This is a genomic window from Parafrankia sp. BMG5.11, from assembly GCF_004337455.1.
Genome location: NZ_SJXI01000033.1, coordinates 1 through 57471, shown reverse-complemented (window position 1 = coordinate 57471; position 57471 = coordinate 1). Strand labels below are relative to the sequence as shown.

Below are 57471 nucleotides of genomic sequence, written 5' to 3'. Positions count from 1 at the left end.
GCGGCGGGCTACACACCCTGACCACGCAGACCCAGTGGCTGGACCGCCAAACCACCGCCATCCAGCTCGCGGCCATCGGGACCGTCCTACTCGCCGTCGCCGCCTCCGGCATCGTCATTGCCGGCGCCGCAACCCCGGTCCTGCGGCTACTGGAAGGCTACTGGCCATCATGGGCCAGTCCGCTACGCCGCCGCCTCATCGGCTGGCTCGCCGCACGGGCCGCCACCGAAGCAGCGGCCTGGCAAGCCGCCCACGAGCTCGTGCAGCCTCCCGCCATCCCCACCGACGACGACATCGCCACCTACACCCGGCTGGAACGTCGCCGCCGCCGCCGACCCTCCGCAGCCGGCTACTTCCTCCCCACCCCGATCGGCAACATCCTGCGCGCCGCCGAACGCCGCCCATCGGACAAGTACGGCCTCGACACGGTCGCCCTGTGGCCCAGGCTCTGGCCCGCGCTCCCCGACACCCTCCGCCAAGACCTGCTCGCCGCCCGCAGAAGCCTCGACAGCGCTGTCACCACAGCGATATGGGGAGTGCTGTTCTGCGCGTTCACCCCCTTCACCCCCCTGGCCATCCTGGTCGGACTCACCGTCACTCTCACCACCGTCACCATGGTCATCCCACGCCGGGCGCAGGTCTTCGGAGACCTGATCGAAGCCGCCTACGACCAGCACCGCACCGTCCTCTACCAGCAGCTCCGCTGGCCGCTCCCCAGCAACCCCCAACAGGAACGGACCTACGGACAGCAGCTGACCGCCTACCTGTGGCGCGGCTCCGACGACACCACCCCCACGTTCACCCCGCCCAGCTAACCGCCATGTCCCCCAAGATCCGCGCGAGAAAATAATGACTTTCCGCCACTATGAGGTCGGGTACACCTTCCCGCACAACAATCGATCTTGGCGTAGCTCTTCTGCCTGCCCCTGATGGCGACCGAGCCGGCGCAGGGGCCGCTGGGCTGATCATCGGATGACGATGAACGCGATCCTGGGGAAAACCGGTGACATACATGGCGGCGTTTCCGCGGGTCGGAAACTCCAGCGAACGGGCTCGACGCGGACGGTAGGGTGATCGTGCCGTTGGGGCATGTGTGGACTGGGGGGTCCGATGCCGTCGACCTACTACCTCGCCTGGTGGAACCTGGAGAACCTCTTCGACGAAGAGAACTCACCCCACCGGACCGAGAAACTCACCCGCACCCTCGGCGACGACCTCGCCGGCTGGACGCCGCAGCTGCGGGACCGCAAGGTCTCCCAGCTGGCGTCGGTGATCGCGCAGATGAACGGCGGTGTGGGCCCGGATCTGCTCGGGGTGTGCGAGGTGGAGAACCGGTTCGTCCTCGAGCTCCTCGCCGCCGCGGTCGCCGACCGGCTGGATGGCCGCCGCTACGAGATCGTGCACGCCGACACCGATGATGCCCGCGGGATCGACGTCGCGTTCCTCTACGACCCTGCGCTGCTGACCGCCACGGCGGGGCAGGTGTTCTTCCACGTGGTGATGCGCCGCAACGCCACCCGCGAAATCGTCCAGGTCAACTTCCAGACCCGCACCGGGCGGACGTGGGCGGTGTTCGGGAACCACTGGCCGTCGCGCTCCGGGGGGCAGTACGAGTCCGCCGGCTACCGGGCCATCGCCGGAGAGACCCTGGCCTACTTCCACCAGCGTGTCCGCGAGGAACACGGCCAGGACACCCCGGCACTGGCGATGGGTGACTTCAACGACGAACCGTTCGACACCTCCCTCGTCGCCCACGCCCTGTCGACCCGACAGGCCGTCCGAGTGATCAACGCGGACACACCACGGTTCTGGAACCTGATGTGGCCCGCCGCCGGCACCCCCGAAGGCACGTTCTACTTCCAGAACGAACCAAACCTGCTCGACCAGTTCCTCATCAACGCCACCATGGCCCACCCCACCAGCCCCCTGCACGCCAACCCCGACAGCGTGCAGATCCTCCACTTCCCCGAACTCGTCCACACCGGCGACTACCCACGGCCCCGCCCCTTCGGCGGCATGGGCGCGCCTGTGGACGAGACCGGCTACTCCGATCACTTCCCCATCGCCATGACCGTCACCGAAACCGACTAATCTCAAGAGACCGCTGTCATTCGTGCGGCGACCAGAGTCCCTCCCGCGAAGGGTTCACCCAGTCAGCGGCCTCGATCGGCGCCGTCCCGCTGGCGATGCCAGTCTATTGGGCTGGCGGCTGTCTTACCTTCGGGCCCCTTCCAGCCTCATGAGCCGCCCAAAGATGCCCCATGAGCCGGATGCGGGACTCCCATCTCAGAAGCTTCTGGTTGTGATGAGCCGATTCCGACGGATGCGACAGGCCCGCCCAGGCGATCACACGATACGCTCGGTAGGAAATCGCGGATACGCGGGCCGCAGGTATGCAAGGGGAATTCTCATGGCACAGAAGACCATCATTTCACTGATCGATGATCTCAGTGGAGAGACGGCCGACGAAACCGTCCGGTTCGGACTAGACGGTGTGCAGTACGAGATCGACCTGTCCGAGGCGAACGCCACGAAGCTGCGCGGGTCTCTGGCCTCGTTCGTTGCGGCGGGTCGCCGTTCCGGTGGCCGGGCCGCAAGCGGACGGCGCGGCATGCGCGCCGCCTCGCCGCGTTCGGCGGGATCCGACCGCACCGCCGACATTCGCGAGTGGGCGCGCAGCAACGGTTACACGGTGAGCGACCGGGGTCGTATCGCGTCGAACATCGTCGAAGCGTTCGACAAAGCTCACTGAGCACCAGCCTGGCGTGACCACTGTGGTGCGCACAGGGCTCCACACCAACGCCTGTTGGTTCGCCGGGCAGATCGCGGGTGCGGGTTCAGGATGAGAGCCGATCTCCGCATCCGGAATGATTCGGTGGCTGCCGGGTCTTCACAGGCGGTCATCGCGACCGGTTTGTCCCGCTCGCCGCACCCCCCTACGTTGCCTCGAAGTGAGGCGCGTCTCCCATCCCCCCACGGGGTTACGGCCCCGTGGGGGACGGGGTGGCTATGCGACGATGTGCCTGCGTTCGGGGAATCGTAGGGGCGCACAGGCCACGACGGAGACCTTGCTGATGATCGATGCCGCGCGCCTGAGCCGTCCCTACGATGTGCTCCTCGCCGAAGGCGACCCCGGCGACGCCATGCTCGTGTCCGAGGCGTTCCTCGCCCGCGGGTTCGGCCAGACCCTCCACACCGTCAGCGACGGCGTCGAGGCGCTGGAGTACCTCCGCGACCCCGCCCACCGCCGACCCGACCTGATCATCATGGACCTGAACATGCCGCGGATGGACGGCTGTGAAACCCTCGGCGTGCTCAAAGCCGACCCGGTGCTGCGCAGTATCCCGGTGGTGGTCCTGACAACCTCCAACGCACCCGACGACGTGACGGCCAGTTACCAGCTCCACGCCAACGCTTACGTCTGCAAGCCGCAGGACCTCGACGCCTTCCTCCACACCGTCCACTCCATCGACGACTTCTACCTCGATCTGGCCCAGCTCGCCCAGCGCTGACCCCGCCGGAGAACACGGCCGATCATGTCCAGAGCGTCGCCTCCCGGTACGCCAGACGTACCGCTCGCCAGCGCCAGGAAGACGAACGCGCAACGTTGTGGCGCGCCGGTTGCGGATCCCGCGCGGGATCTTCCCTCGTCGCCCAAGGCGTCGGGGAGGAGCGCCCGGTCGTCCCGCACACGCGGGGGCGTCGGCCTGGCAGGTTGACAGGTGTCCTGCGGGCCCCCGGCCTGCCGGCGCGGGGTGATCGGACAGTAACCGGAGGGCCGGTCGTCCGCCAGAGTCGGTAGTCCGGTCCTGGGTCGCTGATCATCAATCCTGAGCCTGGCTGTGGGACAGAGGAAGCAGGGTCGGTCGTGTGTCAACGCCTGCTTCGCCGGAGCGCGGAGGGTAGCCGTTCGCGGCGCTGACCCACATCGGGCAGCCGGCGCGCCGAGGTTCACCTACTGAGGGCAGGCATACTTCCGCCGTGCGTGGTTGGTCACGACGGAGAGCCCAGGCGATCGGGTCGTTGCGTTCTCGGGAGATCAGGCGAAAGCGCAATTGATCTCAACGAATTGTCTTTGGAGGATCAACGCACTTTGGGGCCGTTGTCCCGCGTGGCTTGCTGGTGGCTCTCCGTGTCGGGGCTAGACTCCGACCAGCGGGTCGTTGTGGGCGAGAGGATTGGGATGCCGGCGGATTCTTTTGTTCATCTCCACGTGCACACCGAGTATTCGATGCTGGACGGCGCGGCAAAGACGGGCCTGCTTTTCAAGGAAGCGGCGAAGCTGGGAATGCCAGCCGTCGGGATGACCGATCACGGCAATATGTTCGGCGCCTACGAATTCTACCAGGGCGCAAAGTCTGCTGGCGTCAAGCCGATCATTGGGATTGAGGCGTACCTGGCGCCCGAGTCGCGCCACCACAAGCGGCCGGTTCTGTGGGGTGAGCGCTCGCAACGCGATGTCGACCCGTCGGGTGAGGGCGGCGACGTGTCCGGTGGCGGCGCCTACACCCACATGACGATGCTCGCGGAAAACGCTGCCGGTCTGCGCAACCTGTTCCGGTTGTCCTCCGTCGCGTCGATCGAGGGCTACTACCGCAAGCCGCGGATGGACCACGAGTTGGTCTCCCAGCACTCGGAAGGGATCATCGCGACCACGGGCTGCCCCTCGGGTGAGGTGCAGACCCGGCTGCGTCTGGGCCAGTTCGATAAGGCGCTCGCCGCTGCGGCCACCTACCAGGAGGTGTTCGGCGCGGACAACTTCTTCCTGGAGCTGATGGATCACGGGCTGCCGATCGAGCGCAGTGTCCGCCAGGGCCTGCTCGACATCGGTAAGAAGCTGGGGCTTCGTCCGCTGGCCACGAACGACTCGCACTACGTGACCCAGGACCAGGCGGGAAGCCACGAGGTGCTGCTGTGCGTGGGCACCGGTAAAAGACTCGACGATCCGAGTCGGTTCAAGTTCGATGGGTCTGGCTACTATCTCAAGTCGCCGGAGGAGATGCGCGGCCTGTGGGACAGTGAAGTCCCCGGGGCCTGCGACAGCTCCCTGCTTATCGCCGAGCGGGTCGGGTCCTACGATGAGGTTTTCCAATTCGTGGACCGGATGCCGCGCTACCCTGTCCCCGAGGGTGAGACGCAGCTTTCCTGGCTACGCAAGGAAATCGATCGCGGGCTGACGTGGCGTTTCCCGGCGGGCGTGCCCGCCGATGTGGTCGAGCGCGTCGAGTACGAGGTCGGCGTGATCGACAAGATGGGTTTCCCGGCTTACTTCCTTGTCGTCGCCGACATCTGCCAGTTCGCGAGAGATCGGGGTATCGGGCTGGGTCCGGGGCGTGGCTCGGCGACCGGGTCGATGATCGCCTACATCCTGGGTATCACTGAGCTGAACCCGATCGAGCACGCGCTGATCTTCGAGCGGTTCCTCAACCCCGAGCGGATCAGCCCGCCCGACATCGACCTGGACTTCGACGAACGCCGGCGCGGTGAGGTGATCCGCTACATCACCGAGCAGTACGGCGAGGACCGGGTCGCTCAGATCAACACCTTCGGCACCATCAAGGCCAAGGCTGCGATCAAGGACTCGTGCCGGGTGCTGGGCTACCCCTACGCCCTCGGTGACAAGATCTCAAAGGCGATGCCGCCGGACGTGATGGGGAAGGGGATTCCCCTGGTCGGGATCTTCGACCCGAAGCACGAGCGGTACAGCGAGGCCAGCGAGATCCGGGCCCTCTACGAGGCCGACGCCGACATCAAGAAGATCATCGACACGGCGCGGGGGTTGGAGGGACTGACCCGAGGCACCGGTGTCCACGCCGCCGGCGTCATCCTGTGTGCCGAGCCGCTGCTGGATGTCCTGCCGATCCATCGCCGCGACGCCGACGGCGCGATCATCACCGGGTTCCCGTTTCCTCAGTGCGAGGAGATGGGCCTGCTCAAGATGGACTGCCTCGGCCTGCGGAACCTCACCGTCATCGGTGACGCGATCGACTCCGTCAAGCGCAACCGCGGCGTCGACATCGACCTGTCCACCCTTCCGCTGGAAGACGACAAGGCGTACGAGTTGCTGGCCCGTGGGGACACGCTCGGGGTGTTCCAGCTCGACGGCGGGCCGATGCGTAACCTGCTGCGCCTGATGGCACCGACGAAGTTCGGCGACATCGCCGCCGTGCTCGCGCTCTACCGGCCGGGCCCGATGGCGGCCAACAGCCACATCGAGTACGCCGACCGCAAGAACGGCCGCAAGGAGATCAATCCGATCCATCCCGAGCTCGCCGAGGCGCTGGAGCCGATCCTCGGCGAGACCTATCACCTGGTGGTCTACCAGGAGCAGGTCATGGCCATCGCCCGTGAGCTGGCCGGCTACAGCCTCGGCGGCGCCGACCTGCTGCGCCGCGCGATGGGCAAGAAGAAGAAGGAGATCCTGGACAAGGAGTTCGCTCGCTTCTCCGCCGGGATGAAGGAGCAGGACTACACCGAGGCGGCGGTCCAGGCACTGTGGGACGTGCTCGTCCCGTTCTCCGGCTATGGGTTCAACAAGTCCCATACCGCCGGGTATGGCGTCGTGTCGTTCTGGACTGCCTACCTCAAGGCCAACTATCCGGCCGAGTTCATGGCCGCGCTGTTGACGTCGGTGGGTGACGACAAGGACAAGATGGCGGTCTACCTGGCCGAAACCCGCCGGATGGGTATCGAGGTGCTGCCCCCCGACGTGAACGAGTCGGACCTGCGGTTCGGGGCGGTCGGGGAGTCGATCCGTTTCGGTCTGGGTGCCGTCCGCAACGTCGGGGAGAACGTCGTCGCCTTGATCGTCGCGGCCCGGGAACGTAAGGGTGCGTACGAGTCGTTCGCCGACTTCCTCCAGAAGGTCGACATCGGGGTGTGCAACAAGCGCACCATCGACTCGCTGATCAAGGCTGGGGCGTTCGACTCCCTGGGCCATCACCGTCGTGTGCTGGTCAACGTGCATGAGACCGCGATCGACGCGGTGATCATCACGAAGCGGCAAGAAGCTGTTGGCCAGTTCGACCTGTTCGGCGACGGCGGAGGCGGCGCTGAGGAGGAGAGCCCGGCGATGGGGCTCGATCTGGACCTGTCCGGCCCCGAGTGGCCGAAGAAGGAACTGCTGGCCCAGGAACGCGACATGCTCGGCCTGTACGTCTCCTCGCATCCGCTCGAAGGTGCCGAGCGGGCGCTGGACCGCCACCGCGACACCCGGATCGTCGACCTCGCCGAGGCCAGCGACGGGACGACCGTGCAGATCGCCGGCATCATCAGCAAGATCGACCGGCGGATCAACAAGAACACCGCCAAGGCATGGGCGATCGTGACCGTCGAGGACCTCGACGCCAGCATCGAGGTGCTGTTCTTCCCCCAGTCCTATGAGATCCACTCCTACGCGCTCGCGACCGACGCGGTCATCTCCGTGCGGGGCAGGATCAACGAGCGGGAGGGGTCGGTTTCGCTGTTCGCCCAGGACCTGACGGTGGTCGATGTCGCGACGCACGTGAACGGGCCGCCGGTCGTCATCACCCTGCCCTCACACAAGATCACGCCGCCGCTGGTCGCTGATCTCAAGGTCATCCTGACGACCCATCCGGGTACCACCCCGGTGCACCTGCGTCTCGAAGGCCCGCAGAACAACCATCTGCTGCTGCTCGAACCCCAGGTGCAGACGAGCAGTTCGCTGCTCGGGGACCTCAAGGCCCTGCTCGGCGCCCGCGCCGTGACCGCGTGACCGACCCGCCACGTCGGGCGGCTGCACCGCCCGACGTTGTCCTGCTCTCCACCACCGACCCGCCGCGCTGCCCACGCTGCGGCGGCGAGGGGCTGGCCGCGGCCCGCGTGCCGCACATCCTTCAGACGGCGCGCGGGCCGGTGCAAGGACACCACCAGTTCGTGCTCTGCTCCGGCTGCGACGCCGATAACCCGGCCGCCGGCGGACTGATCACGTTCTTTCACGTCCACGGCCAGGTGAGCCAGCAGACGGAGAACGAGTTCACCGCGCTGCTGACCCGCTGGACCTCCAGCCTCGTCGTGCCGGCCGTCGACCCCCAGGCGTGGGAGGCCGAGTACCAGGCGTGGCTACGAGGCGAACTGTGAGGCTTGGGAACGGGAAACTGGCATGTCCGGCCAGCTCGGCAGCGTGGGTGTAGGCCGCAGCGGCACCGGTCGGAACATGCCCCCTTCGGCCAGCGGCCGGGTGCCAAGGCCGACGGGCAGGTAGGCGGTGCCGGAGCGGCGAGCGACCTGGAGGCACGGGTACGGGTAGGCGGCGAACGGATCGCCCACATACAGCGTGTCGAGCTCGACCAGACTGGCGAGCAGGGCGATGTCGAGCGGTTGGCCGCCGTAGGTGTCGTAGCCGAACCTGGGGTGGTCGAGGTCCACATCGTCGACCGCGACGATCCCGGCCGGGATCGCGGCCAGTTCGTCGGCCAGCGGCCAGCGGTCGTACCAGTGGGCGTCGAGGTAGACCAGCGGACGATCGAACCGGCCGGTGAGCGACGCCAGCACGGCCGCCGAGTCGCCGGTCACCACGGTGGTGTTCGGCCGGTCGCGTAGCCGGGTGCGGGTGAACGCGGCGTGCTCCTCGACGACGTCGCAGGTGACGATCGGCAGAGCGGGATAGAGCCGGGCGAGGTAGTCGGTGGTGTCGCCGAGGAAACAGCCAGTCTCGATGACGCCGTCGCACCCGTAGGCGCCGATCAGGTAGTCGATCTGCACCGCGGTGGTGATGTCGAAGCCGAACGGTCCCCCGCCGTCGGAGAGGCGGGCGCAGCCGGCGCGGAGGGTGGTGTAGAAGATGTCCAGGAGGCCGGTCGACGGCTGGTACATGGCAGCCTTTCACACGCTGTGAATGTGCCGCGCAGCCAGCGAGGTGCCTGGGACGGGCGCTGTGCGCGGGTCCCAGGCACCTCTTCGGGCGGGCTGCGGTCAGGCGGTGGCGGGCTGCAGGGTGATGGTGGTCTCGGTGCGCAGGGCGAAGTTGTCCTGCATGCCCTTGTCGCAGGCGGTCTCGGGGATGATCACGCCGCTGCGGGCCAGGTCCAGGTAGGCGTCGACCTCGGCGGGGTCGAGGCCCAGGCCCAGGCCGGGGCCTTCGAGTCGGAGGCTGGTGGCGGCGCGCTCGTTGGGCTGGGACATGGAACGGTCCTTTCCTGGAAGGGTGTCAGCGGGGAGAGGATGCGATGGCGACGACGATGTGCTGGCCGTCGGCGAGGGGGACCACGGAGTGGGTGAGCCAGCCGGGCGCGGCCAGGTATACCCCCGGGGACGGATTGATGATCATCTGTCGTCCCCAGGGCAGGCCGGGCATGGCGGTGAGCGCGCTGCCGGCTCGGGGGTCGGCCAGGGTCAGTGCGCCGGACTCGGCGTGCCGGGCGGCGCTCGCGGCCAGGACGCACCAGGCGACGTAGGCGGCGGGGTGCGAGGCGGCGGGCTGGTCATAGCCGGCCCGCCACAGCTGCACCTCGATGTCGAGGGTGTCCACGGGTGGGATGCCCTCGGCCTCGGTGAGCGTGTTGATCGACGTCAGCAGTTCGGCGGTCAAGGTGTCGGGGTCGGCCAGGACGCTGGTGGCGGGGAGCTGTTGGCACGGTGATCCGATCTCGGGGAATGTGATCGGTTCGTGGAGGATGCCGGTCAGGTCGATGCGGCCGGCGCTGACCGGGGTGGCCCACAGATGGCTGACGGTGTGGTCGAGGACGGTCATGACATCGCCGCGAAGGTCTTGTCGTAGGCGACGTTCCAGGCCACGGCGATGCGCAGCCCTCCGTCGGGCAGGGTTGCCTGGACCGAGTGCGGCAACCAGCCGGGGAAGGCGACCATCCGCCCCGGCCGGGGCTCGGTCCGGACAGCTCCCGAGGATGTGCCGCGGGCCACGGCGGCGGGCCGGGGGTCGAGCATCTGGAGATGGCCGGCGTCCGTCCCGCCGGCGTCGACGTAGTAGACACCGGACCAGGCCGAGTCGTGGTGGGTGTGGGGTCGCAGGCTTCCTCCGCCGCGGTAGACCACAGCCCATGCCTCGGCGAGGATTCCCTGCGTGACCTCGGCGGCGGCGTCACCTAGCACATCGACGGTCAGGGCGGTCACCGCGTGGCTGATCTGCTGGCTCAGCCAGGCGGTCTCGGGGAGGCCCCAGCGCAGGATGTCCTGGCAGCTTTTGATCGCGTCGATGCCGCCGAACAGTGCCGCGTGCGGGTCCTTCTGCTCGGCGTCGAGGATCAGCGGCTTCAACATCTGATTGATGTGATCGGCTCCGGGCAGGTCGGCCTGGTAGATCGGCGTCGACCAGCTGCGGAAGCGGTGCCGTTGGGTTCGTGTCACCGCGGTGGCGGTGGTCATCGTGCCTCCTGGAGTCGATGGGCGAGCTGCCGACCGGCGGGGGTGAGGTTCGGGGTGTCGACGCGATCCAGGCAGCCGTCCGCGTAGGCGGCGAGAGTGCTGATCCGGGCTGAGGTGGGTTCGGTGACGCGGTACCAGCGCATCAGCGCGGTCGCGACATGCGCGGCGCCGAGGACCTCTGACGGGCTGCGACCAGCTGTACCGGAGGGCAGGACCGCGGACGAGGTGGCGGCTGGGCCGTTGAGCGCCCAGATCTCCTCGATCAGGTACCACCACTGGTGGCACATCTCGTGCAGCAGCTGCTCGCACAGCTCACGGTCATCGGCGAAGGCGTCCTCGCTGAGGAGAACATGTTGAGGCCAGGCGCGCGACGATGCGGAGATCGCTCCGGTCGGGGGATCTAGCAACGCCACCCGCACCGGGAGGCGCAGCAGCGGACGCCACGCCGGCATCGCGAACGCCAACGTTTCCAACGCCGCGTCCTTACGCTGCTTGTGCTGCTGGGACAGCGGAACAGCCGGGATAGGGGGTGGGTCCCGGAGCATGAACGCCCGCGAGGGCGCCAACCACACCTCGGCCTCGCCGGCCAGGACGCCGCATGCCAGGCCCGACCGCTCGGCCTCCACGTGTCGGACTGCGGCGACGGCTGCCAACAGACGGCGATCCGCGAAAGTGTCGTCGAGAAACGGAATCCCTTGCACGGTTGCAAGGCAGTCTTCGGAGTCGAAGGGCGACCGGTGAGATGCTCTTCTTACCTGCGGGTTCGGACTTGGTATGTCGTGAAGCATGTTCGCTTCTCCTGTACAGATACCATCGCCTGCGGTATTTCTATCCTTCACGCGAAGTAGCCGGAGTCGGTATTTGACTCTTCCCAATAGCTAGCCGTGCGCCAATGGGATGGAGGACCGAAACGGAGGGACACATAGATCAAACCGCATGGAGGCGAGCTCGGCGACGCCGAGTTCCAGGCCGCGTCTCTAGCCTTCTTACTAGACTTCTCTGGCGGCGACACGTCCGCTATCCGATCTCGACGCGCGGCGGAGAGATACCCGACCGGCGCCGTGGAGGCGGCCTCGGCCGCCGGCTGCCCAGCGCTGCCGGCGGCCCCGATGGGCTGGTAGCTGTCCCCGTCTCATGGCAGGACGCGACCACCAGCCGCTCCCACGCCCGTCCGGCGACCAGCGACCGCGCCACTCGCGGGCGGTCTTCCCCGCTTCGAACCGCTCGAGCAGATCTCGACAGGGCATCCCCGTGACGATCTTTCGGCAGGATCTCGTTCCATCTGTCGGCGGCCGCGCTACCGGCGGCACGGAGCAGTGCCCGTAAGCAGCGGCGGTCCCCGCCGGTCCCGATCTGTCCTGCCAGGTCACGTCGCCCCATATAACGACCATCCCGACAGTAGAGCCGCTCGTCCGGTCGATCGGGATGAAGCCCACGCCGAGACCACGGCCAACGTCGAGATCATTGATAGGAGCGTAAACACACCGGGAGCTCTGGATCAGGCCAAGAAAATCCGAGGAACGCCCCGAGAAGTCCGACCTCCTATGGTACGGCAACCAGGGGATCACGGATCATGACATCATAAACAGGGGACTCCGGAGCGTGTTTGACTTCTCCCAGAATTTTGTATCCCCAGCGCAAATATGCCCCGTGGGCTGGCTCGTTACCAACAACGCAGGTCAGGATCGCCCACGACTCTCGCCGTTTAGAGATCATGGAGTCGTGCAGTCGCCGCCCGATTCCCTTATTGGAGACCTCAGAGCGAACCATCAGCTCACGCAACCAAAACATATCGCCCCTCACAGCTGCAACTTGTGCGGTCGACGGCCGAGCCGTGCCGAGCGAGACCCACCAGGGCCTGTCTGCAGCCAGGGTGACACCATGCACATAGCCGACGAGTCGACTGTCCACGCGGGCTGTCAATACCCCAAATCCGGGCATTTCGAAAGCCGCATATAGTCGTTCCCCAAAAGCGTCGGTCGAGAAAAATGGGTCGCCAGCATAGGGCGGAGTGTTATAAATATCGGCGTAGGCGTCAATAAGCTCACCCACAACCAGCTTGGCCTCTGACCCACTCAAATAGTTGAGATCGATATCCACAACTGCGAGAACCTCATTCTCATCATTCTCGCCTAGGTCAGGCGATGTATCGAGTCAACTTTTCCGCAACCTCCCTGACCGGCGCATAATCATGATGACGAGAAAGACCGCCATGGACGAGGCCAAGTTGCTTTATGTTGCGAGTAGAGGCCATTCCCGCTTCGACCAGCGCTAGAGATTCGCTCACCGCCGAGACCGTATGGTCCAGATCGCGATCGTTCAGAGCGGCGTAGGCGAGACGAACGAGACACATTCCTCGGTTTCTGGAGTGCTCTATGTCCTGAAGACGTGCGGAAAGCGCCAACAGATCGACTGCCCGGCCGTACTGCCCCAGATCGATTCGGCACATTCCTTCCAGGCAGGTGAGCTCGGCTTCGTTGAGGAACTCGACCCAGTCAGGATCACGCGGATGGAAGCCTTTATCGAATTCTGTCCATGCTTTTTTAATCGCATTCTCGGCGGATGTCGCGTCGCCTAGATGTGCGTAGCCTTGCGCCTCGCGGATGGCCAACAGGGAAAAGACCCGAGGAGGAGCGGCCCAGGCCGTAGCATGGCTGCAAGCGATACGGGCGAGACGCACGGCTTCCCGTGCCTTTCCGAGGTCCACGGACTGGCGGGACATGTTCGACAAGGTTCTGGTTGCCAGGGCCTCATCGCCAGCGAGTGTGGCGATGTTGAGAGCTTCCGAGTAGTAGACCCGTGCGTCTACCTGCTGGTCAGCGTCGTAGCAGAACCAGCCCAATGATGTTGTTAGCTGGCCGGCGATGCCGTGCAGGCTCTGTCCGACAGCGTCGTTATAGCTTCCCTGGTCGATGAGGTGGTGGACGGACATGAGGTGAGCGCGGGCCGACCGCCATAGCCGGTTGCCTCCGAACCGCTGGTCGAGAACATCAAGATCTTCCGCCGCGGATCGCAGGAGGTCTACCTGTTCACTACCCACACGGAACCCCGTGTCGGCCACCGACGACGGGGCAATCCATGGCAGAGGGCCGCCAGCGGACGTCAGCGCCATCGTCGTGCCGGCCGTGAGGATGTCGCGTCGGTTCATATCCGCCAGGATCTCACTATCGGTGCAGGTCACGGGCGGGTTCGCCTCGTCGCCGGGTACAGATGACCGCGGCGCACCCGGCGGGAGCGCGGCAGATAGTGGCATGTCGCTGTTCCTCCGGCCGTCGCGCCGCAGGACTTGCGCCACCTCTGCACCGCTCTGGTCCTCGTCGAGGATGGGGTCGGCGTGGGAGCCAGCTTCGTCCCAGGGGCGAACGATCCGTTCCCCAGGTAGCGGTGGGCGGAATCCGAGCTCAGCGGGGTTGGCGTGGAAGACAGCGCAGAGTAACCGGCGGTATCGGGGACTGACGTCGCAGGCGCCCCGTTCCCAGCGGGAGACCAGATCCCGGCCGACCGATGGCCGTACTCCCGCTTTACCGGGTCCCTTCGTCGCCGCATCTACACGTTCACCTTCATCCGCCAGGGCCTCCGCGAGCGCGGGCTGGCTGAGCTTGTACCACCCCCGGTACGCAGCGATCAGGCGTCCCTGTCCGTCGGCCATCCGCCCACCTCCTCATCACGCAACGAGATCAGGCTAGTCGCGAACGTCTCCGCCAGCGGCACAAGGCTAGGGAAAAGGCTAGTGACATGCGCTGTGCGTGGGCAGACCGCAGCGTCCCCTTCGGGCGTGCCGATCCAAGCGGCCTGCCCCGCCTGACCGCTCTTCCGCGCGCACGCAGCGACGCTCCTGACTAAGCCCGGTATGCCCCCCTCTGAGAGCAGCAGGCGAAGGGCAGAACGAGAAAGTCTCGGGATTCGGCTAGCAGCACGACCTGGGCCGCGGCCTTGCTGCTCGGATCCCTGTCCGGTTCGATCGAAGGTGTTCCGCCTCTTTCCCATCAGACTGCCCTCGGAGCTAGGTTAAGGCTCGCCCTGTGGACGCTAGATCTGGCGCCCATGCATATCAAGAATCGGCGTGGCGGGTGGCAGAAACTAGGGAAAGCACGCTGCCCACCTGTCCACAGACAAGTAGCACCGACCATTTACGGCTTGACCAAGGAAATTCCATGAACGACACCCCCTTCCCTCTACCATCTACTCAATTGCATACCACTCTTCCGCACTCCGCGCGGATCTACGACTATTTCTTGGACGGGAAGGATAATTTCCCGGCGGACCGGGAAGCCGCCGAGGCCGCGGTGGAAGTCTTCCCGTACGTAGCGAAGGCAGCGCGCGCGAATCGGCGGTTCCTGCACCGGGTTGTGCGATACCTGGCCGAGCAGGCGGCAGTTGACCAGTTTTTGGATGTGGGGACGGGGATTCCGACGTCTCCGAACCTGCACGAGGTCGCTCAGGGCATCCTGCCGAAGGCGGCGGTGGTGTACGTGGACAACGACCCGCTCGTGTTGGCTCATGCCCGTGCGTTGCTGACCAGCTCCCCGCAGGGGCGCACCGCCTATCTGGACTGCGACCTCCTGAAGCCGGAGCAGATCCTGTCGTCGCCGGAGGTCCGAGACACATTGGACCTGTCCCGGCCGGTGGCGTTGACTCTGATCGCGGTGCTGCATTTCGTGCCCGACGAGGCCGACCCGCTCGGTGTGGTGAGCCGGCTGCTGGAGGCGTTGCCCTCGGGCAGCTACCTGGCTTTGTCGCAGGTGACCGCCGACTTCGACAAGGAGAGCATCGGTCTCCTCGCCGAGACCTACCGGGACCGGGGTATCCCGGCGCAGCCACGTAGCCGTGCCGAGGTGACCAGGTTCGTCGACGGGTTGGAGCTGGTCGAGCCCGGGATCGTCGCGGCGCACCGATGGCGGCCCGACACCGATGCGGACCACGCGCTGATGGACGAACAGGTGTCAGTCTGGGCTGTCCTCGCTCGAAAGCCGTAACGGGGCCTGCACCTCAAGAGAAGCCGATCCGCTTTCCGTTGCGTGCGGTCCCGGCCAGGGCCCGGTCCTGGCAGTCGTGGCCGTGCGGAGGCCCGCGTTCACCCGTCCCTGGAGGGCAGCGGGTGACCAATGCAGCGGCTCGCTCGCCCCCTGCCATCCCCCGCCGTCGGCCCCGCCGACCCATGCCTGGTGCCCAGCGACGGAAGGCTTTGACGTGTCCGAACGCCGCGCGGACTCTGTTCCCGACCCTCGGCTCAACGGCCGTCTCCCAGCCCACGCTGACCACCATGAACCTGCCGGGTTCCCGCCCGCCGACGGCGAGCGGCCCGGTAAACAGGGGTCTCCAGCGGCTTGTCCAGCCGACGAACCCGAGGCCGGAGCGCGTGCCACCGGCTCGGGCGCGGACCTGTCACGGCGCCGGCTGCTCGGGCTAGGGGCAGGGGTGGTGCTCGGGGCCGGCCTGATGGCCGGAGGGCTCGCGGTAGCCCGGCGCATCGACAGGACGGACCCGTCGGGCCGACCGGGGCGGGCCTTGGAACTGCCGCCGCGTATCGATGTGCATCATCACGCGATGCCAGGCGCGGTGCGTTCCTGGCTGGCGGCAGCAGACTGGCCCCCAGGCTTTGAGAGGCCGCTGTTCGCACCGTGGAGTGTCCGCGACACGCTGACAGCGCTGGACCAGCATGGCACCGAACTCGCGGTGCTGTCCACGCCGATCCCCGCCGCACTGACCCCCACCATCGCGCACACCTCGGAACTGGCACGGCTGGTGAACGACAGCCTGCACGGGATCGCCACCGATCACCCGACCCGCTTCGGCTGGCTGGCCCGCGTTCCCCTCCTCGACGTCGACGACGCCCTCGCCGAGATCAACCGGGTGTACGACCAGCTACACCCCGACGGAGTACTCCTCACCACCCACGACGGAGACCACCTCCTCGGCGATCCGACGTTTGATCCGGTGATGGCCGCGCTGCACGCCCGGAACGCGGTCGTCCTCGTACACCCCGACGCCCCGCCCGATCTGTACCCCGGCTCCCTGCCGCCGTTCGTGGTCGATGAGCCCACAGACATCACCCGGGCCGCGGTCTCGCTCACCATGTCCGGGACTCTCGACCGCTACCCGGCCATCCGCTGGATCCTCGCCTACAGCGGTGGCGCGTTCCCCTACCTCGCCGGTCGCCTCACCGCCGGCCGTGGGCTGGGCTATGGCGCCGACCCGGCAACGGTACGGGCCGCCGTGCAGCGGTTCTCCTACGACACCGCCGGGCCCATGTCCCCCTACGCAACCCCCACCCTGCTCACCGCCACCGCCACCGCCACTGGGGCTGGGGCTGGGGCTGGGGCTGGGGCGATTCTCTATGGCTCGGACTCCCACGCCGTGCCCCCGGCCACCGTCGCGGACGGCCTCGCGCAGCTGTGTGCCGACCCGGCGCTGGACGCGGTCACCGGGGCTGCGATCGCCCGCAGCAACGCGCTACGCCTGTTCCCCACCCTCCACCGTCGGCTCACCCAGACCCGGCCCTGACCGGACAGAGCATCGCCCCCGTCCAGGCCACGGCCAGCCCCCCATGACACCCGCTACGCAACCTGCCAGCGCCGTCCACATCGAAAGAGATCGTTTCTCGTGACCCTGCCCACACGCGACAGTTCCCCGGACGCCCTACACACGGCGATGGTCCGCCGGCTCGCCCGCTCCGGGAAAGTCCTCACCGATGCCGTCGCGGACGCGATGGCCGCCGTGCCCCGCCACCACTTTCTTCCCGCTGTACCGCCGCGGGTCGCGTACTCCGAGCAGGACATCATCACCAAACGCACAGCCGACGGCCCGGTGCTGAGCTGGGCGTCAGCGCCCGGGACCGTCGCCACGACACTCGAACAACTCATCGTCCTTCCCGACCAGACGATCCTCGAGATCGGCACTGGCACCGGCTACACCACCGCCCTCCTCGCCCACCTGACCGGCAAGGGCGGACACGTCACCACCCTCGACATCGACCCCGACCTCACCGTTGCGGCCCGCGACACCCTCACCGCCACCGGCCACACCGCCATCACCGCGCTCACCGGCGACGGCCGACACGGCCACCCCGATGGCGCGCCCTACCACCGGATCGTCGCCGCCGACGCCTGGGACATCCCCGCGGCCTGGTGGGACCAGCTCGGCCGCGGCGGCCGACTCGTCGTCCCCCTACGCCTGCGCGGCGCGAGCTGGAGCATCGGATTCGCTCATCACGGTGACCGCATGGTCTCCGACATGGCCGAACCGGCCGGCCTCACGCCCATGATCAGCCATGTCAGCCATGAAGGAGAACGGGTTGCGTCCATCCACCAGGACGGCCTCGTCTCCCTGGCCTGGGATCAGGACCAGCCGATCAGCAGCACCGTTCTGAGTGGAGTCCTCTACCGTGACCGGGCCGTCGCGCTCTCCGGCGTCGTCTCGGGCCGCAGCTCCCCGGTGGACGGCATCTGGCTCCGCCTCGCCGCGACCGAGGCAGGCTGCTGCCGCATCACCGCCCGAGGGCCCGCCGTCACCTCGCAGCTCTGCACACCCGCCATCCCGCTGGGTAGCCCGGCTCTCGTGGACGCAGACTCCCTGGCCTACCTCACCCTCACCCGCGAACACGACGGGTACGCCCATGTCCTGGGCGCCATCGGGCACGGCCCGAAGGGTCATCAGCTCACCGACCGGATCATCACCGCGATCCACGCCTGGGACAAGGACCGCACCGCGGCACCGACGATCACGCTGCACCGCGGCACACCCGACACCACCACCCGAACCAGAATGATCATCAAAGGCGAGAATCGCCTGACGATCACTTACTGATCTTGGCAACGCCACGTGCAGCACGACCAAGGCGCGCAACGGAGCAGCGCTGCCGTCCGGCCCGCCGACCCGCGCTCTCACCGCTGACGACGCGTGTCACGTGAGCTCACCCAACTCGTTGTCACCGACCGGATCAGCATGGCCCGCCACGGCCCCGCTGCGCGACGGCATGTCCGTGCTGGGCACGATCCCGACCAGGGACAACCGTCGGGACATCTCCTGCTGATCATCCCGTGTCGCCCGGTCCCCACCGGGAGGGCCAGGCAGGAAGATGACTGTCCGTCGCGCCACGGAGCTTCGAGCGCCCCGACCATGGCAGATTCTTGATCCTCTGGGTTAAAACAATTTTGCAGGAACCTGCCATGCACTTGCATCGGCACGATGAAGACGCCCTCGGACTAGCCGGGGACCACTACGTTGAGTCAACCCTTGGACTCGCCGAGCCGAGCAGGCCACTCTGAGGCAAACGTCGAGGACAAAACAAGATCGACAAGTGCCTGGGCTGCGGGGGCCGCGGAAGGCCAGGGATCTGACCAGCGGTTTTCCGCATTCGCGATCGCCGTCGCCCGCGGACCGGCCGCCGGGACCGCCCGCCTGGCTGCAGCGCTTTGGCCGCCTGCCCAGCCTTCGCACTTGAGACGATAAGCTACTCAGAGTAGCTGACCGGATTGCTCCGGCGCAGCCTAGACCGTTCCGCCCACCGTGTCTCCTGTGAGATTTACACCCCTTGTCCTCACTTGGTGTAGAGGGTCTATAACTCTCACACCTTGAGGGGGTCACTTAAGCGAGGGGCATGGGTCAGATGGGTAACGGAACGTGAGGCGGCACGGATGGTCGCTCGGCGGCACGGTCGCCCTGCTGGCCCTACTGGCAACCAACGCCTGCGCCGACGGCACCGGCGCCCCACCAGCGCCGGCACCTCCAGCAACGGCCCGGCCCATTCCCTCCCCGGCCAGCCCCTCAGCGTCGTTGACCGCGGCACAGGTCGCTGAGCGCGATGCCCTCGCCGCCTACCGGGGCATGTGGGAAGACTGGGTCGCGATCGCCGCCACCGGCGACTACCAGAACCCGCGGTTGGCGACCCACGCGAGCGGACCGGCGTTGTCCCTCATCTATCGCGGCGTCTATGCAAATTGGCGGGATGGTCTCGTCGCTCGTGGCGAGCCAGTTCTGTCGCCCAAGACGTCGGCCGCGACACCTCCGGGCAATCCCGATCGGATCACTATCACAGATTGCGTGGACAGCTCTAACTGGCTGAACTATCGAACAGACGGACAACTGGAGAATGACACTCCTGGTGGTCGACGTTTTATTCAGGCTCTTGCGGTACAGACGGCCGGAGAGTGGAAAGTCGATCAACTCGTCGTGCAGGCGCTCGGCACCTGCTAATGCAGTTCCGGCTACCACTGGTCATGGCGATCGCTATGGGGGTCTTGTTCGCCGCACCAGCACACGCTGACGACGCATTCGGGTCGACCGAATGCAGCGAGACAACCTGCCACCTCTGGGCCGGGACGGACGGAAAGCCGATCGAGGACTACCGCGGTAACCCGAAACCCCCGACCGCACCGCAACGAGGAAATTCCGCTCGAATGTGCAGGATACCCACGGCGACCGAGGAAGTTCTCTGCGTGGACCCCGATCTTGGCTGGCTCAGCGCGGATGGCTGCTACTACCGGTCCGCCACTGATTTCGTTGCGACTCCCGCGCTAGAGGCGATGGAAGCAACTCCTGGCGTTGCGGGTTCCTGGTATGAACGGAAATGCGTTGGGATCAGTGGTAGCGGGGCGGTGGTGTGGCGGCCGGATGCGGCGATGGGGGCGGTTGTTCCGCCTTCGCCGGAGGTGGTGGCGCAGCGGGCTGTGAGTCAGCTGGTGTTGCCGTCTCCGGTGGTGGAGGTGTCTCCCGGCCTGGATGTGGTGCAGACGGTGGGGGTTCCGGTGTGGTTGTGGATTTCGGGTGGGTGGGGGCCGGTGTCGGCGACGGCGGCGGTGCCGGGGGTGTCGGTGACGGCGACGGCGCGGCCGGTGTCGGTGTTGTGGGATTTCGGGTCCGGTGGGCAGATCCGCTGTGCGGGTCCAGGCCGGGCGTTTCGGCCGGGTGTCGATGATCCGGCAGCTGGATCGGAGTGTTCGATCGCGTTCGCTCGTGGTTCGGCGGGTCAGCCGGGGGGCCGGTTCTCGGTGACGGTGACCGTGACCTGGCAGGTGGGGTGGGCGGGTGCTGGTCAGAGCGGTGAAGCTGCGGGGCTGACATCCCAGACGGCCGCGTCGGTCGCGGTTGGGGAGTCGCAGGGCCTGGTGTTGCCGGGGGCGGGCAGGTGAGCGCGGCGGGCCGGACGCGGCGTCATGGGGATGTGCGTCTGCCGGTGCGGGAGGGGTCGCGGGGTGGGGCGGCGCGGCGGGCGCTGGTCGGGGTGCTGCTGGTCGCGCTGTCCGTCGCGGCGTTCGTCGTCATCGGTGGTCAGCGAGAAGGCCGGAGGGAGTTGCTGGTCGTGGCCCGCGACGTCCCGGCGGGCCGGGTGTTGACGGTGCAGGATCTGCGCCCGGTGTCGGTGGGTGCCGGGGCCGGGGTGGATGTGGTGGCTGCGGACGCGGTGGATGCGGTCGTGGGCCGGGTGGCGGTGGTGCCGCTGGTGGCGGGCAGCCTGCTGCCTGCGGGTGCGGTGGGGGATGGGTCGCGGGTGCCGCCGGCGGGGCGGGCAGTGGTCGGGGCGGCGCTGAAGGCAGGCCAGTACCCCCCGGAGCTGGTTCGGGGCGATGGGGTGTCGGTCATCCTCACCGCGGCGTCGACCAGCGGCGCCGACCCCACGGTTTCCACGCCCTCGACGGGCTCACCGGCCCGGTCGGTGCAGGGGCTGGTCGTGACTGTCCAAGGCGACGAGGCGGACCCGGCCGGAACCGATGGGGTGGTGGTGTCGCTGCAGGTCGCGGACGGGGACGCCGAAACAGTGGCCGAAGCCGCGGCGGCGGGGCGGGTCGCGTTGGTGGTCCGGGCGGTGTCCCGGTGAGCGGCCTGGTCGTGGTGGGGTCGGTGAAGGGTTCGCCGGGGGTGACGACGGCGGCGCTCGCGCTGGCAGCGGCCTGGCCGGCCGGTCAGACCGAAGCCGATCCGCTGCTGGTGGAGGCCGACCCCTCGGGCGGGGATGTGGCCGGCTGGTATCAGCTGCGGGGCTATCCAGGACTGTTGAGCTGGGCGGCTGCCGCCCGCGGCGGAGCAGCCCCGGTGGACGCGCACGTGTGGGAACTCGCCGGCGATGTGGGGTTGGTGGCGGGGCCGGTGGAGGCGGGCTCGGCCCGCGGAGCGGTCGCGGTCCTCGCCCAGACCGGGTCAGTGCCCGAGGCAGCGTCAGGCCGGCTGATCGTGGCGGACTGCGGCCGGCTCGACCCCGCCTCTCCGGCGTTGCCGATCGCCGGGGCAGCCGGGGTGCTGGCAGTGCTGGTGCGTCCGGTCCCCGCCGAGCTGGCCCGCGTGACGGCACGGGCCGGGGAACTGACTGGCGCAGGCCGCCGGGACTGCGTGCTGATCCTCGCCGGTGAATCCGCCTGGCCCACCGGACGGGTCGAGGACGCTGTCGGCCTGCCCGTGGTCGGAGTGTTGCCGCATCATCCGCGGGCCGCGGCTGGTGTGTCCGGGGGGCGGTTCGGCCGTGGAGCCCGCCGCTCCCAGCTCCTACGCGCCGCCGCCGACATCGCCACCACACTCGACCGCCGCCTCGCCGCACAGCCCACCGGATCGTCGCGGGCCCTCGCCCCGCCACCCACGGTCGCGCCACCAGGTCCACCGCCGCTGCGGGCCGGTGTTCACCCTCCTGCTTTGCCCCGCTCGACGTTCTCCCTCCCGCAGCGGGGGGAGCAGCGGGCTGCGGTGTCCGGCTGGGTTCCCACGGTCCCTGACCGGGCCGGCCCACCCCCGGCACGTCACCGGGAAGGCCAGCGATGACCGACAACGTCGACGCGCTGGCAGCCCGGGTCCGGGTGCAGGTCGGCGCGGCGCTGTCCGCGCGGCTGCAAGCCCGAGAAGCCCAGGGCCTCCCGCCGTTGGGTCGGGCGGATCAGCGGGCGCTGACCTCGGAGCTGATCTCCGCCGTGTTGGCGCAGCACGCCCAGACCCAGCTCGCCGACGGCGGGCAGCTGCTGTCCGCCCAGGTCGAGGAACAGATCAGCCGAACCGTCCTCGACAGCCTCTACGGGTTGGGCGGGCTGCAGCCGCTGCTGGATGACCCGAGCATCGAGAACATCTCGGTGAACGGCTGCGATGTGGTGTGGGTGCGCCGCTTCGACGGCCGCCGCGAACGCCTCCCCGCCGTCGCCCGCTCCGACGCCGAGCTCGTCGAGCTGGTCCGCACGGTGGTGGCACGGGCCGGGGTGGAGGAACGCCGCTGGGACCGGGCCTCCCCGGAGGTGTCCTGCCAGCTCCCCGACGGCTCCCGGCTCCACGCCCTGATGGCGGTGGCGCATCGGCCGGTGGTGTCGATCCGCCGCCACCGCTACCAGCAGATCACTTTGGACCAGCTCGTCACCGACCTCGGGATGCTCAACGCCGAGCTACGGCACTTTCTGAACCGGCTGGTCCTGGCCCGGCGCAACCTGCTCATCGCCGGCGGGACCGGGATCGGGAAAACCACCTTCCTACGGGCGCTGGCCGCCGACATCCCGTACACCGAGCGGATCATCACGATCGAGGACAGCTACGAACTCGGCCTCGACCGCGACGGGCAGCACGGCGACGTCGTCGCACTGCAGGCCCGCGAGCCCAACATCGAAGGCGAAGGCGCGTTCAGCCAGGCTGACCTGGCCCGCTCCGCGCTGCGGATGAGCCCCGACCGGGTGATCGTCGGAGAAGTCCGCGGCGCCGAGGTCATTCCGATGCTCAACGCGATGAGTATGGGTGTCGACGGGTCGATGGCCACCATCCACGCCTCCTCCTCCGGCGCGGTGTTCCTGAAATTGGCCGCCTATGCCGCGCAGGCCGCCGAACGGCTCAGCATGGAAGCCACCATGCTGCTCGCGGCGAGCGCGGCGCATTTCGTCATCCACCTCGGCTACACCCCCGACGGGCGGCGGGTCGTCTCCAGCGTCCGTGAGGTCGTCGGCGCCGACGGGATGATCATCTCGACGAATGAGGTGTGGCGCCCCGGCCCCGACCGCGCCGCGGTCCCCGGTGCACCGCTGCGCCCCGACACCGCAGCCCTGCTCGCCCGCGTCGACAACCACCAGCACTCCTACCGCGCTCCCAGTGCCGACAGCAGCCCGGACGGTGGCTGGGCGCCATGGTGACCGCGGATGCCGGGGTGCTGCTCGCGGTCGGCTGCGGGACGGGCTGCGGGATCGGCCTTTGGCTGGCCGGTACCGGCACCGCCCCGTTCACCGCGGCAGCCCGCGCGTGGGCGGGCCGGCAGGTCGGGGGCCTGTCCCGCCAGGCCCGCGCCGCCCGCGCCCTCGGCGCGGTCACCGCCGCGCTCACGGTCGGGCTGCTCACGGGCTGGCCGGTGGCCGCGGCGCTGGCGGCCCTGGCGGTGGTCATCCTGCCGGGGCTGCTCACCTCGGGCCGGGCCGAGCAGGCCCGCACCGACCGGGTCGAGGCGATTGCGGTGTGGACGGAGATGCTGCGCGACACCCTCGCCGGCGCCGCCGGCCTCGAACAGGCGATCCGCGCCACCGCGCCGATCACCCCAGCTCCTATCCGTGCCGAGGTCGTGCAGCTCGCCACCGCCCTCGACGCCGGGGTACGTCTGCCCGATGCGCTTGCGGAGTTCGCGGACGCGGTCGATGACCCGACCGCGGACCTGGTGGTCGCGGCGCTGGTGATGGCCGCGACCCGCCAGGCCCGCAATCTCGCCGACCTGCTGGGCCGGCTTGCCGCCGCCGCCCGCGACCAGACCGCGCTGCGGCTGCGCACCGCGGCGTCACGCGCCCGGATCCGTACCTCCACCCGGGTCATCGCCACCACCACCCTGGTCATGGCCTTCGGCCTCGTCGTCCTCTCTCCCGCTTTCGTCGAGCCCTATGACAGCGCGGGCGGGCAGCTGATGCTGCTCGCCGTCGCCGCCCTCTTCGCCGGCGGCCTGACCTGGTTGTCACGGATGGGCCGCACGCCAACCTCGGGCAGAATCCTGACCCGCCTACCCGCGCGGAGTCGGCCATGACCGGGCTTCTGCTCGCCTGCGGCACGGCCACGGGTGTCGGGCTGTGGCTGGTCTGGACGGGGCTGCGCCCCGCCGAACCCGACCTGCGCCAGCTCATCGCCGACCTGCACCCCACCCCACCCACCCCCGGCGAACCAGCGACAGTCTCGGGCGGGTGGGCGGCTCGCGCGGGACGTCCTCTCGCCCGCCGGCTTACTCCCGGCTCGCTCATCCCGGCCAGCATCAGCCGCGACCTTGTCTCGCTCGACCGGGATCCCGCCACCCACCTCGCCGAGAAGATCACCAGCGGGGTGGTCGGGTTCTTCCTGCTCCCGCTCCTGGCCGTCGTCCTCGCCGTCGGTGGGGTGAGGCTGCCTGTGGTGCTGCCGGCGGCGGGTGCGCTCGTCCTCGCCGCCGTCGGGTTCGTCGCACCGGATCTGGCCGTCCGCGCCGACGCCGCAGCCCACCGCCGGGCGCTGCGCGCCGCCTTCTCGAGCTTTTTGGATCTGGTGGTGATCGCGTTGGCGGGCGGCGCCGGGGTCGAGCAGGCCCTCGATGACGCCGCGTCCATCGGCACCGGCCCCGCCTACACCCAGCTGCGCCGCGCTGTGGACACCGCTGTCCTCACCGGCACCCCGATCTGGACCACCCTCGCCGACCTCGGACACCGCCACAGCATCCCCGACATCGTCGAAACCGCCGCCAGTGTGGAACTCGCCGGCGGTGAAGGCGCGAAGATCCGCGCCTCCCTCGCCGCCAAAGCCGCCTCCATCCGCCTACGCGCCCTCACCGACGCCGACGCGGACGCCGCCGCGGCCACCGAACGCATGTCCCTACCCGTCGCCCTGCTCTTCCTCGGATTTCTTCTCTTGATCGGCTACCCCGCCGTCGCCCGCGTCATGACCAGCCTGTGAAAGGTCCGCGAGTTCACCTATTCCGACCCCTGCCCGGAAGGATCCCTCCCGCCGTGCCCCGACTCCGCCGCGCCGGCCCCCGCGCTGCGATCCGCCGTCCAGTAGCGGCAGCCACCGCCATGGTGCTCGGCCTGCTCACCCTCGCCTACGCCCGTCTGCACGCGTGGGAGACCCGGGCCCGTGAGGAGGACCGGGACGGCGGCTACAGCACCGAAACCGTCATCGTCACCGCACTGCTGGTCATCCTCGCGCTCGCCGTCATCGGGATCATCGGCCGGGCGTTGATCGACAAGGCCAACAGCATCGACCTATGACCCCGCCACCCACCCTCCACACCCGGCCGGGCCCGCTTTCACCACGGCCCGCCCGCCGCCGCACCCTATGGCGCTTCCCCGAGCGCACCGGCGACAGCCGAGAGGCCCCCGACACCGGCGCGGTCAGCGTCGAGCTGGTCATCGCCACACCCCTGCTGATCACCATGCTGCTGGTCGTCGTCCAGTACGCCCTGTGGGCCCACGCCAGCCACATCGCCGCCACCGCCGCACGCCGCGGCGCGGACGCCGCCCGCGCCTACGGCGCCACCCCCACCGCCGGATCTGATGCCGCGCAGATCACCCTCGACCAGCTCGGCGACACCGTCCTCACCGCCACCCACGTCCAGCTCGATGCCCGCCCAGAGACGGTCACGATCACGGTCACCGGGACCGCGGTCAGCCTGTTGCCCGGGATCTCGCTGCCCGTGACTGGTCACGCCACCGGAACCGTCGAGCGGTTCACCCCATGAACCGCTCTTCCGCCCGCCCCGACCGGTGGCAGCGATGCGGGCCTGCGCAACCGAGCGCAGAAGGTGCTAGCGATACGGGATCGGCCGCCGTCGAGCTCACCCTACTCACACCGTTGATCATTCTGCTGCTGGTGCTGATCGTCTACGCGGGGCGAGCGGTGAACGCCCGCGGGCAGGTCGACAGCGCCGCACACACCGCCGCCCGCGCCGCGAGCATCGCCCGCACCCCCACCCAGGCCCGCGCCGCCGCCCAAGCGGCCATCGCCCCCGACCTCACCGGTGCAGGGCCCTGCACCGCCCTCACCGTCCAGGTCGACACCAGCCAGTTCCACCCCGGAGGCGTCGCCCGCGCCACCGTGGTCTGCCAGCTCGACCAGTCCGACCTCGCCGCCGGCCTGCCCATCCCCGGACAGCGGACCCTCACCGCCACGGCGAGCGCCCCCATCGACCTCTATCGGACGGTCATCACCGCCCGTCTTCCCACAGGCGGCCCGGTCTTGGCCCGGATCGGTGAACGCACGTGAGAGTAGCCCGCGTCCTGAGGAAGCGGTGGCGAAGCGCCTCCGCCCTGCTCGGCGCCGTCGCCGCCTTGGCCGCGGTGGGTGCCGTAGCCGTGGTCGCCGCCTTCGACAGCCAGCACACTGTCACCTCCGGCCCGCCCCCGGCGGCGGCCTCCCCCCTGCAGGACAGCCCCGACCCGGACGGCCAGATGCTCCTCCCACCGGCACGCACCTTCGCGGACAACGGGGTACCGCTGCACTTTCCACACACCACCGCCGGAGCAGTGTCGGCTGCGGTCCGCTGGAGCCAGATGGTGATGCCCCGCGATCCCGCCGACCAGACCGGCATCTTCGCGGTGATCGCCACCCGCGGCTATCTGACACGCGCCGAAGGCATCGTCGACGACGGCTACAGCCCACCCCATCTCCCTCCAGACGGTGCGCTGTTCTTCCGCCCCCTCGGCGCCCGGATCCTCTCCGCGGAGGCTGACCGCACCACAGTCGCCCTCCTCCACACCAGCAGGGTCGCCACCAGCGCCACGCCTACCCCACCGCTGATCGGGACGGTCACCTGGACGCTGACCTGGACTGACGGCGACTGGCGCCTCGACGACATCCACCCCACACCACCCTCCGCCCGGCTGCGACTGCCGATCTCCGACAGCCCAGCTGCGGTCACCGCAGCGGGCTGGGACCGGTTCCACCGTGCCTGACCGGGACCGGGACCGGGACCGGGACCAGGACCAGGACCAGGACCAGGATCGGGATCGGGATCGGGATCGGGGGACAGTGACGGCGTTCTTCCTCGTGCTCACGGTCGCGCTGATCGGAGTGACCGGACTTGTCGTGGACGGCGGGCTCGCCCTGGACCGGAAAGCGACCGCGATTAGCCTCGCCGCCGAAGCCGCCCGCGCCGGAGCCCAAGGACTGGACCTGGAGACCTATCGGACCAGCGGCGTCGTCCACCTCGACCCACCCGCCGCCCGCCGCCGCGCCGAGCAGTACCTCACCGCCGCCGGGACGCAGGGGACCGTCACCGCAACCGCCACCACGGTGACGGTCGAGGTCACCGTACGGATGCCGACCCAGCTCCTCCGGGTCGTCGGCGTCGACACGCTCACCGTCACCGGCCACGCCACCGCAGCCCCCATCCACGGCGTCACCACCCCCTCCGTCCCAGGAGGCACTCTGTGAGCAGACGGGCCAGACCACGCCGGGTCAGACCGCTGCACCGTCTCGGCGGACTCCTACGCGCACTCGCCGGCCTCACCGCCACCAGCGCCGTCCTGATCGCCGCACCCGCCGCGATGTGGCAGCTCATCGGCTGGCCACTGCCCGACCACGTTCCACGCTGGACAGAGATCGTCGATACCGCGAGCTCACCACTCACCCAGGACCTGATCCTCGGCCTGATCGGCGCCCTGTTCTGGTACACCTACGCCCTGATCGCGGTGTCCATCGCCGTCGAAGTCGTCGCCACCATCGGCGGCTGGCACCGGCCCCGGCTGCCCACCGGCGGCCCCGCCCAGGCCCTGGCCGCCGTCCTCGTCGGCACGATCCTCGCCGGCCTACTCACCGCCACCACCCGCACCAGCACCGGGCCGCCGACATCCGCGGTCCTCGCCGCCTACCAGCGGCCCGCACCCGTCACCGCCCCCGCGGATCCCACCGCGCCGGCCGGGCCAAGCTGCACCGTCGCCCCCTACGACACCCTCTGGTCCCTCGCCGAAACCTGGCTACGCGACGGCCTGCGCTGGCACGACATCTGGGCCCTCAACCACGGCCGCATCCAACCCGACGGCACCCAGCTCACCACCCCCGACCTGCTACGCCCCGGCTGGATCCTGCACCTACCCCCCGACGCCCAACCCCCCGCCGGCCACACCCCACCGGCGCCGGCAGCACCCAGCACAGCCATCCCACTCCCCCCGACAGGTCCGAGCGGGCCGCAGGCGGACATCCCGGCCGCAGCTCCCAGCCCCACAGCTCCCACACCCCGGTCGCCCAGCACGCCACAGCGCAGCAACCCCACTCCCGCCTGGACCCCGACCCTCCCCCCAGCCCCGGTCGCCCCGGGCCCCTCGGCGACACCACCTCCCCACACACCACCGCCCACCAGCACGCCCCCGCCACCCCACACCGCGCCCGGCCAGGACCATCCGATCCGGCTACCTTCCGGCGCGGTCCTGCCTCTCGGTCTCATCACCGCCCTCGCCGCCGCGGTCACCATCGCCCGGCTCCTGCGCACCCGCCGCCGCCCCGTCCCCACCCCACCCGGCCAGCCCATCTCCACCGACCCACCCCTGCCCCTCGTCATCCGCGAAATCCTGCGCGCCAGCCGCCCACCCACCACCGACGACGACGACCCTGAACCCGTCAGCGACCCGTCCGCCGCACCGCCACCGGCAACCGGCCTCAGCACCGCCGTGCTCCACGCTTCGGCCCCTGACAGCCAGGCACCTCCCAGCCCGACCACAACCCCCTCCACCAGCACCACCACCCCCGGCCGCATCGACCCCGAAGAGCCTGCAGAGGGGCTCCCTACCGAGCTGCTCCGCACCGGCCGGCTCGACCTGCACGGCCCGTCCGCACCCGCCGCAGCCCGCGCCGTCGTACTGGGCGTTCTCGCCGACCACCACCGCGACCGGACCACCTGGCCCGCCCGGCTGATCATCCCCGATGACGCCGTCAGCCTGCTCGACCTGCCTCGCCCGTTGCTCGACGCGCTCCCTCAGGTCACGGTCACCGCCAGCACCGACGCCGCGCTCGACCTCGCTGACCGCGAGGCGCTCCGCCGCGCCCGACTCACCGACGGCACCACCACGACCAGCCTGGACGAGCTGCGCGCCGCGCTACCCGACGAGATGATCCCCACCGTCCTACTCCTAGCCAGCGCACCCAACCCCCACGACGGACGCCTCACCGCCCTGACCCACAGCGGCGCCCGACTCGGCATCTACACCATCACCGTCGAACCGACCACCGACCCGGCCGGCGACGATCAGCCACCGCTGCCCTGGCAGCTCACACCCGCACAGGCCAGCGACCTCCTGCACGTCCTCACCCAAGCCACCGACCAACCCACCCCACCCGGCGTCGAGACACCCGCCAGCATCCCCCCGCACACCCCCGTGGCCGGGGCCCGCCCCGCAACCCCGACCGTTGCGCCACCACCCCCCAAGCCAGCACCCTCACCCGCGACCACAACCCCACCACCCTGTGAACCGGCCCCCACCAGCACACCCGCACAGCCCGCAGAACAGACCAACCACCCCGACCAGCCAGGCAGGCGGGTACGGCTCGTGCTCTTCGGCCGGCCCGCCGTTCACCTCGACCGCACGCCCCTCGCCGGCGGGCTACGCACCCTCAGCCTGGAGATCGCCGCCTACCTCGCCGTCCACCCCGGCGGCATCACCGGAGACCGGCTCGCAGGTGAGCTCCTCCCCGACCAGGACCCGACCCGCGCCCGCAACCAGATCTACCGCGCCGTCGCCGCCCTGCGCGACACCCTGCGCACCGCCACCGGCGACCCCACCCTCACCCCCATCCTCAGCGGAAAAGCCGGCTACCGCCTCGACCCGACCCTGATCACCGTCGACCTGTGGGAGTTCGACACAGCCCTGACCGCCGCCGGACACGCCAACGACGACCCCGCCCGCATCACCGCGCTCACCCGCGCCGCCGACCTCGCCACCGCCACACCCTTCGGAGACACCGCCTACGACTGGTCCGCCCCGACCGTCACCGACCTTGAGCACCGCGCTGTCGACGCGCTCGCCGACCTCGCCGACCTGCACGCCGACGACCATCCCGAACAAGCCCTCGCCTACCTCGAACATGCCCTCGCACTCACCCCGACCGTCGAGGATCTCTACCGGCATGTCATGCGCATCCACGCCGCCCGCAGACGCCCCGACGCCGTCCGCCGCACCTACCAGCGCCTACGCGACGCCCTCGACACCCACGGCCTCGACGTCGACCCCACCCCCGAAACCCAGGCCCTACTCGCCCACCTCACCCGCACACCACCAAAACCCGCACCCACCCAAACCGGCCCGCGACGCATCATCCGACCCGCCACTACACTCCGGCCGGAACGCCCCAGCAGCTGACACCAAACAGCTTTACTAGCAACCCTTGATGGAAGCCGGTCATCGCCACTGGTACCGCCAGGGAGAACGCGGCAGCACCGCTAACCGTTACACAATTCCCAGCGTCCAAGGAAAGAGATTCACCGACACCAGTGCAGTCGCTGGACGATCAGGCAAGGATTTCCCAGCTTCCCATACCGCGGCCTGGGCCTCCACCCATCCGGGGTACACGCGCTGCCCCTGCCGGGGCCAGCGCACGAGGAACCCCGCTCGCCGTGATCCCATCATCGATGCAGGTCACGGAGCCGACACCAGCCCATGCCTCCCGCACTCGGGCCCGCGACCTCCACCCCGACATCCCTCACAGTCCACTTACTCGACGAAGAGCTTGTTCATCCGTCACCCTCTCGTCGAGGAGCGGGCGAAAGCATTGACGGCCCGTCGCTTTCCCGAGGAGAGATCGACACGCTGCGACCCAGGATGGATACACATCGCATAATTAGCCGCTACGCATACGAAGGCGACCAGTAGCGCTACGGAGAGCAACTCCGCATGGGAACGGTGTCGTCCGTCTCATCGTCACGGACCGACGCGCACCAGGTGCGCTACGGTCATCTTGCGCGTGAATGAAGCACGTGCATCGCGGCCCTGCCCTTCGCCGCGGCCCCCGGACGTTCGCCTCATGGAGGTGCACGCAACGGACCTTCTATTTGCTTGTAAGCAAGGTGTACGGAGGCGGTGTGAGAATCTCCGAGCTGGGATTCAACAACCTCGACGACTTCTCCGAACAGGTCTGGCGGACCGTGGCACGCCACCCCTACTGCAACGTCGACATGCTCGCCGAATGGCTCGACCGCCCCGAACCCATCGTCGAAGCAGAAATCGACCGCCTCGTCGAGGCCGGACTCCTGCGCCAGGTCGGCCGCCAGTGGGAACCCCAGGACCCCGTCAAAGTCCTCCAGGCCCGCCACGCCGAACAAGAGGCCGCCCTGAGCGCCGCACGCGCCACGATGGCCGACGAACGGGCCCGGCTCTACCGATCCGGCCTCTTCGGGGACTACGTCACCGGCCGGCAACGAACCGGGACCAGCGCCGGGATCCACCTCCTCACCCGCGACGAGATCTTCGGCCGGATGGCCGAGCTCACCGCGCAGAGCACCACCAGCCTGCGTTTCCTCCAGAACGGGCCGCCACCGCCCGGCCTCGGCGGCAACGTCCCCGACCTCCTGGCCACCGCTGCCGCCCGCGGCGTCACGATCACCAGCGTGTGGGCGTCACCCGCGCTCACCGCGGCCCAACGCCGCCAACCCACCCGGCGCCTACCCCCCATGGGACACATCCGCATCGCCCCCGCCGTGCCCATGCGGACCATGATCTGGGACACCACCGCCGCGCTCATCCCCGTCCGCGACGACGACCTCGACGAAGGCGGACTCGTCACCGTCGCCCCCACCCTCATCCGCGCCGTCACCGAAATGGTCACCCGGATCGAACAGACCATCCCCGCGCAACGACACCCCGCCGTAGCCGAGGAACCCGCAACCATCCGCCGCCAACGAGCACTCCTACTCCTCCTCGACCGCGGCCTCGACTACACCCGCGCCGCCCGCGAACTCGGCGTCTCCGACCGCACCATCAAACGCGACGTCGCCGACCTCTGCCACCGCCTCGGCGTCACCACCCCCTTCCAACTCGGCGCCGCCGCAGCCCACGCCGGCTACCTCCCCCACCACCCCACCACCCCCCGGAGAACAGAACCCCCGATCACAACAGCAGTGAACTCCGACGCCAGCCAGGGCCCAGCAACGCCCGGCAGCCCGCAGAGCCCTCGGGATAGACGCCAGCCACGGCCGGCGGTGGATACATAACCCTGGGGTCTGCTACGTAATCCTGAAGTCTGCACGGATGATCATTACGTAGAACCGCTGCCGGCCGGTCCGTAAGCGCGCCCCATCCCCGCGTCATCGGCCAGGGTCCGCAGGCGCGTACCCGAGCCGTCTCGACGTCCCCGGCGATGATCTCTTTGGCCACGACGACATCCGCGACCAGACGGATCATCCGACCCGCCATCCACCATCCCAAACAACCCCGCTCGTAGAACAGCCGGGCTTTAGCCGCGCCTACTACCTGCCCCCCAGGGAAAGCCCCGGGGTTAGAAACCGTCGGGCGACGGCCCGTCCGATCCGCCGCGCAACGTCGCGATCGCCCGCTGAAGTGCTACGACGAGATCCTCAACCTCGTCAGCCGTGAGTCCTTCACGGTCGGGATCATCAACCTCTCCACTTCCAAAAGTGATCACAGGAGGGTACACGGTGGCATGGGTCACATATTGTTCGATCCTCACCGCGAGCTCCAGTATGTCCGCCCGCATCCCATCGATCTCAGGAAGATCAATCAGGGCGACCTCGGCCATGTGATAGTCCCCGAGACCGTCAGGCTCAGGGCGCAGGTGCCCCGCCGGCTCCTGACACCACGACGGACAGGAACGATAAAGATCATCGCCGTTCACAGCACGCATAGCGTCCCGCCCTTCCCCCCCCCCGCAGCCGGTCAGGCGGCCTTCTTCAGGCCCATCCGTGTCGCCACATCATCAACATCTCGTGGATCAACCCTCCACCCCAGCCGGGTCCACCGAGCAGAGAGATAGCAGCCCGCGATCCAATCGATGATGGTCGACGGCGATGTTCCCACGCGCCTCGCAGCCATATCCAAACCGATCATCGCCATCCCCGGCACCGCCATATCCTCGACGTTTTTCTCCGTAGGACGATGCTGCAGCGAGACCACCGAATCGTCGAGCCGTCACGACGATGATTGTCGTAACGTTCACGGACATTGTCCCAGTATTGCGCCGGGCCAACCAGCCCGTTACCCAACCCCCACCCAGGCATCGACGAACCAACGACGACAGGCCCCCTGACACGCGGGACAGGCAACACCGACGACACACCAGCGCACGCCTGACCTGGCATGGGAACCCGACCGAGGCTTACTCCGGCCAAGAGCGAAGCGCGCGGGGCGGGCCGCGCTCCGCATCCCAACCCGCCCCGACACCATCACACTGCCTCTCCCCGAAAGGGCGTCGCAGACCACCCACCCTGGACCAGCGCACCACACTCGGCGGCGTCCAATTCCGGGCCGCCGACCCGCCTACCGCGGTGCCGTCACCAAACCGGCACAGATAGCGAGAAGAACACGGCACGATCGGCGGGGCTTCGACGAGAGCCCTCGGACCCGCCGGGAAACCGGGCCTCCTGGGACTGGCCCCGGCCCGCCCGGATGAGGTGACGGATCAGGCACCCTCACCCAGCATTCAGGGACCACCCCGGCTCTTCCGGCGAGAGACCGCGCGAAAACCGCCGGCTCACCCACCCGCGGAAGGACCGGGCCGCCAGTACAACCCCGCAGGTGGTGGACCCGGACGCGGGTTCGCAGCCACCGACCCTGGTATCAGCACCCGCAGAGTCGCCGGCGGCAGGTCACCAGACATCGATGGGTGCCACGGTGTAACCAGACAGCACGCAGGAACGGGCGTACAGGTCGGCGGCCCTCGGGTCCGGGAAGCAGGCGAGGACCCCGATGGGCCGCTCAGTCGCATTCAGCGCCACCACCGCCCAGTCACTGCCCTGCGCCGGCCCGGCCGGGACCACCACGAAGTCCAGGCCGGGCTGCGCGCAGGCCCAGCCCTCGGCGAGCTGCGGGGCAGCGAACCCGACCACCACCCGCACCGCCCGATCATGCGCATCAAGGGTGACGACACCCCACCGGATAGCGGGAGTCTCGGATGGCGCGGAGCTCACGGCGGGGTCTCCCAGAGGCGATGGTCGTGCGGCGGCAAAGCAGGCGGGACGGGACGGGAGGACGGCGCAGCCCTCAATCCCAGGTGATCATTATCTGTGCGGAAGGGGTGTCGATCAGCCGGCCCGGCGGTAGGGACTCCCAGGCGATGGTGGAGGGGTAGACCCGGATCGTGGGATCCGGCCCGCCACGGCGTTGGGCGTCCCAGATCTGGACGTCGTAGGCAAGGATGTCCCCGAGCCGGAAGCGGTCCGGGCCCCAGGCGATGACACTGACGTCGAGGTCCGCGCCGTTCACCGTGTCAGCGGCGGGATAGGTGAGGGAGGCGAGACTGTCGTCGGACCACACCGCCGACACGCCCCCCGGGACCGTCGGCGCGAGCGGGGTCTGCTGGTCGGCGATCTGTTCGGCGTACACCCGGCCGTAGGTCGTTCGCACGGTCGCCAGCCACAGCTCCAGGCTCGCCAGCAGACCGCCGCCAGGTGGCAGCGTCACACCGGTGCTGAGCACGTGACGCGGCCCGAGCAGCGCGTCGCGCAGCGCGTCGGCGTCGACGTCCTGGGCCACGGTGGCCTCAAGGCGGACCCCGGCCGCGAGGATGGCCGTGGCACGCCGCCGGGCGCCCGCGCCGTGCATCCGCGGAAAGGTGCACGGCCGTATCGACTCCGAGACCAGGATCTCCCCGACCCGACAGAACCCGACCGACCGCGACAAGCCCCGGATCTGCAACGGAAGCACGATCCGCCCCCCATCAACAAGCTGGTCGATGTACGCGGGCGGGATGTCCGTCGCCTTGGCCGTCACGAGGATCCGGTCGAAAGGGGCCCGCAACGGGAAACCGAAATACCCGTTGCTGACCAGCACCGCGACGCCGGTGTACCCCGCCGCGTTCAGGCAGGTGCGAGCCCGGTGGACCGCATCCTGATCGAGGTCGATCATCACCACCGACCCCGCCGACCCGACCAGCTCGGCGAGCAGCCCGGCGGCGTACCCATCGCAGCCCACCTGCAGGATCCGCTGGCCGGGTTCGACCCGCAACTGCTCCACCATCACCGCAGCCACCGACGGCCGCAGCGCCGTACGAACCGCGCTCCCGTCGAACGCCCGTTTCGTGACCACAGAGCTGTCCTCGTACGCCACCTCGGCCGAGATGTCAGGAAAGAACAGGTGCCGCGGCACCGTACGCAGCGCCGCCTCAACCCTGGCGGACACCGACTCGACGGCCAGGATCCGCTCGACCATCGCCGCGCGCCGCCACGACGCCTCCCCGGCGGCCATCACCGCACCCCAGAGATCAGGTCGTCGTACTCGCCACGCTGCGCCGCCCGGACAAAGTCCGCGAACACGCCCGGGGTGGTCCGCACTTCGCGGCCCAGACTCGACCGGATCAACACCCGGTGGCCATCCCGCGCGACCTCGACCGCATCGACGACCTTGGAATTGAGCTGAGACGGCCGTCGCCAGTACACGGGAGCGGGCAGAGCGGAAGGGAAGGCAGGCACAGGGTCCTCGAAGCTGGATGGTGGTTGTGGAGCCCGCCAAGCCCGAACCGTGTTCGGTACCGGCCCGGACCCGGCGGGAGAACAGATAAGGGGCCACGAGAAACGTGCGGTCCCTCGGCAGAACGTAGAAGACCGCCCCAGCGCCTCAGCTGGACAAAATGTGGGAGTCCAGAACCACTCAAGATCGTTCGAGTGCGGTCGTGGGATCTCCCCACCCGGGATGGCGACCACCCCTATACGATGGGTAACCAGTCATCGTGTTCAGGTCCGGCCCCACGCGCCTCTCCGCTCGAGGAACCCATGGACAGCCGTGCTATCGGACGCCGCGTCCGCTACTGGCGTACCCGGCGAAACCTGTCCCGCGCCCAGTTCGCGGACCGCTGCGACCGCTCCGTGAGCTGGGTAGACAAGATCGAGGCCGGGGAACGTACCCTCGTGCGTTTACCCATGCTGGAACGGGTAGCCGCCGCCTTGGACATCTCCGTGGCCGCCCTCACCGAGGACGACACCGCCGAACGCGCGACCCAATGCCTCGACGCGGTGGAAGTCCAGGCCCTGCGTACAGCACTGGGTTCCTACGACACCATCCTCGGCAGGCGGACAGGCCAGGATCCGGACCTGACCCGGCTGCGCGCACAGGTCGACCACGCCTGCTCCGCCTGGCTGTCGTCGCACTTCGCCGTCATGGGCCGTGTCCTACCCGACCTGATGAGGCAGGCCCAAACCGCCGTCCACGCCCTCGACGGTGAGCCTCGTCTGGAAGCCACCCGTCACCTGGTCATGACCTACCGGCTGGCCTCCTCCACGCTGCTGAAGTTCGAGACGACCGACGTGGCCTGGCTTGCCGCGGACCGGGCGATCACCCTCGCCACCCAGTCGGACGACCTCATCTGCCTGGCACGGGCCACCCGCAGCGTCGCTCGCGCCATGGCCCAGGCCGGCCAGCTCCGCACCGCCCTCGACATCCTGATCACGATGGCGGACCGGATGGAGCCGGATCTGGCGGGCGACCCGGAGCTGGTGTCGCTGTACGGCATGCTGCTCCTGCCCGCCGAGATCGCCGCCGCCAGCGACGGTGACGCCCCCACCGCCACCGCCCTGCACGAGCAGGCCGACGCCGTCGCCCGCACGCTGGGGCCGGACTATGCCCACCGCACCACCGCGTTCGGCGTGACGAACGTCGCCCTGCACCGTCTGGCCGCCCTCGTCCGCCTCCACGACGGCGCCGCCGCGCTCACCTACGCCCGCAGCATCAACCCCGAAGCCCTCGCCGTCCTGCCCCGGGAACGCAAGGCCAATTTCCTGCTGGACCTGGCCGAGGCCCACCGCCAAACCGGTAACACCCAGGACGCCGGCCGGGTCCTCCTCCAAGCCGATCGTGTCGCCCCCGAAGAGGTGCGATGCCGACCCGTGGCACGCCAGCTCCTCGGCCAGCTCCTGGGACAGCCCGGAGCACCGCCGCTCCCACAGCTTCGTCAACTGGCCCTGCGTATCGGGCTCCCCGCGTGAACCCACCGAACCGGGTGCTCTACGTCGTCGTCTGCGGGGCCGGGCCCGCCGGGAACGTCGGCCGGCTGGTGGACCTGGCCCACACCCGCGGCTGGCAGGTCCAACTCATCGCCACCGACACGGCCCGCGACCATTTCCTCGACATACCGGCGTTGGAAACGCTGACCGGTCGCCCCGTCCGCAGCACCTACCGCCCCCAAGGCGAACCCGCAAAGGTTCCTCACGCCGACGCCGTCATCGTCGCCCCCGCCACCTACAACACCATCAACAAGTGGGCAGCCGGCATCGCCGACACCTACCCCCTCAGCGTCCTCGCCGAACTGACCGGGCTCGGCGTTCCCATCGCTGTCCTGCCGTTCGTCAACCAGGCATTCGCCGCCAACCGTGTCTTCACCCGCAGCGTCGAAAACCTCCGAGCCGCCGGGATCACCGTCCTCCTCGGCCCCGGTGCCTTCGAACCCCATCCCCCACGTGCCGGCGCGGACAAGACAGCTACCTACCCCTGGCACCTGGCACTCGACGCCGTCGCAGAGCAGACAGCACGTCGCCGGTAGACCCGCTGGTGGATCACGTCCCTGGAACAACCCGCATGCTGCCCGGATGCGCGCGTCCAGGCGGCCCCCGGCCGGGATCGGATGGCCGGAGGCGGCGCGTTAGACGTCGGCTATGCGGCCGGTGAGTTCCAGCACTGCGGGCTCGTCGCGGGCTATGCGTGTCAGAGGCACGAGGACGTGCTGACGGAGGCGGTCCGCGACCACAGCGTTGGGGCATGCGCCGAGGACCGCGACTGCGTGTAGCCCTGCCTCTGCTGCGGCAGCCGGGGCTGGACGGTCCCCGGCGAGGTGTCCTCGGGCGACCGCCACGTGGGCGAGACCGATGCCTTGCAGGTCGTTCCCGAACGTCGCAGCCGCCCGGGTGCCGTGGGTGATCGCCAGTCGGCCCTGGTCGGGGATGTGGGAGTACGTGATCGCCGTGTAGAGATCTTCTTCCGCGTCGTTCCAGGTGAGCGCCGGACCAGCGAGAGCTGCATGCATCCCCGCCCGCATCTCGCCGACCGCCTGGTCTGCCCGCTGCGGGTCACCATTGGCGGCAGCGGCCTGCGCTTCGTAGGCGGCGAGCCGCGCCCGCTGCGCGGGATGAGATCGCGGCCGGGCGCGGGCGGCGATGTCGGCGGCCTGGGCGTACTGGCCGTCGTTGAAAGCCACGCACGATTGGATGCCGGCGACCCGTCCGGTAAGCAGTGGATCATCGACGGCGGCGGCGTGTCTTTCGGCGAGTGCGGCGAATCGAGCGGCCACGGCGAGGTTTCCGCCGAACCGGGTCACGGTGGCCAGCCCGGCGGCGAGCTGGCCGGCGAGGAGAACGAGTTGATGGGTGTAGCCGGGATGCACCCGGCGCGCCAGCATCGTCTCCACGGTCTGCCACGCCTCGAAAGCATCGGGGAAGAGGTCCGCGGGAGGAAGCGACCACAGGTTCTGCTCAAGGTGAGCCAGCGCGGTACGGCAGTCGGCAAGCGCCATGGTCGCAGGCTGCGCCTGGTCGAGCTGCGCACCCACGTCCCCGGTTGCCGCGAACACCGCCGCGGCGGTGAACCCGCCGCCGAGCTCGAACAACTCGCGTCGATCCGTCGCTCTCACCTCCCCTGCCCTACTGTCCACTGTCGCTGATCTGGCTGGCGGGAGTCCACCCGCGGGCGGCTGCAGGCCAATCCGGATCGCGGTGTCTTCCATCATGGCGTCTCGCCACAACGCGACCAGCTCGCCTTGCGCGGCCAGCGCCCGGTCCAACGCCTCGACCGTCTCCCTGCTGGGAAGCGAGGTTGCTTTACCCCCTCGCGTTCCGAGCACGGCGGCGCGGACGGTGCCCCGGTCGATCTGGTTCCACTCGTCCGGGCTCATCGTCCGCGCGAGTTTGGACATGTCGGCCTGCCGTGCGTTCACCAGCGCCTGGGCACGGCCGTAGTACCGGTGACGGGCAGGTCGGGCATCAGTCTGCACGGGCAGCTCCCCTCGGCCCCGCTCTGCGGGTGGGCGGGAACGGTCCCACCCACCCGGGCGGGACAGTTCCCAACCTGTCGCATGTCTGTCACGCAGTGTGTCATGTCCTGTGTGCGGCGGAAACATTCCGGATTTCCCCACGGACCAGCAGAGGAGCGGACGTGACCAGCATGGAAGCGTCCGGCGGGTCCGTCGGCCGGATGCCCGCCGCGCGGGCCACCCCTGCCCTGACCCGTCGTCGCCCAAGGACGCGCGACGTTCTGGCGTCGGGTGGGACCTGGTGGCCGGGGCGGGGAGGGAGCCGGTCCTCGCGACCATCCACAACGCTCCCTCCCCGCCTCTCCCAGTGCGGATCCCACACGCGAGCGGGCCGGTCGCAGCCGGCGCTCCGGCGCTCCAAGACCGGGTGTGCGCCCCGTCGACGACAGCGGGCCGGTCCTCGGACGGGGCTGTGTCGGTGGTCGTGCTCGACGCCGGCAGTGACCCTCTACCGCCGTGCTCGGCTTCCCTTCGCTGGAGGCCGCCGACGCCTACACCATGTTCGATCCGAACATCACCCTGGGCCACGATCCCCGAGCGGATCCCCAGGGCCTGAGACGGGGGCCTTCCAGTCTCGAGAAAGCCCCTGCACCCCGCCCCGGCGCCACAGCTACGCACCCGCCGGCGGGGTGCGCTTTCCCGCAGGGTGGCAACGGGCCGCCCTGGGTCGATCTGAAGGAGCGTGCTCATGAGCACCAGCACCTCGCCCGCCGTCGTGGTGGGCACCGTCGCGCCGGCCGCGCTGACCGTGGCGGCTGTTCAGGCGTTCCAGCGGCGCGTCGCCGCGTTCGCCCGCACCGGCGCGACGAACACCGCCCTGGTCGCCTACCACCGGTAGGCCCCGCAATCCCGGGGCGGGGGCCGCGCATGACCCCCGCCCCGGCCCGCCCCTCAACTACCGCAGGGAGCCCTGGAATGCCACACGCCGCACCTGCCGGGCCTACCGAGCTGACGTTCCTCGGTCACCAGAGCTGGCATATCCGCTCCGGTGACAGTGTTGTGCTCATCGACCCGATCCTGACCCGCGCGTTCGGCGCGGGCGCCGTCGACTTCCCGATCTGGCCACCGCGCACCGTCGACCACGAGGCGATGCCCGCCCCCGACGCGGTCGTCCTGACACACGAGCACCTGGACCATCTGCACTTCGCGTCACTGGACCTGCTCGACCGGTCGGTCCCGATCCACACCGGCACCACCCTGCCCGCCGCAGTCGTCGACGCGCTGAGCGCGCTCGGGTTCACCGTCCGCCGCCACGACCACCTCACACCGATCCTCATCGGTGGCTTGGAGGTGTACCTGTTCCCGGCGGGGGCGCGCACCCTGTTCTGGGAATCTCGGGTGGTGCAGCCGGTTGTCCGCACGGCCGGGTCCGACCGGGATGTGTTCATCGGTGTCGACGCCGACGTGTCCGACCTGTACCTGGAACAGGTGCACGCCGGGCAGATGCCGGCGCCGTACCTGGCGATCGTGTCCAACAACACCCAGTCCGTGCCCTTCGGTGCGCTCGGCGCGGACGTCAACCTTCTCCCCGGGCTCGACCGGCCCCGCACCCGCACCACCGGCATTCAGGCCCTGCACACCCTGCTGATCGACTATCTGGAACCGCTCGACGGCGTCAGCGAGGTCGCGCTGTGCGGAAACGGGTTCACCGCACCCCGCAGCCCCCACGGCCCGTTCCTCTACGCCGACCATCGGGCGCTCGCCGAGCACGCGAACGCGCTGCAACACCTCTTCCGCGTCCACGGCCCCCGCCCCGGCGACCAGCTCCTTCTCCCTGCCCGGGGGCCCATCGCCACCGACACCGCCGGCTGGGTCAGCCTCGACGCCACCGCCGAACAGGCCGGGCTCGATGCCCTCGACGCCTTCACCACCAACCCGTGGCCGGTCGACCCGGCCCCCGTCGGGCCAATGCTCGACCCCGACGCGTGGACGGTGGCCGAACGGCTGGTCTACGGCGAATTACCACGCCTGGCCCGGCATCTGATCGCGACCCGTACCGGGGCGCTCGCCTGCTCCCTGCACGACTACCTGACCGGCCCGCTCGACGGCCAGCGGCTCGTACTGCGGCTGCTGGCCCCACCCGGCGAGCCTGGACGGATCCTGTCGTTCGCGTGGGACATCACCGGGCCCGCTTTCGTCCCGGTCGGCACAACCAGCCGCGGTGAAGCCATGGCCCGCTACCCGTTCGGTATCGAGCTCTTCTACCAGGATCTCGTCGCACTGTTCACCGGGCAGGTGCAGATCTGGGACATCATCGGCGGCTCCTACCAGGGCTGGCACGTCGGCGAACGCCTCGACTCCCCGGTATACGCCCTGTTCGCCGTCTACGGAGAGCACCAGCGCCCGGACCTGGCCGCACGCTGCTACGCCGAAAGCCTCGCCCGCCTCGACCCCACAACCGCGAGCATCCGATGAGCACCATCACGGCCGGCCCCCTCGCCGGCGCGGCCCGGCCCCGGCCCGACGGATGGCTCACCGAACCGCTCACCGAGGACCAGACCGCCGCCACCGCGCAGGCCAGCGCGATCCTCCAACGGCACTACCCCGAGGTCGCAGCGCCCGTGCGGTGCCTGACCGCGCGCTACCGGTCCGCGGTGTTCACCGTCGGCAACCCGCCGCAGGCCGTCCTCAAGCGGCACGCGGACACGGCGGCGTATCTCGGCGAACGCCTCGCCTACGACCTCCTCGCCGCCGACCAGGTACTCCCGGGCCTGCAGGCAAGCTGCGACAGGTCCCGAACCTTGCTCGTGGACTACCTGCCCGACACCGCGGACCTCACCGACCGCGACACCTTCGACGACCTGATCGCGCTCGTAGCGCGGGTCCACACCGCCTCCGCACGATGGCCGCGCTCCCTGGGGGAACCCATGACGCCCTGGCGGATCGACGCAGCGCTGCTCGCAGATCCGGCATGGGTCGACGACGCACAGGCATGGCGGGACATGCTGCGCCTCGTCAACGCCGCGCACGGACCAGCACACCTGCCCCTGGGCAACCTGGACCTGCACCGCGATCACGTACGCTGCCGGGACGACGGCCGGCTCGCCCTCGTCGACGTCGAGACCCTCCGCCCGGACGTCACCGGCCTGCCCGACGTCGTCACCCTCGCCTACCTCGCCGGCGAGATCGGTCATACGCGGCCGGGACCATGGGTACGGGCCCGCTACCTCCGCCACCTCCACCACACAGGGGTGACCTGGACGGACCGGGACCTACTCACCGCGCTCACCTGCTTCGCGACCGCAACCGGCCTGGAGTCGCTGCACGGCCTCGACCGATGAGGCCACGGGGACACCCGCGGACTGGATAACCTCGCCAGATCAACCCCTGGTGGGAGGGCTCTGTCGTGTTCGGACCGCCGACCACCGTCATGACCTTCGCGGACGATCCGGAGACCTCCGCGCGTTGGTGGGCCGGGATCCTCGACGTCGAGGTGCACCTCGACATCGACGGCGGCTCGGTCTACGCCTGGCTGAACGTGGCCGGCGTCGAACTCGGATTCCATCAGGCCGACGACGCCCGGAACCCGCGCGGTGGATCGCCCGTCGTGTACTGGGCCGTCACCGACCTCGACGCCGTCCGCGGGCAACTCCTCAACGCCGGCTGCCGCCACCACCGCGGACCGCTCACCGTCACCGAGGGCCGGCGCATCTGCCAGATCATCGACCCCTTCGGAACCGTCATCGGCCTCGAAGGACCCTAGATGATCGACTCATTAGGGTCAGTGTCCACAGGCGGTCAGCGAACGCAGGACAGGCTGTCCGGTGTGGTCGTTACGCCAGCTCGCGGCGGTCAGCGCGAGGATTCACCGCATGACGCGGGCGACGACTGGCCCCGCCGAGCGTGCACCCTCGGTGCTATTCGGGATCGAATCGGCCTTGAAGGTCTCATTGACCGACTCGATGATCTGCCGCAATGCCTTGCCCCGGGCCGCTCCGGCTCGCCCTTGCGGGCCACCCGCAGCAACCGGGCGTCCTATGTGAACGACTTGTCCGGTTTCTCGTCGTAGACGACGAGAAACCGGGCGCTCAGGTGGCGGGTAGTCCGAGATCCTTACGGAGGGCATCAGCGGCCAGCCAGCGGTGGGAGACCCTGTTCTTGTCCGCGCTCGGCATCTCCGCGAAGGTCAGCGCGCTGCCAGCCGGCGCGAAAATGGAGTCGTAGCCGAAACCGCCGCTACCACGCGGCTCGGTGGTCAGCACCCCATGAAGGGTGCCGGTGACAACCCGAACGCCGGCAGCGTCGGCGTAGCCGAGCGCGGTCGTCACGACGGCGCTGCGGTCGACCACACCTGCCGCCATGGCGAGGAGACCCTCGGTACCAACGCTGTCGAGGAACCACGCGACGAGGGCACCCGGGAGGCCGTTCCAGGCGTTCAAGGCCAGGCCGGTGTCATCGACGAGCACCGGGCGTCGCAGCTTCGAGTAGGCATCCTCGGCTTTACGCTTCACCACCGTCACGACGTCGAGGGACTGGATCTCGACGAGGCCCTCCGCTATCGCCGTAACCTCCACGCCCAGGAGGGCGGCGTACTCGCGAGCTTTGCCCGCGTTCCCGGTGATGAGCGAGACACGGTCAATCATGTATTCCTACCTCCATTAACAGAATCGACGACGACAGCTTTGTGGACTCCACCGAGCTGGCCTCGCTGTTCAGTGAGGTCACCGACCTGCTCAGCGAGCGCGAGGAGCTACTCGGCCGACTGCACGCCGCGGGCATCACCGTCACCAACGCCCGCATCGCCGCGCACGGGTGACATACGACGGCCCCGGCGCCCGGAACAGCGGCCACGTGCAAGCACAAGGCGGGGAGTAGGTCCAGGCATCCGACACCCATGGAATATCCCCGCGCGGCGGGGAGAAGAGGGATCATCCCACAGCGCGGGTGTACGCCTCAATGGCGGCCCGGCTCCACCTCAGCGTTCGTCCGACGTACCGGGCCGGTCCCGCCCGCCGGGAGGGCGGGCCCGGTAATTGTCCAAGGCGCGCACGGTGATCGGCCGTCCGCCGGTGCATCACCTCAACCATCTGCGAGCGGGTGATCAGATCGGCCACAGCGTCGTGCGCGGCCGGGCTCGACTACCACGATCGGCGCGTCGTCGTTCGCATCGGCCACCTCCGCGACGATCATCGCGGGGATTGAGAGTCGTACCCGTGGGGGCGGGTCGGCGCCCGGTACGACCGTGGTCATGTGTAGCGCGTCAGAGGTGCCGGTGCCGTTCCGCGGCCCGCACCAGCGCCGTAGGCACCGCCAGGCATGACTCCCGGCCCAGCGCCCAGGAGTGCTCAGCCACAGCGTCACCGAGATCCCCGCAGTCCCCGGCCACCGCAGCCCATACCTCGCCGGCGCCGGCGTGTTCCGCCACCCAGCGCGCCGGCTCCTCCGGGAGTGTGAGGTCCTGGACATCCGCGAGGGGCACGCTCATCTCCGGTGGGAGACCACAGGCCCTCCTCGCCGACGAGTGTGGTCCTCGCTCGCCGCAGGTCCAGGTCGTTCGTCCTCGCTTCGCTACGGGCGCTCCACCTGGACCTGCGACTTCGTCGAGGACGAGATCGGCAGCTACGAGGAGGCCGGAGACCCCTGCCGTGGGTGTGGCACCGCGGGGTGGGGCCACAACTCGTCGGAACTCACTTCTCGATCAAGAGGGGTGGAGCCAACTCTCGTCGGTAGATGGGGCCAGAAGAAGAATCCCGTAAGAACCAGTTGTCCTGCGCCGTCGAAGTCGGCCCGTTGTCATTGAATCCGGCCCCTTGGGTATTCGTGCCACTGAAGCTGGCCCGGCCGAAAGGAAGATGGACACCGCCCGGCCCTCGCCGTTCTTGTCCGTCCGGTTCGGTGGCACGTCTCGGGGGCTCACGCCAGCGGCGTCCCGCACAGCCTTGTCACGTTCGGTAGATACTGGCGGCGTGGTCGGTCGGGATCTCGAGCCCCTCGCCATGGATGACGACGGGAACATCCTGGTGGCGTTCCACCTGGCCGGAGACGATGTCGGCGTCCGCGACGCTCCGCTGACCGTCTCGCTGGTCGCACTCTGGCACGACGGCTGCATGCTGCTGGTGTTCAACCGACAGCGCGGGTGCTGGGAACTGCCAGGCGGCATGATCGACCCTGGCGAAACACCCCGGCAGGCAGCCATACGCGAGCTGCGCGAGGAATCCGGCTACACGGTCGATGATCTGACCTTCGCTGGCTTCGCGCGGTTCGCGCTCGGCCCCGAGCAACGTGCCGAGTACGCGGCGATCTACGCCGGGCGAGCGACACCGGGCAACGCCTTCGCCCCGAACGACGAGATCACCGCGATCGCTTGGTGGAATGGCGCCTCACCGCTCGCCGGCCGGGTCCAACCGCTCGACGTCTGTCTGGGACAGCTGGCCCAAGCAGCGCTGCACTAACCACCCCGGGCTTCGGCCAGTCAATCAAGCCCGCCCTGGTCAGGGACCTGCAGCTCGGCCGGTTTCGCTGTCAACGGACACCAGTGGGGCGGGTCGCCCGTCGTGTACTGGGCCGTTACCAGCCTCGACGCCGCCCGCGGACAGCTCCTCGACGCCGGCTGCCCCCGCTGCGGACCGCTCACCGTCACGCAGGGCCGGCGCATCTGCCCGGGGTCAGCGTTCCGTGCGGCAGCCGTGCGGGTTTGTCTACGGCGTGTCCGGGTTGTCGGCGAGGAGGTACTCCGCGATTTCGGCGGCGATCTCCTGGGTGGTCTGGCGCTGCTCGGTGCGCTTGACGTGCCGTTTGTAGCCGAGCCGTCCCTGGTGCGCGGTCTCGGAGCAGCAGGCGGCCCGGCAGCAGGACTGCCCACCGAAGCCGCGGATGTAGAAGGCCTTGCGGCCGAGCATCTTCATGGTTCAAGTCCTCCTGGTGCGGCGTGGCGGACCGGGCCGGGCCGCACGAGGGCCAGCCAGCGCCCGCGACGGTGAACAGGGCGGGCTGGTGGTGGGGCTCGGAGCCGGGGAGGGAGTGTCGCGGTGTGCGTGGACCACCGGCGGCCCCGGTCTCCCGGGGCCGCCGGTGCCCGGGGCTATCGGGTGGGTGTGGGTTCGAGGGTGGTGCCGTCGGGGTGCTCGGCGTACACGCCGTCATCTCCTTCGGCGGTCGCGGCGTCGACGGCGGCCTGTGCCTGCTCGCGGGTCTGGCGGACGGCGTAGGGGTCGACGCGGTCTCCCCACACGGTCCACACCGCCTCACCGCCGGTGGTGGAACGAGCCGTGGGCTGCCTGGCGGCGGTGGCTATGGGGACCGCGCGGACGGCGAAGCGCTTCCCGGGCTCGTACTCGGTGAGAAGCCCGGCCTTCTCCCAGACGGCGGTGTAGGCGGCGAGCAGGCCGGGATAGGTCCCGTTGTCTGCCCAGTCCCCGCCGTTCGGGCGCGCCTGCAGCCGGATCCACTCGGCGGTGAGGAGCGCGACGAGGGTGTCGGGGACGTCGGTGTCCAGCCCGTCGGTGTCGACGGGGCCGGTGAGGTAGACGTCACCGGCGATCTGCAGGTCCCAGGTGAACCTGGGGGCGTGGAACGCGGCGAGGGCGGTCGCGCGCTCGTTGAACGGCAGGCGCTGCCCGAGGCCGTCCTCGTTCGCCCACAGCGACCCGGCGGAAGCGAGAGGGACGCGTTCGATCGAACCCCCGACGAGGGTCTGGAATCCGCGCAGGTCCGTCGGGCTCATCTGGGTGAGGGCATGTGGGGCCGCCGGGTCGGCGGGCACCGTCAACACTTGGATCATGACCGGTTTCCTTTTCTGTCTGACGTGGCGGGTGAGGCGCCGAGGATGCGGATGAGGGGCATGGCGTCGTCCGGAATTCCCCGGACGGCGTTGCAGGTATGGGCGTAGGCGTGTTCGAAGCCGTCGTAGCGACGCCCTCGGGTCCACTTCTGGGCGTCGGGCTGTTTCGTCTGGACGCGGAACATGCGGTTTCTGAGAAGGCTGACGAGTTCGTTGGGGACGTCGGTGTCCCGTCCTTCGGTGGTGGTGGGGCCGGTGAGGAGCGCATCGCCGCGCAGGATGGTCCGTGGTAGCCGGGAAGGGCGGGTGTGGAAAGCGGCGAGCGCGGTGGCGCGCATGTTGCACGGCCCCGGGAACCGGGCATCGGCGGCGGGAAGATACAGGCTGCTTTCCGGGTCGGTGAGGCTCACCGGGTGCAGGAGGCCACCGACGAGCTTTTCCATCGCGGGTATATCGGTGGGATCGAGTCGGTGCTGGCGTGTCAGGCGGGTCGAGTCCGCCGGAATCACCAGAACGGTGATCATGAGTGTGGCTGTGCGGTCGGGTCGCCGGCCGGTGGGGTGTCGCCGTCGGACAGGTACGTGAGGTAGGGCCAGCCCTCGGCCCCGAGCCAGCCAGAGGCGTCGCGGGCGGCGTCGCAGGAGAGCCCGACACCGACGGTGAGGGGAACGGCGGCCCAGACCGACCAGGTACCGGTGTTGCCCTGCGGGACGGGGACGGGTGTGAACGCGGCCAGGACCGCCATGATGATCAGCTCGCGTGGTACGCCGGGGCCGTAGGCGCACGCCCAGTCGATGAGCCTGCGCCCGAGTGAGGTGTAGCGGCGGACGTACAGGTGTCCGCCGTTGTTCTCGACCTCGACGTGGGCGTGCCGGTAGACATCCGGGCTGCTACTGGTCCGCGTGAATCCGTGGCTCTCGAGGAAAGCCTCGAGGTCGAAAGGCGGATCCAGCCGTGGATCCATTCGCGTGTTCGGCGTCGGTTTCATGGGCAGCCGTTTCTGTGCGGGGCGTGAAGGGGCGCGCGGGCGCCTACTCCACGCGGGGGGATGAGGGGAACGCGCCCGGGTGGCCTGCACGCCTGGTGTGGCGGTTAATCCCGGGGGTGCCAGGCACCGTAACTTGATCAGATTCGGTTCAGCAACGGGTTCCGCGCATCCCATGGGCAGTGATTCATGTCACTGGGTATGGCCGGTGGATACGGCTGGCTGAATGCGTTCGGATCGAGATACAGCTGTTCACGTACCCGGAAAACGCACCCGACAATGGGGGTTGTGAACAATGGTCGACGAGAACATATCCGCCGCTGATCCGGACACCGCACGTGTCCTGGAAATCCTACGGAATCATGAGGGGCCCGCGACGCTGGCGGAGATACGGGTCGCGGCTGGGATGACGGTCGGGCAGCTGCGGCCGGTGTTGGACCAGATGGTGGACGCGGGACTGATCGTGGCGTCGCGGCGGTCCGGGGTCCGGGGGGCGCCCGCGCAGTGGGAGCCGATCCCCACCCCGGACGACATGCCTGCCCCGGACGACACGCCCGCACCGGACAGCACCGCGCTCACCGAGCCACCGGCCGGCAGCGACACACCCGCCGACAGCCAGGGCGACGGCGACCCGCCGGTGATCACCGAGGCCGGCGGGGCGCCGGACACCTCGCCGGAGCCAGTAACCGCCCCCGACCTGGAGACCATCCCGCCACCCGACGCAGCGCCCGACTCGGCACCCGAACCGTCCACCGCTACCGCCGACCATGCCCAGGCCGCTGACGCCGACGTGAAAACGGAACAGCCGGGAGAAACAGAGCAGGACACGGCCCCGGTGCAGGCCTGCGACCCCGGTGAGGACCCGGCCGAGTCGGCCGAGTCGGGCGGCGCGGTGGGCACGGCGACGGCGCAGGAAGGCCCCGCCGCCGAGGGCGGTGTCCCGACCGTGCAGGAACCGCCCGCGACGCCCCCCACCGACGCCGAGGCAGACAGCGGCCCGGAAGCGGACACCGAGACAGCGCCGGACGTCCCCAGCGCGGACCCGCCGGTCCAGAACCCCTCAGCCGACCCGGGCGAGGATCTCGGCGCCGTGACGCCGACGGAGGCCGTGAGTGAACCCGCACGGCGATCAGCACCCGGCGCGGATCCCGCCGCGCTGCCCGCGCCGCCTGTCGATGCGATGCCCGACGCGGGCACCGCAACCGCACCCGGAGACGGGCTGACCCACCCCGCTCCGACCCCCGCCCCCGCCCCGGCTTCGGCTTCGGCTTCGGCTGGTCGGGGTGTCCCGGCGGGTGGGGTGGGGTGCGCGGCGTGGTCCTGCCCGGCGTCGCACTGCCCGGTGCGGGCCGGTGTGGCACCCCCGCCCCGGCCGGTACGACGCCGCACCCCGAAGGCTCCGGCGTCGGCTGCGGGGCGGACGGTGAACACCGACGGGCAACCCCGCCTGCAGGCCGGCGCGCTCACCGCGATGGTCCTGGACGTGCTCGCCGCACACGCGGACGTCGCGATGAGCGTGACCGAGATCAGCCGGGAAATCCCGGGCCGTTCGTCGGGAGCGATCAACGCGGCCGGCCTGGCGATGGCGCGCCGGGGCGAGGTCACCCTCCTCCCGGGCCGGCCGAAGCGTTTCCAGATCACGCCCACCGGTCGCGCGCTCACCTCCGCCGCCGCTGCCGGCGCGTCGACCGGCAGCTAAGGCCACCGCATTCGGCTCGGACTCGCACCCAGGCCGTGGGCGGCTTTCCCGCGGCCTGGGAACTCCGAAAACCCTCACCGTAAAGGGAATCTGATGGCCCGTTTCTCCGACAGCCGGGTGGACGCCCGGCTGAACGCGGACGGCACGTTCACCCTCACCGTGCACCCGACCGCGCCCCGCGACGCGATCCTGCACGGTCTGCTCACCCTCCCCGCCGACACCGTCTTCACCACCACCCCCGCGTCCCGCAGCGCCCCGGCCGTACTCCTGTTCACCCCCCGCAAGGGGAACAGCGGGCCCGCCACCGGCGGATGGGTCCCCCCGGTCCCGCCCGCCCACGACCCCGGTGGGGCAGGGCGCGATGCGGTGCAGGCCGCGTTCACGACCCTGCTCGCCGCCACGGTCCTCGACCTCCCCGGCATCACAGACCATCCCGAGGCCTCGACGTTGCACACCGCGCTCGGCCGGCTCCTGCGCAGCGGCCCCGACGACCCGCCGCCGTGGCGTTCCCCCCGCACCCCCTGACCCCCTGGCCGTGCACCCACCCCGCCCCGGTGTGAAGGATTCCGATGCCTGGCTCTGACGATGACCCCCGGCACGCCCGCGCCGCCCTGACCGCCCTGCCCTCACACACCCCTGTCTCCGACGGCCCGGACCGTACCGATCCGGTCGAGGTCTGGGCGCGTCTCGCCCCGCACCACCCGGGTATCGATCCGGCCCGGCTTCTCGACGCCGCGTCGGCGGACGGGTGGCGGCTGCTGATCCCGGGCGATCCCGGCTGGCCGGCTGTCCTCGAGGACGCCGCCGGTGCTCCGGTGGGGCTGTGGGTACGCGGCAGCGGTGACCTGCCCACGCTCACCCGCCGATCCGTGACGGTCGTCGGTGCCGTGGCCGGCACCGACTACGGGACACAGATCACCCGCGACCTGGTGTGGGACCTCACCACCCCCCTTGCCGCCAGACCTGTCACCGTGGCCGTCGGCGGCCTCATGGGCGGTATCGACGCCACTGCCCTGTGGGTCGCTGTGGCGCACCGCCGCGCCGTCGCGGTCCTGTCCTCCTCGCGGGCGGTCACCCGCTACACCCGGAACCTGTTCACGGACGTCGCCGACGGCGGAACGGTCGTCTGCCTGGCCCCACCCGGCACGTCACCCACCCTCGGCCACCACACCGCCCGCATCCGGCTGTTGGCAGCGCTCACCCGCGCCACCGTCCTGATCGAGTCCGGCCTCGTGGGTGACGCGTTCAAGACCGCTCGTACCGCCCACCTGTACCGCCGCCCGGTCCTGGTCGTACCGGGCCCGATCACCTCCCGTCTCAGCGCCGGCCCGCATGCCCTGCTCCGCGACGGCACCGCCCGGCTGATCACCAGCGCCGCCGAGGTGTTCACGGTCCTCGACCGCAGCTGACCCGTCCGAGAAAGGGCGGGGCCGCAGGCATCCCGCGTGCACCACCGCGGCCCCGCCCTTTTCGCCGGCCTGCCCGACCGCAGACCAGCCCCCGACGTCGAAAAGGACCGTTGTGACTGACCCGCTCCGCCGTGCCTGCGCCGCGTTGACCTCCCTGCCCCCGACCCGCACCCGTGCCGAGGCGGTCCGTCGCCACGGCGCGGTCGCGGTGTGGGACCGGCTCGCCGGCTACCACCCCGACCTCGACCCCGACCGCGTCCTGGAGCACGCCACCGGGATCGGGTGGCGGCTGCTCATCCCCGGCGACCCCGACTGGCCCGCCACCCTCGATGGTCCCGGCGGGCCGGTCGGGCTGTGGGTGTCCGGCGAGGGGAACCCACGCAGCCTGCTGTCCCGGGCGGTGACCATCCTGAGCGCCAAGGCAGGCAGCGCCTACGGCCGCACGGTCGCCGTCGACCTCGCCCATGACCTGACAACACCTGCCCCGGGCGGCGCTGTCACGATCGTCGCCTTCGCCGGCGAGAGCATCGCGCAGACCGCCGCGCTCGCCTCCGCCGCCCGCGCGCATACCGCCGTCGCCGTCCTCGACACCCCCACCCGCATCGACACCCACGACCGCCACCTGCTGCGCGATGTCACGGCCCCCGGCACGCTGCTGGGCGCGGTCGCGGCCCGCGGCGCGGTGGTCAGCCCGACTGCCCCCGGCGCCCTCACCATCCCGCAGCGGGTCCGGGCCCGCATCGACCTGCTCGCCGCCCTCGCCCCCGCCACCTTGTTGATCGAGGCTGGCGCGAACGACGAGGTGCCGCTCGCGGTCGCGTTCGCCGCCCACTTCCGCCTACGCCGGCCCGTCTTCGCCGTGCCAGGGCCGATCACCAGCCCACTCAGCGCCGGTCCGCTCACCCTCCTGCGTGACGGCGCCGCCCGCATCGCCACCAGCGGCGACGACCTGCGCCCCGCCCTCACCCCCAATTGCCACCAGCCCGGCGACGCCCCACCCCCGCCAGGCCCGCGGTGACACCCACCCCCGCCGACATCCACCCCCGCCGGGAAAGGCCACGCCCCATGCACGAGACCGCGCCCCCACCCGACGACGCCGCACGGGCGCCGCTGGCGATCCGCCACGACCGGGAAACCGGCACGCTGCTGGACGGCATCCGCCGGGAGGACCGTCGGGTCCTGTCGCCGATCTTCACCCGGTATCGGGTCCGCTGGTCCGACCTCATCGGCGAGGAAGGCTCCTGGTACCTGCGTGGCAGCCGAGGCCGCGCCGCGGACACCTTCCGGATCAACGAGCTGGCCGGCGCGCTGCGCGCCGCCGGCTTCCCCGTCACGGTCAGCATCGACGACACACCGATCACCGACATCGCCACGTGGGAAGCGGCCCGGATCGGGCGGGCCGACGACCGCGCCACCCACCACACCGACGCCGCCGGCCGTGCGACAGCCCGCGCCGACGCCCGGCGCAACGCCGCCGACGCGCTGCGCGGCGCCATCCCGCTGGGGCAGCCTGTCCTGCCCGGTCACCACTCCGCACCCGGCCACCGGCGCGATCTGGCGCGCGCCGACCGGCACGACGACGCCGCCACGGATGCCACCGCCACCGCCGGCTACCACGCGGATAAAGCCGCCGCCGCGGCCCGCTACGCGCAAAGCCGCCTCGACGTCCCGGCTGCGCTGCGCCGCCTCAAGACCCTGGAAGCGGCGCAGCGTGTGGACACCCGCGCCCTGCGCGCAGCGGAACGCCGGGCCGCCGACGGCGGCCCCGCCCCGCACCCCCGCTGGAAGGCCCGCATCGAGGCGGACCTCCTCCAGCGCGCCGCCGAGATCGACTACTGGACCCGGTACGTCGCCGAGGAGGAAGCCGCCGGGGTGAAGGTCTGGCGGCCCGGCGACTTCCAGGCCGGCGACGTGGTGAAGGCGTCGTTGGGGGGCTGGCACACAATTCTGCGCGTCAACGCCCGTTCCCTGACGATCCCCCACTGGGACCTGGAAGGGGAGACCTGGCGGCTCACTTACGACAAGGTCTGCGACCACCGGCCCCGCCGCTGACGCCTCACGTCCACGCCGATGGCCCGCCTCCCCGGGTTCCGGGGAGGCGGGCCATCGGCGAGGGGCGGGCCGTCCCGCCCGAGGCTAGCCGGTGGGTAGCCGTGCGGTGATGTCGTCCACGGTGACGGCGGGGATGGCGAGGCCGCCGTGCAGAAGCTGGTGGCAGCCTCCATGGTGGCGGGCGGTCAGCCGATGACCGGCCGGGACCGCCATCACGAGCCGGCCCCGGCCGTGGGCGGCCCGTGCGAGCGTCATCGCCTGCCCCGCTGTTTCCGCTTCGACGACCAGCAGCGCCGGGCTCAACGCGCCGAGCAGCGTCATCCGTGTGGCGAGCCGGCGGCCCGGCTCCCCGGTGCCGGGCGGCGCCGGTGCCAGCGGCGGGGTGACGCTGAGCACGACACCTCGGCTGGCTACCACGCCGAGAAGCGAGCCGTAGCGGGCGAGGCAGGCGGGCGCCGACGAGGTGAGCAGGGCGATCGTCGGGCCATGGGGTGCGGCGCCGACCAACGCCCGGAGTCCGATCCCCGCCGACACGGCCGCGGTCACGGTGACCGGGGGTGCGGCCGTGACCAGCCCGCAGGTGAGGCGCCGGGCGTGGTCCACACCATGCGCGCTCGGGCTACGGGTGCCGGTGACGGTGACCGACCGGGCCGTCAGGGCAGCCAGGTGGCCGTCGCCGCGCGCCCACAGGGCGATCGGCATGCCCCGCGCCGGGGCGAGGGCGGCGGGCCATTCATCGTCCCCCGGGCAGAGCAGCCGCCAGCCGGCGGCCGTATGGGCGGCGAGCAGGTCGTCGGGGTCGACGTCCGACCCGGCGGACAGGGGCCGCCGTACGGCGTCGGCGCCGCCGGTGTGTACGGCGGTGTCACGAACCCGGTCGGGGGGAAGCAGGGTCAGCGCGGCGCGGGCACGGCGCTCGAGAGATATCGGCATCGGCCGAGGTCCCTTCAGGTGACGGACGGGATGACCTCGCCGGCCCTCCCGTGGGGGGCCCGGTGGTGGCCTGGGGTTGGTCCTGCAGCGCCGGCTACGGGGCCGGCTGGCCCCCGGTCCGCGACGACGGACCGGGGGCCGGGGGTACGGCGGACGCGCCGCGTCAGGCTGCGGGCAGGTGGCTGGTGATGGCGGTGGCCGTGGTGACGGGGATGGCGACGGCGCCGCGTAGAAGCTGGCCACAGCCGCTGTAGCGGCGCAGATCGGCGTGCTCCTCGGGGGGTACCGCCATCACCATGCGGCCCTGACGGTGGGCGACCCGCGCGGCATCCATCACCGAGCCGGTCTCCTCCGCCTCGACGACCAGCAACGCCGACGCCAGCGCCGCGAGTAGCGCCGTGCGCATGACCAGGCGACGCTGCGGTGCATCGTGCGCCGAGGGCCCCAGCGGTGGAGCGTCGCTCAGCGCGACGCCATGGGCCATGACCATCTCGAGGAGCCCGGGGTGACGGGACAGAGAGGTCGGTGCCAGGACGGCCACGGTGGGTCCGTCGGGCGCCGCGGCGGCCAAGGCCTGCACCCCGACCCCCGACCCCGCCGTCGCCATCACGGTGACCGGTGGTGTGGCCGTGACGACGCCGTGCGCGAGCAGGCCGGTGTGGCGCGCGCCGTGCGGGCTCGGCGCGCGGGTACCGGTGACCGCGACGGACCGGGCTGTGAGACGGGTGAGGTGGCCGTTGCCGCGCGCCCAGAGGGCCACCGGGGCGAGCCCGGACCGAGTGAGGGCGGTGGGCCATTCGTCGTCCCCGGGGCACAGCAGCCGCCAGCCGGCGGCCGTATGGGCGGCGAGCAGGTCGTCGGGATCGATGTCCAGTCGGGTGCGAAGGTCCCGCACGCCAGCCTCGGCGCCGCCGGCGTGTAGGGCGATGTCGCGAGGAAACAGGGTCAGTACCGCGCGGGCGCAGCGCTCGGCGGGCGAAACAGGCATGACAGCGCCTTTCATGAGGAGGCGGAACAGGGGGGATCACCCCGGGGGTGGTGCACCCGGCGTTCGGGCGCACCACCCCCGGGGCGGGCACGGTCAGACGGACGCGTCGACCGGCCGCGGGTCGGTGTCAACGGGGCGGGAGGCTCCCTCAGGTGTGGCGGGCGCCGGCTGGAGCGCGGCCCACGGGAAATGCAGGCTCAGCGGCGTGCCGGCCGGGACCGTGCGCGGCTGGGACACCAGGTGGTCCGCGCGCCACGACGCGACACAGCCGGGGCAGATCGTGCTCGCGTGAGGACCGTCGTAGTCGACCGTGTCGAGCGGCCAGTCCGTGGGCGCCGCCTCCGGGCACCCGTCCGGGAAGAACGGGACCAGATCGGCGGCGTTGAGGGTCGGGTTGTCGGGATGGCCGCCGGCGTCGCGTAGCTGGGTCAGGACACGGCTGGTGACATCGGAAACATGCATCGGGAAGCTCCGTTTCACGGTGGGTGGTGGTTTTCCGGTACCCCGGCGCACGCCGGGGACTATCGGAATACGCGCCGCGCGTATCGGACCGAACGATCGGATAGCGGCGCGCGATGGAATCGTAGCTCGATATGCCGGCGCGGTAAACAAATTTCGCATCCCATTTCGGGAACATGAAAGGTGCGCGTTCGAGGATTCTTTGGTCCTACCGCGGCGGCTTTCACTTCGGGTGTTCGAATGTGTATCGAGAACACGCCCCGGGAAGGGCTGTGCTTTAGAGTTCTTCTGCGGCGGTGCCGGGCGGTGGGACCCGCCGGTCCGCGCCAGGCGAGACGTGGAAGACAGGTACGGTTCGACCCTGGGGGACGCGCTGGGTGCGGCGTGGCGGTTATCCGCCCGCGGCGATGCGGGCGTTGGCGATGGTGACGCCGGCGGCGCGCAGGGAGTCGAGGAGTTCCTCGCGTTCGCGGAGCAGGTCGCCCACCTGACTGAACAGCGAGTCAAGCTCGGTGGAGTCCACGAAGCTGTCGTCGTCGACTCCCTCACGTGACCTGCCCAGCGCGTGGGGCAGGTCGGCGAGCATCAGGTCATGGACGGTCTGCCGGACGTGGGTGTACCGGGCCACGACATCGGCCAGGTTCTCGTCGCCGCTCACCTCCGCCAACAGATCGGACGTGTGCCTGGGGTGCCCTTCTTTCCGGTTCGTCGGACACGAAAGCTGGTGGGGTGCTCGTGCCGCCGGCTTCATGGCCAGGCCTTCCCGCGGACCCGGCGGGGGTCGGCGTGGCCGCAGGCGCGGTGACGGCGACCCGCACCCCCGACGTGACGGCCCCGGCGTCATCCGCTCCGCCGAAGCCGGTGCCGGTGCCGGTGCCGGTGTTTGGGCGCGGGGTGGCCGGTGTGCGGGGTGTGTGTGGCGGGCGGGCCGGTCGGTGTCGCCGGAACCGCGTCCAGGGCAGGGTGGGTGCCGGGCGGGTGGGGGGCGGGTACCAGGCCGGATCCGGGGTCAGGTCGCCGGAGTTCAGCCGGGCGCAGTCGGCCTGCGCCCGCTGCCATGCCTGCCGGGGGCTGCCGTAGTAGGCCGTGCAGGCGGTGTAGGTGGCGGACGGGGAGGGCGTGGCGTAGTCACGGATCTGGTAGTCACCCAGCCCTTCGATGGCGACCCGGAACCGAGGCGCGGGGAAGCACACGGCCACCTGCTGATAGTCGGCCGGGGTCAGTCGGTGGGGCGCCTTGTCCGCGTCGATCCGCATCAGGACCCGCCTCGGGTAGAGCAGGACCAGGCGGCCGGCGTCGTGCCCGTCAGCGGTCCGCAGGCCCGCGAGGGTCTCCACGCCGTGGTCGTGCTCCGCCGGGCGGGCGGCGGACCGGTCGATCGTCAGGACGGCGCTACCGAGAAGGATGGTCTCGACGTCGCCGCCGGTCGGGGGTGATGTTGTCATTGCGATCTCCCTTTGCTGACGGGTGGGGGCGTACGAGCGCCGGCCCGGCGGTAGGAAAAGGGTGGTGAGGCCTGCATGCCTGTCGAGGACGGCGCACGTGGCACCCGGAAATCCGGCGCGGTGAACCAGCACCCGGTACACGGGCACGGGGAGATGGCCGCTCGAGGAATGCCCCGGGCGGCCTTTCTCTCCGGTGTTATTTCGCCGGCCGCCTCCTCCAGGTCGGGAAACGGGAGGTGCGTGCGCGGGGACGGCGCTCGGCGCTGTCATGGCTGTCTGAGTACCTGTCCTGAATCTTGATGGCTATTAACTCTCCGTGGCCTTCCTGGGGGTCCAGCGTGGGACAGGGGTACCGCGGGCGAGCCGGTGG

At 70.0% G+C, this 57471-nt stretch carries 59 protein-coding genes (1 of these 59 only partly in view); 35 read left to right on the top strand and 24 right to left on the bottom strand.

From position 1 onward, the window contains the following. The 6 genes from E0504_RS22930 to E0504_RS22905 all read left to right on the top strand — a co-directional run. A protein-coding gene (locus E0504_RS22930) for a hypothetical protein (protein WP_131625874.1) crosses the window boundary here: on the top strand, nt 1–815 show its 3' portion. 115 nt of this gene lie to the left of the window's left edge; the window shows 815 of its 930 coding nt (coding positions 116–930); its start codon lies off the left edge, out of view; it ends in the stop codon at nt 813–815. Between the two features lie 295 nt (nt 816–1110). Beyond that, nucleotides 1111–2091, top strand: coding sequence for an endonuclease/exonuclease/phosphatase family protein (locus E0504_RS22925; protein WP_131625873.1), 981 nt, complete (start codon nt 1111–1113; stop codon nt 2089–2091). A gap of 319 nt (nt 2092–2410) precedes the next feature. Further along, nucleotides 2411–2752, top strand: coding sequence for an Lsr2 family protein (locus tag E0504_RS22920; RefSeq protein WP_131625872.1), 342 nt, complete (start codon nt 2411–2413; stop codon nt 2750–2752). 325 nt (nt 2753–3077) lie between these two features. After that, nucleotides 3078–3512 (top strand): response regulator, encoded by a 435-nt coding sequence (locus E0504_RS22915; protein WP_373693926.1) that lies wholly within the window; start codon nt 3078–3080, stop codon nt 3510–3512. A 671-nt stretch (nt 3513–4183) separates the two neighbouring features. Continuing rightward, a complete protein-coding gene (gene dnaE, locus E0504_RS22910; RefSeq protein ID WP_131625870.1) occupies nt 4184–7735 on the top strand; it encodes a DNA polymerase III subunit alpha in 3552 nt (1183 codons plus the stop codon). Continuing rightward, complete coding sequence (locus E0504_RS22905; protein ID WP_131625869.1) at nt 7732–8100, top strand: DUF6300 family protein; 369 nt, start codon at nt 7732–7734, stop codon at nt 8098–8100. The genes dnaE and E0504_RS22905 overlap by 4 nt, the downstream gene beginning before the upstream one ends. Here E0504_RS22905 and E0504_RS22900 read toward each other — a convergent pair. From E0504_RS22900 to E0504_RS22870, 7 genes are all read right to left on the bottom strand, one after another. Beyond that, the gene (locus E0504_RS22900) at nt 8083–8835 is read right to left on the bottom strand and encodes a hypothetical protein (RefSeq protein ID WP_131625868.1); all 753 of its coding nucleotides are present in this window, start codon (nt 8833–8835) and stop codon (nt 8083–8085) included. The genes E0504_RS22905 and E0504_RS22900 overlap by 18 nt on opposite strands. Before the next feature lie 99 nt (nt 8836–8934). Next, complete coding sequence (locus E0504_RS22895; RefSeq protein ID WP_131625867.1) at nt 8935–9144, bottom strand: hypothetical protein; 210 nt, start codon at nt 9142–9144, stop codon at nt 8935–8937. A 25-nt stretch (nt 9145–9169) separates the two neighbouring features. Beyond that, nucleotides 9170–9712, bottom strand: coding sequence for a hypothetical protein (locus E0504_RS22890; protein ID WP_131625866.1), 543 nt, complete (start codon nt 9710–9712; stop codon nt 9170–9172). Next, entirely contained in the window at nt 9709–10344 is a 636-nt protein-coding gene (locus E0504_RS22885; RefSeq protein WP_131625865.1) for a TIGR02466 family protein, read from the bottom strand. Before E0504_RS22885 ends, E0504_RS22890 begins: the two co-directional genes overlap by 4 nt. Then, nucleotides 10341–10997 carry an HEXXH motif-containing putative peptide modification protein gene (locus E0504_RS22880; RefSeq protein WP_131625864.1) on the bottom strand — a complete coding sequence of 219 codons (657 nt, stop codon included), beginning with the start codon at nt 10995–10997 and terminating at the stop codon, nt 10341–10343. Before E0504_RS22880 ends, E0504_RS22885 begins: the two co-directional genes overlap by 4 nt. Before the next feature lie 889 nt (nt 10998–11886). Continuing rightward, nucleotides 11887–12444, bottom strand: coding sequence for a GNAT family N-acetyltransferase (locus tag E0504_RS22875; protein ID WP_131625863.1), 558 nt, complete (start codon nt 12442–12444; stop codon nt 11887–11889). Between the two features lie 37 nt (nt 12445–12481). Next, the gene (locus E0504_RS22870; RefSeq protein WP_131625862.1) at nt 12482–13993 is read right to left on the bottom strand and encodes a hypothetical protein; all 1512 of its coding nucleotides are present in this window, start codon (nt 13991–13993) and stop codon (nt 12482–12484) included. A 505-nt stretch (nt 13994–14498) separates the two neighbouring features. Between E0504_RS22870 and E0504_RS22865 the strand changes: the two genes are divergently transcribed. From E0504_RS22865 to E0504_RS22785, 16 genes are all read left to right on the top strand, one after another. After that, nucleotides 14499–15320 carry an SAM-dependent methyltransferase gene (locus tag E0504_RS22865; RefSeq protein WP_131625861.1) on the top strand — a complete coding sequence of 274 codons (822 nt, stop codon included), beginning with the start codon at nt 14499–14501 and terminating at the stop codon, nt 15318–15320. 442 nt (nt 15321–15762) lie between these two features. Further along, nucleotides 15763–16848 carry an amidohydrolase family protein gene (locus E0504_RS22860; RefSeq protein WP_243657591.1) on the top strand — a complete coding sequence of 362 codons (1086 nt, stop codon included), beginning with the start codon at nt 15763–15765 and terminating at the stop codon, nt 16846–16848. A gap of 99 nt (nt 16849–16947) precedes the next feature. Beyond that, entirely contained in the window at nt 16948–18150 is a 1203-nt protein-coding gene (fxlM, locus tag E0504_RS22855) for a methyltransferase, FxLD system (protein WP_131625860.1), read from the top strand. 969 nt (nt 18151–19119) lie between these two features. Then, nucleotides 19120–19539, top strand: coding sequence for a hypothetical protein (locus E0504_RS22850; protein ID WP_243657590.1), 420 nt, complete (start codon nt 19120–19122; stop codon nt 19537–19539). A 931-nt stretch (nt 19540–20470) separates the two neighbouring features. After that, nucleotides 20471–21160: an SAF domain-containing protein gene (locus E0504_RS22840; protein ID WP_243657589.1), complete on the top strand. Its 690-nt coding sequence runs from the start codon at nt 20471–20473 to the stop codon at nt 21158–21160. Beyond that, nucleotides 21157–22092, top strand: a complete 936-nt coding sequence (locus tag E0504_RS22835) for a chromosome partitioning protein (protein WP_131625858.1) — start codon at nt 21157–21159, stop codon at nt 22090–22092. Before E0504_RS22840 ends, E0504_RS22835 begins: the two co-directional genes overlap by 4 nt. Next, nucleotides 22089–23429 (top strand): CpaF family protein, encoded by a 1341-nt coding sequence (locus E0504_RS22830; RefSeq protein WP_131625857.1) that lies wholly within the window; start codon nt 22089–22091, stop codon nt 23427–23429. The genes E0504_RS22835 and E0504_RS22830 overlap by 4 nt, the downstream gene beginning before the upstream one ends. Beyond that, entirely contained in the window at nt 23423–24298 is an 876-nt protein-coding gene (locus tag E0504_RS22825; RefSeq protein ID WP_131625856.1) for a type II secretion system F family protein, read from the top strand. The genes E0504_RS22830 and E0504_RS22825 overlap by 7 nt, the downstream gene beginning before the upstream one ends. Beyond that, on the top strand, nt 24295–25191 hold the full coding sequence (locus E0504_RS22820) for a type II secretion system F family protein (protein ID WP_131625855.1): 897 nt from the start codon (nt 24295–24297) through the stop codon (nt 25189–25191). Before E0504_RS22825 ends, E0504_RS22820 begins: the two co-directional genes overlap by 4 nt. A 53-nt stretch (nt 25192–25244) precedes the next feature. After that, nucleotides 25245–25505, top strand: coding sequence for a hypothetical protein (locus tag E0504_RS22815; protein WP_243657587.1), 261 nt, complete (start codon nt 25245–25247; stop codon nt 25503–25505). Further along, on the top strand, nt 25502–25975 hold the full coding sequence (locus tag E0504_RS22810) for a TadE family protein (protein WP_131625854.1): 474 nt from the start codon (nt 25502–25504) through the stop codon (nt 25973–25975). Before E0504_RS22815 ends, E0504_RS22810 begins: the two co-directional genes overlap by 4 nt. Next, nucleotides 25972–26499: a TadE/TadG family type IV pilus assembly protein gene (locus E0504_RS22805; protein ID WP_131625853.1), complete on the top strand. Its 528-nt coding sequence runs from the start codon at nt 25972–25974 to the stop codon at nt 26497–26499. The genes E0504_RS22810 and E0504_RS22805 overlap by 4 nt, the downstream gene beginning before the upstream one ends. Further along, on the top strand, nt 26496–27188 hold the full coding sequence (locus tag E0504_RS22800; RefSeq protein ID WP_131625852.1) for a hypothetical protein: 693 nt from the start codon (nt 26496–26498) through the stop codon (nt 27186–27188). The genes E0504_RS22805 and E0504_RS22800 overlap by 4 nt, the downstream gene beginning before the upstream one ends. 76 nt (nt 27189–27264) lie before the next feature. Continuing rightward, nucleotides 27265–27669, top strand: coding sequence for a hypothetical protein (locus E0504_RS22795; RefSeq protein ID WP_243657586.1), 405 nt, complete (start codon nt 27265–27267; stop codon nt 27667–27669). Further along, nucleotides 27666–30587 carry a BTAD domain-containing putative transcriptional regulator gene (locus tag E0504_RS53525; RefSeq protein ID WP_131625850.1) on the top strand — a complete coding sequence of 974 codons (2922 nt, stop codon included), beginning with the start codon at nt 27666–27668 and terminating at the stop codon, nt 30585–30587. Before E0504_RS22795 ends, E0504_RS53525 begins: the two co-directional genes overlap by 4 nt. Before the next feature lie 719 nt (nt 30588–31306). Next, complete coding sequence (locus E0504_RS22785) at nt 31307–32434, top strand: helix-turn-helix domain-containing protein (protein WP_165938585.1); 1128 nt, start codon at nt 31307–31309, stop codon at nt 32432–32434. Between the two features lie 284 nt (nt 32435–32718). Here the strand turns inward: E0504_RS22785 and E0504_RS22780 are convergent, their stop codons facing one another. From E0504_RS22780 to E0504_RS22760, 5 genes are all read right to left on the bottom strand, one after another. Next, the gene (locus tag E0504_RS22780; RefSeq protein ID WP_243657585.1) at nt 32719–32979 is read right to left on the bottom strand and encodes a hypothetical protein; all 261 of its coding nucleotides are present in this window, start codon (nt 32977–32979) and stop codon (nt 32719–32721) included. Between the two features lie 137 nt (nt 32980–33116). Then, nucleotides 33117–33353 (bottom strand): hypothetical protein, encoded by a 237-nt coding sequence (locus E0504_RS22775; protein ID WP_131625848.1) that lies wholly within the window; start codon nt 33351–33353, stop codon nt 33117–33119. A 692-nt stretch (nt 33354–34045) separates the two neighbouring features. Then, nucleotides 34046–34366 (bottom strand): hypothetical protein, encoded by a 321-nt coding sequence (locus E0504_RS22770; protein WP_131625847.1) that lies wholly within the window; start codon nt 34364–34366, stop codon nt 34046–34048. 73 nt (nt 34367–34439) lie between these two features. Further along, entirely contained in the window at nt 34440–35642 is a 1203-nt protein-coding gene (fxlM, locus tag E0504_RS22765) for a methyltransferase, FxLD system (protein WP_243657584.1), read from the bottom strand. After that, a complete protein-coding gene (locus E0504_RS22760) occupies nt 35642–35866 on the bottom strand; it encodes a DUF397 domain-containing protein (protein ID WP_243657583.1) in 225 nt (74 codons plus the stop codon). The genes fxlM (E0504_RS22765) and E0504_RS22760 overlap by 1 nt, the downstream gene beginning before the upstream one ends. 300 nt (nt 35867–36166) lie before the next feature. Here E0504_RS22760 and E0504_RS22755 point away from each other — a divergent pair, with 300 nt between their 5' ends. After that, entirely contained in the window at nt 36167–37375 is a 1209-nt protein-coding gene (locus E0504_RS22755; protein WP_165938584.1) for a helix-turn-helix domain-containing protein, read from the top strand. Further along, nucleotides 37372–37929 (top strand): flavoprotein, encoded by a 558-nt coding sequence (locus E0504_RS22750; protein WP_131625844.1) that lies wholly within the window; start codon nt 37372–37374, stop codon nt 37927–37929. Before E0504_RS22755 ends, E0504_RS22750 begins: the two co-directional genes overlap by 4 nt. A gap of 99 nt (nt 37930–38028) precedes the next feature. Here E0504_RS22750 and E0504_RS50480 read toward each other — a convergent pair whose 3' ends face one another. Next, complete coding sequence (locus E0504_RS50480) at nt 38029–39372, bottom strand: hypothetical protein (RefSeq protein WP_165938583.1); 1344 nt, start codon at nt 39370–39372, stop codon at nt 38029–38031. A 727-nt stretch (nt 39373–40099) separates the two neighbouring features. Here E0504_RS50480 and E0504_RS50475 point away from each other — a divergent pair. From E0504_RS50475 to E0504_RS22725, 4 genes are all read left to right on the top strand, one after another. Next, the gene (locus E0504_RS50475) at nt 40100–40249 is read left to right on the top strand and encodes a hypothetical protein (protein WP_165938582.1); all 150 of its coding nucleotides are present in this window, start codon (nt 40100–40102) and stop codon (nt 40247–40249) included. A 77-nt stretch (nt 40250–40326) separates the two neighbouring features. Beyond that, the gene (locus E0504_RS22735; RefSeq protein WP_165938581.1) at nt 40327–41826 is read left to right on the top strand and encodes an MBL fold metallo-hydrolase; all 1500 of its coding nucleotides are present in this window, start codon (nt 40327–40329) and stop codon (nt 41824–41826) included. After that, a complete protein-coding gene (locus E0504_RS22730; RefSeq protein ID WP_131625840.1) occupies nt 41823–42692 on the top strand; it encodes a hypothetical protein in 870 nt (289 codons plus the stop codon). The genes E0504_RS22735 and E0504_RS22730 overlap by 4 nt, the downstream gene beginning before the upstream one ends. Nucleotides 42693–42757: 65 nt before the next feature. After that, the gene (locus E0504_RS22725; protein ID WP_131625839.1) at nt 42758–43114 is read left to right on the top strand and encodes a VOC family protein; all 357 of its coding nucleotides are present in this window, start codon (nt 42758–42760) and stop codon (nt 43112–43114) included. 325 nt (nt 43115–43439) lie between these two features. On the opposite strand, the gene E0504_RS22720 is transcribed toward E0504_RS22725, so the two are convergent. Then, a complete protein-coding gene (locus E0504_RS22720) occupies nt 43440–43994 on the bottom strand; it encodes a non-canonical purine NTP pyrophosphatase (RefSeq protein ID WP_131625838.1) in 555 nt (184 codons plus the stop codon). A 41-nt stretch (nt 43995–44035) separates the two neighbouring features. On the opposite strand from E0504_RS22720, the gene E0504_RS53520 reads away from it, so the two are divergent. Then, on the top strand, nt 44036–44167 hold the full coding sequence (locus tag E0504_RS53520) for a hypothetical protein (RefSeq protein WP_285224243.1): 132 nt from the start codon (nt 44036–44038) through the stop codon (nt 44165–44167). Nucleotides 44168–44611: 444 nt separating this feature from the next. On the opposite strand, the gene E0504_RS22715 is transcribed toward E0504_RS53520, so the two are convergent. Continuing rightward, nucleotides 44612–44830: a hypothetical protein gene (locus tag E0504_RS22715; protein ID WP_131625837.1), complete on the bottom strand. Its 219-nt coding sequence runs from the start codon at nt 44828–44830 to the stop codon at nt 44612–44614. A gap of 517 nt (nt 44831–45347) precedes the next feature. Between E0504_RS22715 and E0504_RS51355 the strand changes: the two genes are divergently transcribed. Then, the gene (locus E0504_RS51355) at nt 45348–45803 is read left to right on the top strand and encodes an NUDIX hydrolase (RefSeq protein ID WP_131625836.1); all 456 of its coding nucleotides are present in this window, start codon (nt 45348–45350) and stop codon (nt 45801–45803) included. Nucleotides 45804–46049: 246 nt separating this feature from the next. Here the strand turns inward: E0504_RS51355 and E0504_RS22700 are convergent, their stop codons facing one another. The 4 genes from E0504_RS22700 to E0504_RS22685 form a co-directional block, all read right to left on the bottom strand. Beyond that, entirely contained in the window at nt 46050–46256 is a 207-nt protein-coding gene (locus tag E0504_RS22700) for a hypothetical protein (RefSeq protein WP_243657582.1), read from the bottom strand. 176 nt (nt 46257–46432) lie between these two features. Continuing rightward, nucleotides 46433–47131, bottom strand: coding sequence for a DUF3846 domain-containing protein (locus E0504_RS22695; RefSeq protein WP_165938579.1), 699 nt, complete (start codon nt 47129–47131; stop codon nt 46433–46435). Next, the gene (locus E0504_RS22690) at nt 47128–47655 is read right to left on the bottom strand and encodes a hypothetical protein (protein WP_131625835.1); all 528 of its coding nucleotides are present in this window, start codon (nt 47653–47655) and stop codon (nt 47128–47130) included. Before E0504_RS22690 ends, E0504_RS22695 begins: the two co-directional genes overlap by 4 nt. Further along, the gene (locus E0504_RS22685; RefSeq protein WP_131625834.1) at nt 47652–48095 is read right to left on the bottom strand and encodes a hypothetical protein; all 444 of its coding nucleotides are present in this window, start codon (nt 48093–48095) and stop codon (nt 47652–47654) included. The genes E0504_RS22690 and E0504_RS22685 overlap by 4 nt, the downstream gene beginning before the upstream one ends. Nucleotides 48096–48411: 316 nt before the next feature. Here E0504_RS22685 and E0504_RS22680 point away from each other — a divergent pair, with 316 nt between their 5' ends. The 5 genes from E0504_RS22680 (at nt 48412) to E0504_RS22660 (ending at nt 53276) form a co-directional block, all read left to right on the top strand. Further along, entirely contained in the window at nt 48412–49815 is a 1404-nt protein-coding gene (locus E0504_RS22680; protein WP_131625833.1) for a MarR family transcriptional regulator, read from the top strand. A gap of 93 nt (nt 49816–49908) precedes the next feature. Then, on the top strand, nt 49909–50340 hold the full coding sequence (locus E0504_RS22675) for a hypothetical protein (RefSeq protein WP_131625832.1): 432 nt from the start codon (nt 49909–49911) through the stop codon (nt 50338–50340). Nucleotides 50341–50384: 44 nt separating this feature from the next. Beyond that, nucleotides 50385–51224, top strand: a complete 840-nt coding sequence (locus E0504_RS22670; RefSeq protein ID WP_131625831.1) for a DNA-processing protein DprA — start codon at nt 50385–50387, stop codon at nt 51222–51224. 112 nt (nt 51225–51336) lie between these two features. Then, nucleotides 51337–52242 (top strand): DNA-processing protein DprA, encoded by a 906-nt coding sequence (locus tag E0504_RS22665; RefSeq protein WP_131625830.1) that lies wholly within the window; start codon nt 51337–51339, stop codon nt 52240–52242. Between the two features lie 47 nt (nt 52243–52289). Continuing rightward, entirely contained in the window at nt 52290–53276 is a 987-nt protein-coding gene (locus E0504_RS22660) for a DUF3560 domain-containing protein (protein ID WP_131625829.1), read from the top strand. 84 nt (nt 53277–53360) lie between these two features. Here the strand turns inward: E0504_RS22660 and E0504_RS22655 are convergent, their stop codons facing one another. From E0504_RS22655 to E0504_RS22635, 5 genes are all read right to left on the bottom strand, one after another. Then, entirely contained in the window at nt 53361–54209 is an 849-nt protein-coding gene (locus E0504_RS22655) for a DNA-processing protein DprA (RefSeq protein ID WP_131625828.1), read from the bottom strand. A 163-nt stretch (nt 54210–54372) separates the two neighbouring features. Then, entirely contained in the window at nt 54373–55197 is an 825-nt protein-coding gene (locus tag E0504_RS22650; protein WP_165938578.1) for a DNA-processing protein DprA, read from the bottom strand. Nucleotides 55198–55290: 93 nt separating this feature from the next. Beyond that, nucleotides 55291–55659 (bottom strand): hypothetical protein, encoded by a 369-nt coding sequence (locus tag E0504_RS22645; RefSeq protein ID WP_131625826.1) that lies wholly within the window; start codon nt 55657–55659, stop codon nt 55291–55293. Between the two features lie 388 nt (nt 55660–56047). Next, nucleotides 56048–56284 carry a hypothetical protein gene (locus E0504_RS22640; RefSeq protein ID WP_131625825.1) on the bottom strand — a complete coding sequence of 79 codons (237 nt, stop codon included), beginning with the start codon at nt 56282–56284 and terminating at the stop codon, nt 56048–56050. After that, nucleotides 56247–57101, bottom strand: a complete 855-nt coding sequence (locus E0504_RS22635) for a hypothetical protein (RefSeq protein WP_131625824.1) — start codon at nt 57099–57101, stop codon at nt 56247–56249. Before E0504_RS22635 ends, E0504_RS22640 begins: the two co-directional genes overlap by 38 nt. Nucleotides 57102–57471: the final 370 nt, after the last annotated feature.

Bases quoted from the DNA above. Each gene is read 5' to 3' on its own strand.
- E0504_RS22925 (WP_131625873.1), top strand. From the start codon at position 1,111: ATGCCGTCGACCTACTACCTCGCCTGGTGGAACCTGGAGAACCTCTTC.
- E0504_RS22920 (WP_131625872.1), top strand. From the start codon at position 2,411: ATGGCACAGAAGACCATCATTTCACTGATCGATGATCTCAGTGGAGAG.
- dnaE (WP_131625870.1), top strand. From the start codon at position 4,184: ATGCCGGCGGATTCTTTTGTTCATCTCCACGTGCACACCGAGTATTCG.
- E0504_RS22900 (WP_131625868.1), bottom strand. From the start codon at position 8,835: ATGTACCAGCCGTCGACCGGCCTCCTGGACATCTTCTACACCACCCTC.
- E0504_RS22895 (WP_131625867.1), bottom strand. From the start codon at position 9,144: ATGTCCCAGCCCAACGAGCGCGCCGCCACCAGCCTCCGACTCGAAGGC.
- E0504_RS22890 (WP_131625866.1), bottom strand. From the start codon at position 9,712: ATGACCGTCCTCGACCACACCGTCAGCCATCTGTGGGCCACCCCGGTC.
- E0504_RS22885 (WP_131625865.1), bottom strand. From the start codon at position 10,344: ATGACCACCGCCACCGCGGTGACACGAACCCAACGGCACCGCTTCCGC.
- E0504_RS22870 (WP_131625862.1), bottom strand. From the start codon at position 13,993: ATGGCCGACGGACAGGGACGCCTGATCGCTGCGTACCGGGGGTGGTAC.
- E0504_RS22865 (WP_131625861.1), top strand. From the start codon at position 14,499: ATGAACGACACCCCCTTCCCTCTACCATCTACTCAATTGCATACCACT.
- E0504_RS22830 (WP_131625857.1), top strand. From the start codon at position 22,089: ATGACCGACAACGTCGACGCGCTGGCAGCCCGGGTCCGGGTGCAGGTC.
- E0504_RS22825 (WP_131625856.1), top strand. From the start codon at position 23,423: ATGGTGACCGCGGATGCCGGGGTGCTGCTCGCGGTCGGCTGCGGGACG.
- E0504_RS22820 (WP_131625855.1), top strand. From the start codon at position 24,295: ATGACCGGGCTTCTGCTCGCCTGCGGCACGGCCACGGGTGTCGGGCTG.
- E0504_RS22810 (WP_131625854.1), top strand. From the start codon at position 25,502: ATGACCCCGCCACCCACCCTCCACACCCGGCCGGGCCCGCTTTCACCA.
- E0504_RS22805 (WP_131625853.1), top strand. From the start codon at position 25,972: ATGAACCGCTCTTCCGCCCGCCCCGACCGGTGGCAGCGATGCGGGCCT.
- E0504_RS22780 (WP_243657585.1), bottom strand. From the start codon at position 32,979: ATGGCCGAGGTCGCCCTGATTGATCTTCCTGAGATCGATGGGATGCGG.
- fxlM (WP_243657584.1), bottom strand. From the start codon at position 35,642: ATGGCCGCCGGGGAGGCGTCGTGGCGGCGCGCGGCGATGGTCGAGCGG.
- E0504_RS22755 (WP_165938584.1), top strand. From the start codon at position 36,167: ATGGACAGCCGTGCTATCGGACGCCGCGTCCGCTACTGGCGTACCCGG.
- E0504_RS50475 (WP_165938582.1), top strand. From the start codon at position 40,100: ATGAGCACCAGCACCTCGCCCGCCGTCGTGGTGGGCACCGTCGCGCCG.
- E0504_RS22735 (WP_165938581.1), top strand. From the start codon at position 40,327: ATGCCACACGCCGCACCTGCCGGGCCTACCGAGCTGACGTTCCTCGGT.
- E0504_RS22730 (WP_131625840.1), top strand. From the start codon at position 41,823: ATGAGCACCATCACGGCCGGCCCCCTCGCCGGCGCGGCCCGGCCCCGG.
- E0504_RS22720 (WP_131625838.1), bottom strand. From the start codon at position 43,994: ATGATTGACCGTGTCTCGCTCATCACCGGGAACGCGGGCAAAGCTCGC.
- E0504_RS51355 (WP_131625836.1), top strand. From the start codon at position 45,348: ATGGATGACGACGGGAACATCCTGGTGGCGTTCCACCTGGCCGGAGAC.
- E0504_RS22700 (WP_243657582.1), bottom strand. From the start codon at position 46,256: ATGAAGATGCTCGGCCGCAAGGCCTTCTACATCCGCGGCTTCGGTGGG.
- E0504_RS22695 (WP_165938579.1), bottom strand. From the start codon at position 47,131: ATGATCCAAGTGTTGACGGTGCCCGCCGACCCGGCGGCCCCACATGCC.
- E0504_RS22690 (WP_131625835.1), bottom strand. From the start codon at position 47,655: ATGATCACCGTTCTGGTGATTCCGGCGGACTCGACCCGCCTGACACGC.
- E0504_RS22685 (WP_131625834.1), bottom strand. From the start codon at position 48,095: ATGGATCCACGGCTGGATCCGCCTTTCGACCTCGAGGCTTTCCTCGAG.
- E0504_RS22680 (WP_131625833.1), top strand. From the start codon at position 48,412: ATGGTCGACGAGAACATATCCGCCGCTGATCCGGACACCGCACGTGTC.
- E0504_RS22675 (WP_131625832.1), top strand. From the start codon at position 49,909: ATGGCCCGTTTCTCCGACAGCCGGGTGGACGCCCGGCTGAACGCGGAC.
- E0504_RS22670 (WP_131625831.1), top strand. From the start codon at position 50,385: ATGCCTGGCTCTGACGATGACCCCCGGCACGCCCGCGCCGCCCTGACC.
- E0504_RS22660 (WP_131625829.1), top strand. From the start codon at position 52,290: ATGCACGAGACCGCGCCCCCACCCGACGACGCCGCACGGGCGCCGCTG.
- E0504_RS22655 (WP_131625828.1), bottom strand. From the start codon at position 54,209: ATGCCGATATCTCTCGAGCGCCGTGCCCGCGCCGCGCTGACCCTGCTT.
- E0504_RS22650 (WP_165938578.1), bottom strand. From the start codon at position 55,197: ATGCCTGTTTCGCCCGCCGAGCGCTGCGCCCGCGCGGTACTGACCCTG.
- E0504_RS22645 (WP_131625826.1), bottom strand. From the start codon at position 55,659: ATGCATGTTTCCGATGTCACCAGCCGTGTCCTGACCCAGCTACGCGAC.
- E0504_RS22635 (WP_131625824.1), bottom strand. From the start codon at position 57,101: ATGACAACATCACCCCCGACCGGCGGCGACGTCGAGACCATCCTTCTC.